The 56,753-nt window shown below is 60.9% G+C and carries 51 protein-coding genes and 3 pseudogenes (2 of these 54 running past the window's edge); 28 read left to right on the top strand and 26 right to left on the bottom strand.

All coding sequences use genetic code 11. The features are described 5' to 3' along the window. A protein-coding gene (locus AB4O36_RS14360; protein WP_460126277.1) for a DMT family transporter crosses the window boundary here: on the top strand, positions 1-600 show its 3' portion. It extends 408 nt beyond the left edge of the window; 600 of the gene's 1,008 nt are visible here — the last part of the coding sequence; the start codon falls outside the window, past its left edge; its stop codon occupies positions 598-600. Here AB4O36_RS14360 and AB4O36_RS14355 read toward each other — a convergent pair. Further along, positions 556-984: pseudogene (locus AB4O36_RS14355) on the bottom strand (TetR family transcriptional regulator C-terminal domain-containing protein); the annotation flags it as partial. The gene AB4O36_RS14360 and the pseudogene AB4O36_RS14355 sit on opposite strands and share 45 nt — an antisense overlap. A gap of 215 nt (positions 985-1,199) precedes the next feature. Here AB4O36_RS14355 and AB4O36_RS14350 point away from each other — a divergent pair. Further along, positions 1,200-2,216 (top strand): M14 family metallopeptidase, encoded by a 1,017-nt coding sequence (locus AB4O36_RS14350; protein ID WP_460142080.1) that lies wholly within the window; start codon positions 1,200-1,202, stop codon positions 2,214-2,216. Between the two features lie 18 nt (positions 2,217-2,234). Here the strand turns inward: AB4O36_RS14350 and AB4O36_RS14345 are convergent, their stop codons facing one another. Beyond that, positions 2,235-2,513 (bottom strand): Rho-binding antiterminator, encoded by a 279-nt coding sequence (locus tag AB4O36_RS14345; RefSeq protein ID WP_460142079.1) that lies wholly within the window; start codon positions 2,511-2,513, stop codon positions 2,235-2,237. Positions 2,514-2,860: 347 nt separating this feature from the next. Between AB4O36_RS14345 and AB4O36_RS14340 the strand changes: the two genes are divergently transcribed. Then, complete coding sequence (locus AB4O36_RS14340; protein WP_460142078.1) at positions 2,861-4,126, top strand: OprD family porin; 1,266 nt, start codon at positions 2,861-2,863, stop codon at positions 4,124-4,126. A 39-nt stretch (positions 4,127-4,165) separates the two neighbouring features. On the opposite strand, the gene AB4O36_RS14335 is transcribed toward AB4O36_RS14340, so the two are convergent. Beyond that, the gene (locus tag AB4O36_RS14335; protein ID WP_460126269.1) at positions 4,166-5,194 is read right to left on the bottom strand and encodes an AraC family transcriptional regulator; all 1,029 of its coding nucleotides are present in this window, start codon (positions 5,192-5,194) and stop codon (positions 4,166-4,168) included. A 159-nt stretch (positions 5,195-5,353) separates the two neighbouring features. Between AB4O36_RS14335 and AB4O36_RS14330 the strand changes: the two genes are divergently transcribed. Genes AB4O36_RS14330 through AB4O36_RS14320 form a run of 3 tightly spaced genes read left to right on the top strand, consistent with a single transcriptional unit; the run spans position 5,354 to position 8,466 of the window. After that, the gene (locus AB4O36_RS14330; protein WP_460126267.1) at positions 5,354-6,292 is read left to right on the top strand and encodes a beta-keto acid cleavage family enzyme; all 939 of its coding nucleotides are present in this window, start codon (positions 5,354-5,356) and stop codon (positions 6,290-6,292) included. Between the two features lie 46 nt (positions 6,293-6,338). Beyond that, positions 6,339-7,664 carry an MFS transporter gene (locus AB4O36_RS14325; protein WP_460126265.1) on the top strand — a complete coding sequence of 442 codons (1,326 nt, stop codon included), beginning with the start codon at positions 6,339-6,341 and terminating at the stop codon, positions 7,662-7,664. 10 nt (positions 7,665-7,674) lie between these two features. Beyond that, positions 7,675-8,466, top strand: coding sequence for an SDR family oxidoreductase (locus AB4O36_RS14320; protein WP_460126263.1), 792 nt, complete (start codon positions 7,675-7,677; stop codon positions 8,464-8,466). A 41-nt stretch (positions 8,467-8,507) separates the two neighbouring features. Here AB4O36_RS14320 and AB4O36_RS14315 read toward each other — a convergent pair whose 3' ends face one another. Then, entirely contained in the window at positions 8,508-9,410 is a 903-nt protein-coding gene (locus AB4O36_RS14315) for a LysR family transcriptional regulator (RefSeq protein WP_460126261.1), read from the bottom strand. A 106-nt stretch (positions 9,411-9,516) separates the two neighbouring features. On the opposite strand from AB4O36_RS14315, the gene AB4O36_RS14310 reads away from it, so the two are divergent. Continuing rightward, entirely contained in the window at positions 9,517-10,854 is a 1,338-nt protein-coding gene (locus tag AB4O36_RS14310) for an MFS transporter (protein WP_460126259.1), read from the top strand. After that, positions 10,851-12,125: a glucarate dehydratase family protein gene (locus tag AB4O36_RS14305; protein ID WP_460142077.1), complete on the top strand. Its 1,275-nt coding sequence runs from the start codon at positions 10,851-10,853 to the stop codon at positions 12,123-12,125. Before AB4O36_RS14310 ends, AB4O36_RS14305 begins: the two co-directional genes overlap by 4 nt. On the opposite strand, the gene AB4O36_RS14300 is transcribed toward AB4O36_RS14305, so the two are convergent. Continuing rightward, positions 12,109-12,408 carry a DUF7693 family protein gene (locus AB4O36_RS14300; RefSeq protein WP_460142076.1) on the bottom strand — a complete coding sequence of 100 codons (300 nt, stop codon included), beginning with the start codon at positions 12,406-12,408 and terminating at the stop codon, positions 12,109-12,111. The genes AB4O36_RS14305 and AB4O36_RS14300 overlap by 17 nt on opposite strands. 230 nt (positions 12,409-12,638) lie before the next feature. On the opposite strand from AB4O36_RS14300, the gene AB4O36_RS14295 reads away from it, so the two are divergent. The 4 genes from AB4O36_RS14295 to AB4O36_RS14280 all read left to right on the top strand — a co-directional run bounded on the left by AB4O36_RS14295 (position 12,639) and on the right by AB4O36_RS14280 (position 17,784). After that, positions 12,639-13,646, top strand: a complete 1,008-nt coding sequence (locus tag AB4O36_RS14295) for an ABC transporter substrate-binding protein (protein WP_460126253.1) — start codon at positions 12,639-12,641, stop codon at positions 13,644-13,646. A 107-nt stretch (positions 13,647-13,753) separates the two neighbouring features. Then, the gene (locus AB4O36_RS14290; protein WP_460142075.1) at positions 13,754-14,794 is read left to right on the top strand and encodes a GGDEF domain-containing protein; all 1,041 of its coding nucleotides are present in this window, start codon (positions 13,754-13,756) and stop codon (positions 14,792-14,794) included. Positions 14,795-15,027: 233 nt separating this feature from the next. Then, entirely contained in the window at positions 15,028-17,316 is a 2,289-nt protein-coding gene (metE, locus tag AB4O36_RS14285) for a 5-methyltetrahydropteroyltriglutamate--homocysteine S-methyltransferase (protein WP_460142074.1), read from the top strand. 138 nt (positions 17,317-17,454) lie between these two features. Further along, the gene (locus AB4O36_RS14280; RefSeq protein WP_460142073.1) at positions 17,455-17,784 is read left to right on the top strand and encodes a hypothetical protein; all 330 of its coding nucleotides are present in this window, start codon (positions 17,455-17,457) and stop codon (positions 17,782-17,784) included. 1 nt (position 17,785) lies between these two features. On the opposite strand, the gene AB4O36_RS14275 is transcribed toward AB4O36_RS14280, so the two are convergent. Continuing rightward, a complete protein-coding gene (locus AB4O36_RS14275; protein ID WP_460142072.1) occupies positions 17,786-18,568 on the bottom strand; it encodes an alpha/beta hydrolase in 783 nt (260 codons plus the stop codon). A 209-nt stretch (positions 18,569-18,777) separates the two neighbouring features. Between AB4O36_RS14275 and AB4O36_RS14270 the strand changes: the two genes are divergently transcribed. Then, complete coding sequence (locus AB4O36_RS14270; protein ID WP_460126233.1) at positions 18,778-19,722, top strand: aldo/keto reductase; 945 nt, start codon at positions 18,778-18,780, stop codon at positions 19,720-19,722. 146 nt (positions 19,723-19,868) lie between these two features. On the opposite strand, the pseudogene AB4O36_RS14265 reads toward AB4O36_RS14270, so the two are convergent. The 6 genes and pseudogenes from AB4O36_RS14265 to AB4O36_RS14240 form a co-directional block, all read right to left on the bottom strand. Beyond that, positions 19,869-20,036, bottom strand: a pseudogene (locus tag AB4O36_RS14265) (dienelactone hydrolase family protein); the annotation flags it as partial. Continuing rightward, positions 20,026-20,430: a heme-binding protein gene (locus tag AB4O36_RS14260; RefSeq protein ID WP_460142071.1), complete on the bottom strand. Its 405-nt coding sequence runs from the start codon at positions 20,428-20,430 to the stop codon at positions 20,026-20,028. The pseudogene AB4O36_RS14265 and the gene AB4O36_RS14260, both read right to left, overlap by 11 nt. Continuing rightward, positions 20,427-21,668 (bottom strand): glycolate oxidase subunit GlcF, encoded by a 1,242-nt coding sequence (gene glcF, locus AB4O36_RS14255; RefSeq protein WP_460142070.1) that lies wholly within the window; start codon positions 21,666-21,668, stop codon positions 20,427-20,429. The genes AB4O36_RS14260 and glcF overlap by 4 nt, the downstream gene beginning before the upstream one ends. A 3-nt stretch (positions 21,669-21,671) precedes the next feature. Then, positions 21,672-22,736, bottom strand: a complete 1,065-nt coding sequence (gene glcE, locus AB4O36_RS14250) for a glycolate oxidase subunit GlcE (RefSeq protein WP_460126227.1) — start codon at positions 22,734-22,736, stop codon at positions 21,672-21,674. Next, entirely contained in the window at positions 22,736-24,235 is a 1,500-nt protein-coding gene (gene glcD / locus AB4O36_RS14245; RefSeq protein WP_460126225.1) for a glycolate oxidase subunit GlcD, read from the bottom strand. The genes glcE and glcD overlap by 1 nt, the downstream gene beginning before the upstream one ends. 160 nt (positions 24,236-24,395) lie before the next feature. Continuing rightward, the gene (locus AB4O36_RS14240) at positions 24,396-26,159 is read right to left on the bottom strand and encodes an L-lactate permease (RefSeq protein WP_460142069.1); all 1,764 of its coding nucleotides are present in this window, start codon (positions 26,157-26,159) and stop codon (positions 24,396-24,398) included. Positions 26,160-26,317: 158 nt separating this feature from the next. On the opposite strand from AB4O36_RS14240, the gene AB4O36_RS14235 reads away from it, so the two are divergent. Continuing rightward, a complete protein-coding gene (locus AB4O36_RS14235) occupies positions 26,318-26,554 on the top strand; it encodes a hypothetical protein (RefSeq protein WP_460126221.1) in 237 nt (78 codons plus the stop codon). A gap of 56 nt (positions 26,555-26,610) precedes the next feature. Here AB4O36_RS14235 and AB4O36_RS14230 read toward each other — a convergent pair. From AB4O36_RS14230 to AB4O36_RS14220, 3 genes and pseudogenes are all read right to left on the bottom strand, one after another. Beyond that, a pseudogene (locus AB4O36_RS14230) lies at positions 26,611-27,037 on the bottom strand (nuclear transport factor 2 family protein). Between the two features lie 62 nt (positions 27,038-27,099). Then, positions 27,100-27,621, bottom strand: coding sequence for a G/U mismatch-specific DNA glycosylase (gene mug / locus AB4O36_RS14225; protein ID WP_460126218.1), 522 nt, complete (start codon positions 27,619-27,621; stop codon positions 27,100-27,102). Further along, the gene (locus AB4O36_RS14220; RefSeq protein ID WP_460126216.1) at positions 27,611-28,240 is read right to left on the bottom strand and encodes a TetR/AcrR family transcriptional regulator; all 630 of its coding nucleotides are present in this window, start codon (positions 28,238-28,240) and stop codon (positions 27,611-27,613) included. The genes mug and AB4O36_RS14220 overlap by 11 nt, the downstream gene beginning before the upstream one ends. Before the next feature lie 225 nt (positions 28,241-28,465). Between AB4O36_RS14220 and AB4O36_RS14215 the strand changes: the two genes are divergently transcribed. The 5 genes from AB4O36_RS14215 (at position 28,466) to AB4O36_RS14195 (ending at position 34,516) form a co-directional block, all read left to right on the top strand. Beyond that, positions 28,466-29,605, top strand: a complete 1,140-nt coding sequence (locus AB4O36_RS14215) for an HlyD family secretion protein (RefSeq protein ID WP_460126214.1) — start codon at positions 28,466-28,468, stop codon at positions 29,603-29,605. Next, a complete protein-coding gene (locus AB4O36_RS14210) occupies positions 29,602-31,053 on the top strand; it encodes a DHA2 family efflux MFS transporter permease subunit (RefSeq protein ID WP_460126212.1) in 1,452 nt (483 codons plus the stop codon). Before AB4O36_RS14215 ends, AB4O36_RS14210 begins: the two co-directional genes overlap by 4 nt. 19 nt (positions 31,054-31,072) lie before the next feature. Beyond that, positions 31,073-32,551, top strand: a complete 1,479-nt coding sequence (locus AB4O36_RS14205; protein ID WP_460126210.1) for an efflux transporter outer membrane subunit — start codon at positions 31,073-31,075, stop codon at positions 32,549-32,551. 19 nt (positions 32,552-32,570) lie between these two features. Next, entirely contained in the window at positions 32,571-33,521 is a 951-nt protein-coding gene (locus AB4O36_RS14200) for an aldo/keto reductase (protein ID WP_460126208.1), read from the top strand. A gap of 62 nt (positions 33,522-33,583) precedes the next feature. Further along, positions 33,584-34,516 (top strand): LysR family transcriptional regulator, encoded by a 933-nt coding sequence (locus AB4O36_RS14195; RefSeq protein ID WP_460142068.1) that lies wholly within the window; start codon positions 33,584-33,586, stop codon positions 34,514-34,516. Positions 34,517-34,572: 56 nt separating this feature from the next. On the opposite strand, the gene AB4O36_RS14190 is transcribed toward AB4O36_RS14195, so the two are convergent. After that, positions 34,573-34,845: a DUF2790 domain-containing protein gene (locus tag AB4O36_RS14190; RefSeq protein WP_460142067.1), complete on the bottom strand. Its 273-nt coding sequence runs from the start codon at positions 34,843-34,845 to the stop codon at positions 34,573-34,575. 177 nt (positions 34,846-35,022) lie between these two features. After that, entirely contained in the window at positions 35,023-37,608 is a 2,586-nt protein-coding gene (locus AB4O36_RS14185) for a bifunctional diguanylate cyclase/phosphodiesterase (protein WP_460142066.1), read from the bottom strand. 749 nt (positions 37,609-38,357) lie between these two features. Between AB4O36_RS14185 and AB4O36_RS14180 the strand changes: the two genes are divergently transcribed. Continuing rightward, positions 38,358-39,458 (top strand): polyamine ABC transporter substrate-binding protein, encoded by a 1,101-nt coding sequence (locus AB4O36_RS14180; RefSeq protein ID WP_460142065.1) that lies wholly within the window; start codon positions 38,358-38,360, stop codon positions 39,456-39,458. Positions 39,459-39,515: 57 nt separating this feature from the next. Here the strand turns inward: AB4O36_RS14180 and AB4O36_RS14175 are convergent, their stop codons facing one another. The 3 genes from AB4O36_RS14175 to AB4O36_RS14165 all read right to left on the bottom strand — a co-directional run bounded on the left by AB4O36_RS14175 (position 39,516) and on the right by AB4O36_RS14165 (position 43,648). Then, positions 39,516-40,694 (bottom strand): cystathionine gamma-synthase, encoded by a 1,179-nt coding sequence (locus tag AB4O36_RS14175; RefSeq protein WP_460142064.1) that lies wholly within the window; start codon positions 40,692-40,694, stop codon positions 39,516-39,518. Next, complete coding sequence (locus AB4O36_RS14170) at positions 40,691-42,067, bottom strand: pyridoxal-phosphate dependent enzyme (RefSeq protein ID WP_460126196.1); 1,377 nt, start codon at positions 42,065-42,067, stop codon at positions 40,691-40,693. The genes AB4O36_RS14175 and AB4O36_RS14170 overlap by 4 nt, the downstream gene beginning before the upstream one ends. A 162-nt stretch (positions 42,068-42,229) precedes the next feature. After that, the gene (locus tag AB4O36_RS14165; protein WP_460142063.1) at positions 42,230-43,648 is read right to left on the bottom strand and encodes an MFS transporter; all 1,419 of its coding nucleotides are present in this window, start codon (positions 43,646-43,648) and stop codon (positions 42,230-42,232) included. 124 nt (positions 43,649-43,772) lie between these two features. Here AB4O36_RS14165 and AB4O36_RS14160 point away from each other — a divergent pair, with 124 nt between their 5' ends. Next, a complete protein-coding gene (locus AB4O36_RS14160) occupies positions 43,773-44,663 on the top strand; it encodes a LysR family transcriptional regulator (protein ID WP_460142062.1) in 891 nt (296 codons plus the stop codon). A gap of 13 nt (positions 44,664-44,676) precedes the next feature. Here the strand turns inward: AB4O36_RS14160 and AB4O36_RS14155 are convergent, their stop codons facing one another. Continuing rightward, a complete protein-coding gene (locus AB4O36_RS14155) occupies positions 44,677-44,937 on the bottom strand; it encodes a hypothetical protein (RefSeq protein ID WP_460126190.1) in 261 nt (86 codons plus the stop codon). Positions 44,938-45,330: 393 nt separating this feature from the next. Between AB4O36_RS14155 and AB4O36_RS14150 the strand changes: the two genes are divergently transcribed. Then, positions 45,331-46,416 (top strand): hypothetical protein, encoded by a 1,086-nt coding sequence (locus AB4O36_RS14150; protein ID WP_460142061.1) that lies wholly within the window; start codon positions 45,331-45,333, stop codon positions 46,414-46,416. Between the two features lie 2 nt (positions 46,417-46,418). Then, complete coding sequence (locus tag AB4O36_RS14145; RefSeq protein ID WP_460126186.1) at positions 46,419-46,772, top strand: DUF1428 domain-containing protein; 354 nt, start codon at positions 46,419-46,421, stop codon at positions 46,770-46,772. 12 nt (positions 46,773-46,784) lie between these two features. On the opposite strand, the gene AB4O36_RS14140 is transcribed toward AB4O36_RS14145, so the two are convergent. After that, positions 46,785-46,979 (bottom strand): hypothetical protein, encoded by a 195-nt coding sequence (locus AB4O36_RS14140; protein WP_460126184.1) that lies wholly within the window; start codon positions 46,977-46,979, stop codon positions 46,785-46,787. Positions 46,980-47,039: 60 nt separating this feature from the next. Here AB4O36_RS14140 and thpR point away from each other — a divergent pair, with 60 nt between their 5' ends. Then, entirely contained in the window at positions 47,040-47,567 is a 528-nt protein-coding gene (thpR, locus tag AB4O36_RS14135; RefSeq protein ID WP_460126182.1) for an RNA 2',3'-cyclic phosphodiesterase, read from the top strand. A gap of 218 nt (positions 47,568-47,785) precedes the next feature. Here the strand turns inward: thpR and AB4O36_RS14130 are convergent, their stop codons facing one another. The 4 genes from AB4O36_RS14130 to AB4O36_RS14115 all read right to left on the bottom strand — a co-directional run bounded on the left by AB4O36_RS14130 (position 47,786) and on the right by AB4O36_RS14115 (position 51,780). Next, on the bottom strand, positions 47,786-48,670 hold the full coding sequence (locus AB4O36_RS14130; RefSeq protein ID WP_460126180.1) for an ABC transporter permease subunit: 885 nt from the start codon (positions 48,668-48,670) through the stop codon (positions 47,786-47,788). Beyond that, positions 48,667-49,548 carry an ABC transporter permease subunit gene (locus tag AB4O36_RS14125; protein WP_460126738.1) on the bottom strand — a complete coding sequence of 294 codons (882 nt, stop codon included), beginning with the start codon at positions 49,546-49,548 and terminating at the stop codon, positions 48,667-48,669. Before AB4O36_RS14125 ends, AB4O36_RS14130 begins: the two co-directional genes overlap by 4 nt. Positions 49,549-49,577: 29 nt before the next feature. Continuing rightward, the gene (potA, locus tag AB4O36_RS14120; RefSeq protein WP_460126178.1) at positions 49,578-50,720 is read right to left on the bottom strand and encodes a polyamine ABC transporter ATP-binding protein; all 1,143 of its coding nucleotides are present in this window, start codon (positions 50,718-50,720) and stop codon (positions 49,578-49,580) included. Between the two features lie 298 nt (positions 50,721-51,018). Further along, entirely contained in the window at positions 51,019-51,780 is a 762-nt protein-coding gene (locus tag AB4O36_RS14115; protein ID WP_460142060.1) for a gamma-glutamyl-gamma-aminobutyrate hydrolase family protein, read from the bottom strand. Between the two features lie 280 nt (positions 51,781-52,060). On the opposite strand from AB4O36_RS14115, the gene AB4O36_RS14110 reads away from it, so the two are divergent. The 4 genes from AB4O36_RS14110 to AB4O36_RS14095 all read left to right on the top strand — a co-directional run. Then, positions 52,061-53,437, top strand: a complete 1,377-nt coding sequence (locus tag AB4O36_RS14110; protein ID WP_460126174.1) for a glutamine synthetase family protein — start codon at positions 52,061-52,063, stop codon at positions 53,435-53,437. 151 nt (positions 53,438-53,588) lie between these two features. Then, positions 53,589-55,079, top strand: coding sequence for an aldehyde dehydrogenase (locus AB4O36_RS14105; protein WP_460126172.1), 1,491 nt, complete (start codon positions 53,589-53,591; stop codon positions 55,077-55,079). A gap of 55 nt (positions 55,080-55,134) precedes the next feature. Beyond that, positions 55,135-56,418, top strand: a complete 1,284-nt coding sequence (locus AB4O36_RS14100; RefSeq protein WP_460126170.1) for an NAD(P)/FAD-dependent oxidoreductase — start codon at positions 55,135-55,137, stop codon at positions 56,416-56,418. 247 nt (positions 56,419-56,665) lie between these two features. Further along, positions 56,666-56,753 carry the start of a cupin domain-containing protein gene (locus AB4O36_RS14095; RefSeq protein ID WP_427623468.1) on the top strand. Its footprint extends 461 nt past the window's final position, so only the first 88 of its 549 coding nucleotides appear in the window; the start codon lies at positions 56,666-56,668; its stop codon lies off the right edge, out of view.

Below are 56,753 nucleotides of genomic sequence, written 5' to 3'. Positions count from 1 at the left end.
TTCGTTGGCGTGATCATCGCCTGTCGTCCGAGCCAGATGGCTGATCCATTGCCCGTCGTGCTGACGTTGCTGGCAGCGCTCTGCTGGGCGTTCACCTATATCCAGTTGCGTCAGGTCGATGAGCAGACGTCGGTACTCGAGCAGTTGCTGATTACCAATGTGGTGTTCGTGGTGTGCATGACCCTCGCTTTGCCCTGGACGCACACGCCAACACCCACCCCGGCCTGGCTGGGCATGATCGGCGCGGGACTGGTGGGCGGCATCGGTCAGTTCCTGGTGTTCGCCAGTTTCCAGCGCGCCACGGCCACGGTGCTCGCACCGTTCGAATACACCGGGCTGATCTGGGCTTTCCTGCTGTCGAGCCTGATCTGGGGCACGCTGATGGATGTGTCGCTGATCATCGGTGCCGGGCTGATCGCGGTCAGCGGCACCCTGGCGATGATCTTTGGCCGCCACCCGTCACAGGACGTCGTCGGTGCTGAATGCTCCGTGACGCAACCCCTTTACCCAACAACGACTGATGTGCAGGCCGTTGGCGGGGCTGAAGGTGTCAGGGTTCAGGCACCACTCGAGCCAGAGTCCGTCGAGCATCGCCGATAGACCGATGGCGGCCAGGCGGGTGTCGTGGATCACGAAGCCTTCACTGGCGGCCAGGTCGTCGAGCAAGGTGCGCAGCAGGTCGAGGTAGGCGCGGTAACTTTTTTCGTGGGACTGGCTGACGTCGTCCGAATGGCGGATCAGGCTCCAGAACACCACCCACACGCCCAGCAGTTTGGGGTCCATGACCCTGGGGGAAAAAGAGCCGACGAGAAAGGTGTCCATTTTCTGCGCGGGCGTACCAGCCTGCTGGATTTCCTGGTGCAGGGCAGTGGTCAGCTCGCTGGCGAGTTTGTGGTAGGTGTCGGCGATCAACGCGTCGATGCTGCCGAAATGATGATTGAGCAGGCCGACGGACACCCCGGCCTCGGTGGCGATGCGGCGCACGGAGATGCCCGCGTGACCGTCACGGGCGAGGCAGCGCAAGGTGGCGGCCACCAGCAGTTCACGGCGTTCGTCGGGTTCAACGCGACGGTATTTGGGGGAGTCGGTAGTCACATCGAAATCCTTGGTTACGTTGTTTCGAAGCTTAGTTGAGCGTCTGTTCAATAGCCAGCGTTCGCAGCAGTGGTTGGCACGGGTTTCAAGGGGAGGGCAAGGAAATGGTTCAGGATGTCTCGTTCGATGTTCACAACAATAACGGCGATCCGGTGCGTGTCGGTGCCTGGCGCTTCAGCGGCAATGGCAGCGGCCCCATCGTGCATTTGCAGGCAGGGGTGCATGCCGATGAAATCGCCGGCATGCTCGTGCTGCACCTGCTGATGCAACGCCTGCAAGTCGCCCAGGAGCAGGGCCGGCTCAATGGCCAGGTGACGGTGGTGCCCCAGGCCAATCCACTGGGTGTCGGCCAGTTTCGCCAAGGGCGCATTCTCGGTCGTTTTCATGACGCCACCGGGCACAATTTCAATCGCGGGTTCGACCAGTCGACCGCCATGGCCCAGCCATCGACCAATGTGCAGCACTGGCAAAAAAGCCTGGTGCAACTGGCCGCCAGCGCGCAGGTGGTGCTGGACCTGCACACCGATGACGAAGCCTTGCCGTACCTCTACGTCCATCGCCGCTTCGCGTTGCAGGGGCGGCAATTGGCGGCGGCGATGAAGATGGAGCTGGCGATCATCTGGGATGACGGTGGCGACGGCTCATTCGAAGAAACCATCATTGCTCCCTGGCTGCGCGACGGTGTCAGCGACCGGCACATGGCCGCGACCCTGGAATTGCGCGGGCAGGGCGACGTCAACGACCACTTCGCCGAGCAGGACGCCCAGGGTCTCTACACCTGGCTCTGCCATTGCGGGGTTATCGATGGACCGTCGACGCTCGCCGACTGGCCTGTCGAGGTGAGGGACATGGCGCAGATGGAAACCCTGCTCGCGCCGAAGCCGGGCGTGCTGATCTTTGAAAAGGAGCTCGGGGATTTTGTTGAAGAGGGCCAGCGCTTCGCCCGTATCCTCGGCCGACCGGGTGATCCGTCTTCCGAAGTGGTGCTCTGCGCTGAACAGGCTGGACGGATGGTGACGCGTTACCGCGATCGCCTGGTGTCCCAGGGCATGGTAGTGGCCAAGTTCACCGGCAGCCGCGTTTCGCGCAACTGGAAGGGTGGGTTGCTCGACCCCAATTGAGGGCGAGCAATCCGGGGGCTAGAACGAGCAGACAGCGCCCTGGAACTCCACACGACCAAATTGCGCATTGTCGTCCAATGGCGTGATGGCAAGCAGTTGATCGAGACGGATCTCCTGCTGGCCGTCGGCGTTTTCAACGCAGAAAAACTCTTCCTTGTCGCTGGACGTGCGTGTGGTCAGCCCCTTGGCGGTGAGGCTCGCGCCGTCGATCAGCTCGATGTGTAACTGGTAACCACGCAGGCAGGCGATTTCCAGGTAGTCGTGTAGATCACAATCCAGGGGCTGATACTCATTCATGGCGTTACTCCTGGCAACCTTGCAGTTTGATGATGCATCGAAGTGTAGACAACTGCAGTCTCTGGTGCGTCCGCTGGGCCCGCTGGAGACCGAGCTGATCTGTCGGGTTACCCGAAACAACATCAGGCCAGTCCGCACAACTTGTCCGATCAGGATCTCATGATGTCTGTTAGGGATCTTATGATCACCGGGCAATCTCGCTAGTATCGCCTCGTGCAAAACAACCGGTGACGGCTTTGGCAGTGTCGAAAAACGATACTTCGCCAAACGTGCAGTTGCGCCTTGAAAAAGGCCGTCGGGTTTTGCCTGACCGTCTCGCTCATGAATAAAAATAAAAGAGAGTCCCTATGCGAAATTGCACGCTGGTCAATGCCACGGCTGTTGGCGCTTCTTTCAATCTATTGCTCTTGAGCGCCTCGCTCATTCCCCCTTCGGCGTCTGCCGAGGGGTTCATCGAAGATGCGCACGTGAGCGCCAACTTGAGAAACTACTACATCAACCGCAACTTCACCGAGAGCGCCTACCCTCAGGCCAAGGCGCAGGAGTGGACCCAGAGTGTGATCATGGACGCCCGCTCCGGATTCACCCCGGGTATCGTCGGTTTCGGTGTCGATGCACTGGGCCTCTACTCGCAGAAGCTCGACGGGGGTAAGGGCACGACTAATACCCAACTGCTGCCGGTGCACGGTGACGGACGGCCTGCGGATGACTTCGGTCGCCTGGCGGTTGCGGCCAAAATACGCTTTGCCAAGACCCAGGCGCGTATCGGCGAGTGGGTAGTGACGCTGCCGGTCATTCGTTCTGACGACGGGCGCTCGCTTCCACAAACTTTCCGTGGCGCGCAGATCACCTCCAAAGATCTGGACGACTTCACGTTTTATGGCGGTCAGTTTCGCGGCAACAGTCCGCGCAATGACGCGAGCATGGAAAGGATGTCGATGTTCAATCGACCGGACGTGACCTCGGATCGCTTCAATTTTTCCGGGGTGGAATACGCCTTCAATGACAAGCAGACCCAGGTCGGTGCCTGGTACGCGCAGTTGGAAGATATCTACCATCAGCGCTATTTCAACTTGACGCACTCCCAACCTTTGGGGCAATGGGTGTTGGGCGCAAATCTGAGCTACTTCAGCGGCGAGGACGACGGGAAGAAACTGGCCGGCGATCTCGACAACAAGACTTGGTCAGCCTTGTTGTCCGCGCGTTATCAGGCCAGCACGTTTTACCTGGGGTTGCAGAAGGTGGAGGGTGATAACTGGATGCGCCTCAATGGCACCAGTGGCGCGACGCTGGCGAACGACAGCTTCAGCAACAGTTACGATTTTGCCAACGAGCGATCCTGGCAGGTGCGCCATGACTTTGATTTCGCCGCACTGGGTGTTCCGGGGCTGACCGTGATGAACCGCTACATCAACGGTTCGGATGTGCATTCCGCGGGTGTCACTGATGGCAAGGAGTGGGGGCGCGAAACGGAATTTACCTATGTGGTACAGAGTGGAGCGCTCAGGAACCTGTCCCTTCGCTGGCGCAATTCGGTGATCAAGCGTGATTTCAGCCTGGCGGACTTCAACGAAAACCGCCTCATCGTCAGCTACCCGCTGTCCATCCTCTGAGCTTGATACGTTGATGGTCGACAGCGTCGACCATCAACTTCACCCCTGGCGGTAGTCTTTCGTGGTTTTGCCGGTCCAGCGCTTGAACGCTCGGCGGAAGTTGGTCGGCTCGGAAAAACCCAGCAGCAGCGCAATATCGTCGGTGCTCATGATGGTGGTCTTCAGGTACTCGATCGCCAGCGAGCAACGCACGTCATCGGTAATCGCCACAAATGAAGTGCCTTCGTCCTGCAATTTGCGACGCAGGCTGCGCGTGGTCATGTGCAACTTCTCGGCCACCGTTTCCATGTCCGGAAATGCCCCGGGGGTTTGCATCATCATCTGGTACACCTCGCCCGAAATCCCCGACGACACCTTTGCCTGGCCGATCAGACGGTCGCAGGTTTCCTGTAGAACGGTGGCCGTCAGACGGTGGGCCAGGTGGGGTTTGTGATCCAGGATCGAGCTGTCGTAATGCAATTCGCATTGGGGGTGATCGAAAATGCACGGGCAGCCCAGGTATTGCTCGTAGATATCGGCGTGGGGTGGCGCCGGGTAGGCAAAGCACGCCTTGGTGGGCGGACAGGTCTGGCCAAACACGTCCTGCAGGTGTGTGACGTGCTGGGTAAATTGTTGCTCGATCAGGAACCGCTTGATCTCCATCGAAGGCACCGGATTGGACGCGTCAGGGAAGGTCCAGACGGCCTCGCTCTCATATTCGTGCCATTCAATCGTCAGCGTTGGGGTGGCAAGCGAGTGGTATTTCACGCCGAGCCTGAAGTAGTCGCGCAATGACAGGCAGGACATCAAGGCGTACCCGTACATGCCATAGGCCGACAGATGCAGGCGCGAGCCGGTCTTGAACGGGGTGGCGGGGTCCTTGGACAGTGTCACCGCATTGCTGCAGACCGCTGCGTATTGCCTGACCGAAGTGAGCGCCGTTGCGTCGTAGATCGCTTCTTCGTCCACACCGCTGCCCTTGAGGCTGTCCGCCGGTGCGATGCCTTGTTCACTCAAGACTTCCACCAGTGCCGCGATCTTGTAGGGCGCGTAGATACGTTCGTTGAACAGCGGCGTTTTCGGCGGCATGGGCCGGCTCCTGAAGGTGTCCCTTAGGGATTCATTGATGTCCGTTAAGGATCTTACTAAGCCGTGGGAAATTCAATAAGCTCGTTTGCAAATGCAGTGGCGACAGTTCGGGCCTGTTCCCGGCGCACCTGCCCAACCAATAACAAGATCGGGTTACCCATGAGTTCAGTCAGCCGCAAAGTCATCATTTCCTGCGCGATCACCGGTGCGACGCATACACCGTCGATGTCCGAGTATCTGCCGCTCACTCCGGCGGACATCGAACGGCAGTCGATCGAGGCGGCCGAGGCCGGTGCGGCGGTGCTGCACTTGCATGCCCGCGACCCTCTGGACGGTCGTCCGACCCCGGACCCGGCGGTGTTCAGCCAGTTCGTGCCGGCCATTGCGCAAGCCACCGACGCCATCATCAACATCACCACCGGCGGCAGCACCCGTATGACGCTGGCGCAACGGCTCGCGTACCCGTTGCTCGCCAAGCCGGAGCTGTGCTCGTTGAACATGGGGTCGATGAACTTTTCGATCCATCCCATCGCCGGCAAGATTTCCAGTTGGCGGCACAGCTGGGAAAAGGAACACATCGAAGGCATGGAAGACGTTGTGTTCAAGAACACCTTCAAGGACATCCGCAACATCATGCTGGAGCTTGGCGAGTACGGCACCCGGTTCGAATTCGAGTGCTATGACGTCGGCCATCTGTACAACCTGGCGTACTTCGTGGAGCAGGGCCTGGTCAAGCCGCCGTTCTTCATCCAGTCGTGCTTCGGCATCCTCGGCGGCCTGGGCGCCGACCCGGAAAACATGAGCATCATGCGTGCTACTGCGGACCGCCTGTTCGGTCGGGAAAACTACCAGTTCTCCATCCTCGGTGCCGGTCGCCATCAGCTGTCGTTCGTGACCATGGGTGCGATCATGGGCGGCCACGTGCGGGTGGGGCTGGAAGACAGTATCTATCTGGCCAAAGGGGTGAAAGCCCGAACCAACGCCGAACAGGTGCGCAAGGTTCGCCACATTCTTGAAGAGCTGTCGTTCGAGATCGCAACGCCGGCAGAGGCGCGAGAGATGCTCGGTCTCAAGGGCAAAGACAAGGTCCAGCTGTAAACACGGCGTTTGAACCGTTAAAACAATAACAAGAAGAGGCTTCTCCATGACAATCATGCCAAGCACCAATGATTTGCATTGGCTTGCCACCCGGCGAGCAATGGCGCGACTCATCCCATTGATGTGTGCCATTTACTTCATGTCGTACCTGGACCGTACCAATGTCGCACTGGCCAAGGCTGCGTTGAACGCCGACCTCGGCATCAGTGCCGCTGCCTACGGTCTGGGTGCAGGGATTTTCTTCCTCGGGTATGCCCTGTTGGAGGTGCCCAGCAATTTGCTCGCGCATCGCATCGGGCCACGTCGCTGGATTGCCCGGATTGCGGTGACCTGGGGCACGCTGTCCTCGGCCATGATGTTTGTGCAGGGTGAATGGTCGTTCTACTTGTTGCGGGTCCTGCTGGGCATTGCCGAGGCCGGCCTGTTTCCTGCGCTGATGTACATGGTCACGCTGTGGTTCGCGCCCAAGGATCGCGCCATTGCCATCGGCTGGATCTACCTTGCCCCGGCGCTGGCCCTGGTCATCGGCAACCCGATTGGTGGCGCACTGATGAAAATGGACGGCATCGGTGGCCTGCATGGCTGGCAGTGGATGTTTTTGCTGGAAGGTCTGCCCAGCATCATTGTGGGGGTGATCCTGTGGTTCAAGCTGCCGGAGCGTCCACGGGACGCCCGCTGGCTGACGCCGGCACAAGCGCAATCGCTGGAAACCCATGCGTTGCTGCCCGGCCATGCGAATTCGCACGAATATTCCGGCCATTGGGTCAAGGCGCTCAAGCGTCCGACTACCATCCTGATCGGTTTGATTTATTTCTTGAACCAAGTAGCGTTTGTCGGGCTGGTGTTTTTCACGCCGTCGATCATTCAACAGATGCAAATTACGTCACCGCTGACCGTAGGGTTGCTGTCCAGCAGCGTCGGTTTCGGATTCCTCGCCGGGGTGCTGGTGTTGCCGCGAATCCACCGCAGGATCGCCCGGGACTGCTATTGCCTGGGGCTGTTCACCGTTGGCCTGATTGCCAGTTCGGTGGCGTTTACGCTCGTTGCTGATGCACCGGTTCGCATCGCGTTGTTTACCGCTACGGCATTCTTTGCCGGTGGGGTATTGCCGATCTACTGGGCCATCGCCATGAAACGCCTCCAAGGGATCCAGGCGGCCGCCGGCCTCGCGTTCATCAACACCATCGGTTTGCTGGGCGGTTTTGCCGGGCCGTACCTGTTCGGGATCGCCGAGAAAGCCACGGGGCTGAGTTCATCGGGTTTTTATGTGATTGTTGGCGCTGCGGTGCTGGGCTTGATCCTGGTGCCACTGCTGGCTAAAGCCATCGACAACGAAACAACGCCGGTTGCCGCCGAACTGGCCATCCAATAAGAGAGTTGCCATGAAAATTGTTGATTTGCTGACGCCGCCCGCCAACCTGAAAGTGATCATTACCGGTGGGGCGGCAGGCATTGGCGCGGTCATCGCCAGGGCCTTCCATGAAGTGGGTGCGCACGTCTATGTCTGCGATATCAATGCCGGTGCGGTCGAACGCATGAAAGTCGAGTTTCCCGGCATGCACGGCGGCGTCGTGGATGTCGGCATCAAGCAGCACGTTGACCGTGTGATGGATGAGGCAATCACGCTGCTCGGTGGTCTTGATGTGCTGGTGAACAACGCCGGAATCGCCGGCCCTACGGGTAACATCGAGTCGCTGGACAGCGATGCCTGGGAGCAGACGGTCGCGACCAACCTGAACAGTCAGTATTTCTTCCTGCGCAAAGCGGTGCCTTGGCTGAAAAAGTCTGGCCAGAACCCGCACATCATCGCAATGTCGTCCGTGGCAGGACGGCTGGGGTATCCCTTCAGGACGCCTTACGCGTCAACCAAGTGGGCAGTGGTCGGGCTGATGAAGTCGCTGGCCAGCGAGCTGGGGCCGGACAACATTCGGGTCAATGCAATCTTGCCAGGCGTCGTGGAAGGGGAGCGCATGGATCGGGTGATCGATGCCAGGGCGCAGACGCTTGGCATCAGCTTTGAGGCGATGCGCGATCAGTACCTGGAGAAAATCTCCCTGCGTCGGATGGTCACGATGGAGGACGTTGCCGCGCTGGCGCTGTTCCTGTCCTCACGCGCGGCGGTGAACGTTACCGGGCAGGCGATCAGCGTTGATGGCAACGTCGAGTACCTGTGACCGTAAAGCGATTGTTCCCGCGCAGCCTGTAAGCGCGGGTATCAACTCCCCCAACCCTCCCGTACCGCCCGGCGAATCGCCTCCAGCAGCATCGCGAACGCCGGGTTGTCATTGTTCTCCCGCCAGATCAGGTGCAGCTCGCTTTGCACCCCTTCGCCCAGGTCGATGTCGCGAAACACCACATTCCTGAACACCACACTGCTGGCGCAGCGCGGCACCAGGGCAAGGCCCATGCCGGCGTTGACCAGGGCCAGGATGGTCAGCGACGAGCCAAGCCATTGCACGTACTCCGGCGCCACCCGGGCGGAGCGGAGCATGCCGGTGAGCAGTTCGTTGAAGGGCGGATAGGCAGCGTGCGAGTACATGAGAAACGGCTGCCCATCCAGGTCGCTGACCGACACCGTGTCGGCGCGGGCCAGGCGATGCTGGCTGGGCACCGCCAGCACGAACGGCTCGCGGACCAGGCATTCGGTGGCGTAACCGGGCTCCAGCAACGGTGCGCGGGCAATGCCCAGGTCGATGCGCCGTGCGCGTAACGCCTCGTGCTGCTGATAAGTGTTCATCTCTGCCAGGTCGATTTTCACCTGGGGCTGCTTGAGCCGGGCTTCGGCGATCACCTTGGGCAAAAATTCATAGACGGCGCTGCCGACGAAACTGATGTTCACCGAACCGATGTCGCCCTCGGCGAAACGGCGGGCGGTGACAGCAGCCTGTTGCGCACGCTCCAGCAGGTTCTGCGCTTCGATGAAAAACGCCCGGCCCGCCGCGGTCAGCGCCACGCTGCGGGTGCTGCGGGTGAACAGTTCGACGCCCAGGTGATGCTCCAGCAACTGAATCTGCCGGCTCAGCGGCGGCTGGGTCATGTTCAACCGTTCGGCGGCCCGGCGGAAGTTGAGTTCGGTGGCCACCGTGGTGAAGCAGCGTAGTTGGGTCAGTTCGAACATTGATCTAATCCAGGTATCAATCAAGTGCCAAGTTAGATTAGACGGGATCAATGTCGGCGTCCATGATCGAACCGTCCCTAAAAAAACAATGAATGGGAGTCGCCCCTTGAATACCCTCCAGCCCGACCCGAACGTGCTCGCCCGCGCGGCGGCCAAGGTGAAACGCCACGTGCTGCCGCTCTTCGTGGTCATGTTCATCGTCAACTACATCGACCGGGTCAACATCGGCTTCGTGCGCAGTCACCTGGAAACCGACCTGGGCATCGGCGCTGCGGCCTATGGCCTGGGTGCCGGTCTGTTCTTCATCGGTTACGCCATCTTCGAAGTCCCGTCCAACATGCTGCTGCAACGCTACGGCGCCCGCGCCTGGCTCACGCGCATCATGTTCACCTGGGGCGCGGCCGCCATGGCCATGGCCTTCGTGCGTGGCGAGACCAGCTTCTATGTGCTGCGCTTCATTCTGGGCGCGGCCGAGGCCGGGTTCTTCCCCGGCATCATCTACTACTTCACCCAATGGCTGCCGGCCACAGAGCGCGGCAAGGCCATGGCGATTTTCCTCAGTGGTTCGGCCATTGCCTCGGTGATTTCCGGCCCGGTCTCCGGCGCCTTGCTGCACGTGAGCGGGTTGAGCCTGCACGGCTGGCAGTGGATGTTCCTGATCGAGGGTTTCGCCTCGATCGTGCTCTGCGGCTTCGTCTGGTTCTGGTTGCAGTCCCATCCACGCCAGGCCAACTGGTTGAGCACTGAAGAAAAAGACGCGCTGATCGACGCCATCGCCCTGGAACAGCAGGCCCGTGAAGCCACCCAAACGGTCAAGCCGTCGATGTTCAAGCTCCTGGCGGACAGGCAGATCGCGCTGTTCTGTTTCATCTACTTTTCCATCGCCCTGACCATATACGGCGCCACATTCTGGTTGCCGAGCATGATCAAGAAGATGGGCAACCTCGGCGACTTCCAGGTCGGCCTGTTCAACTCGATTCCCTGGATCATCTCCATCGTCGCCATGTACGGCTTCGCGGCCATGGCCTCCAAGTGGAAATACCAACAGGCCTGGGTCGCGCTGACGCTGGTGATTGCCGCCACAGGCATGTTCATGTCCACCACGGGCGGGCCGGTGTTTGCCTTCGTCGCCATCTGTTTTGCCGCGATCGGCTTCAAGGCGGCCTCAGCCCTGTTCTGGCCCATTCCCCAAGGCTACCTGGATGCGCGCATCGCCGCGGCGGTGATCGCCCTGATCAACTCCATCGGCAACCTCGGCGGCTTCGTGGCCCCGGCGACCTTCGGTTTCCTGGAGCAGAAAACCGGTTCCATCGAAGGTGGCCTCTATGGTCTGGCCGCTACATCGCTGGTGGCGGCGGTGGTGATTTTCTTCGCCCGCACGTCGCCACACACCTCTTTTCGTCACCCCGCCTTGAAACCTGAGCCAAAGGGAGCAGCCTCTTGAAAATCACCCGAGTCACCGTCACCCCCATTGCTTTCCGTGATCCGCCGCTGCTCAATGCCAGCGGGATTCACGAGCCCTTTGCACTGCGGTCGATCATCGAGATCGAGAGCGACAACGGCTACATCGGTCTGGGGGAAAGCTACGGCGACGCACCCGCGCTGGCGATCCAGCAGCAATTGCAGTCGCAATTGATCGGCCTGGACCCATTCAACCTCAATGAGCTGCGGCGCATCGTCCAGGCCACCGTGGCGGCGAACAAGCCCGCGAGCCTGGCCGGCGCCGAGCTGGCACCGGGCTCCCACGCCAGCAAAGCGGTGAGCAACGCCTATTCGGCGTTTGAAGTGGCGTTCCTGGATTTGCAGGCGCATTCGTTGAACGTGCCATTGGTGGACTTGTTGGGCGGGGCGATTCGTGACGAGATTCCGTTTAGCGCCTACCTTTTTTTCAAGTACGCCGAACATGTGAACTCACCCTACAAACCGGATAACTGGGGTGAGGCGCTGAACGAAGAACAGATCGTCGCGCAGGCCCGTCGGATGATCGAGGCCTACGGCTTCAAGAGCATCAAACTCAAGGCCGGCACGCTGCCGCCGGAGCACGAAGTGTCGTGCATCAAGGCATTGAAAAAGGCGTTCCCCGGTTATCCCTTGCGCATCGACCCGAACGGCAACTGGTCCCTGGAAACCTCTATCCGCATGGCCGAATTGCTGGGCGACGATTTGCAATATTACGAAGATCCTACCCCGGGCCTGGACGGGATGGCCGAGCTGCACAAGCGCACAGGCCTGCCATTGGCGACCAACATGGTGGTCACCGATTTCGACGAGTTCCGCCGTAGCATCGCCTTGAACAGCGTGCAGATCGTCCTCGCCGACCATCATTACTGGGGCGGCCTGCGCGACACCCAGGCGTTGGCGAAAATGTGCGAGACCTTTGGCCTGGGCGTCTCGATGCATTCCAACTCGCACCTGGGCATCAGCCTGATGGCGATGGCCCACGTGGCCGCGTCGGTGCCGAACCTCGATTACGCCTGCGACACCCATTACCCGTGGCAGGAACCGGACGAAGAAGTGATCAAGGGTGGCAAGTTGCCGATTGTTGATGGTTGCGTGAAGATCACCCGCGCGCCGGGCCTGGGCCTGGAGCTGGATCACGATCAACTCGGCAAGCTGCATGACCAGTACCTGACCTGCGGCATTCGCCAGCGCGACGACGTCAAACAGATGCAGCGCTACAAACCGGAGTGGAAAGCGCTCAAGCCGCGCTTCTGAGTGCGGCGAGCAAACGCTCGATCTGGGCCAGCTCCCAGGTACTGAGCAGGTTCACCGGATCGGTGCGCAGCCAGAGGTCGTGCCCGGCTTCGCGACCATCCGGGCTGCGGCAATGTTGGCAGTGGCGCAGATGTGTGCCGTCGACCTCGAGGGTCAGGTGCCAACCCTCGATGTCGACGGTCACCAGGCCGAACTCGTCGGGTGCGCTCACCCGACGCATCGGCCGAACCTCAAGCGCTGCATCGCGCAGCAATTGGTAAATCTCACGGGTGCCCAATGCCATGAATTTCCCCGAATCCCTGTAGGAGCGAGCATGCTCGCGATGGAAGTCCAGACACTGCGGGGCGTCAGGTGCCCAGCGTCATCGTTGACGACCATCGCGAGCATGCTCGCTCCTACAGGATATCTATATTCTATTAAGAAATAACCAAATAATAATTAAGAATTATTTTGTATATCAAATTTCATGCACTATCGCTGCGACCATTTTTCTGACCTCACAGCGAGTATCTCATGGCAACCCCTAACAAGACCCTTCTGGCCATAACGCTTGCAGCGGCGGTTGCGCTGCTGACCCCCGGTGCCCAGGCGGAGGGAAAGATCAGCATTGCCCAGCAATTCGGCATCGGTTACCTGATCCTGGACGTGGTGCGCGACCAGCAGTTGATCGAGAAACACGGCAAGGAACAGGGCCTGGACATCAAGGTCGATTGGAACAGCATCTCCGGTGCTACGGCGATGAACGAAGCGCTGCTCGCTGGCGCCCTGGACGTGGTGTCGGCGGGCGTGCCGCCGATGTTGACCATCTGGGACCGCACCAAGGGCAAGCAGAACGTCAAGGCGATTGCCTCGCTGGGTTCGATGCCCAATTACCTGCTGACCAACAACCCGAATGTCAAAACCCTGAAGGATTTCTCCGACAAGGACCGCATTGCCGTGCCGGCTGCCGGGGTCGGGTTCCAGTCCCGCACCTTGCAGATCGAAACGGCCAAGCAGTTCGGCAACGAGCACTACAAGAAATTCGACGACATTTCGATCAGCCTGGCCCACCCCGATGCAACGGCTGCACTGATTGCCGGTGGCTCGGAGATCAATTCGCACTTTTCCAGCCCGCCGTTCCAGTATCAGGAATTGCAGAACCCCAATGTGCACAAAGTGTTGAGTTCCTACGACGTGCTGGGTGGTCAGGCAACCTTCAACGTGTTGTACACCACGGAAAAATTCCACGACGAAAACCCGAAGACCTACAAGGCCTTCTACGACGCACTGGCTGAAGCGGAGAAGATCATCAAGGCCGACAAGTCCGCCGCCGCCAAGACCTACATCCGCGTCGAGCAGTCGAAGCTGCCGCTCGAACTGGTCGAGAAGATCGTCAATGACCCGGAAATCAACTTCACCGTCGTGCCGCAGCGCACGGGTGTCTACGCCGAGAAGCTGCAGGAGCTGGGCGTGCTGAAAAACAAGGCTGAAAGCTGGAAGGACTACTTCTTCGAAGAAGCCCACGGTGGTGCTGGCAGCTAATACGCCAGACTTCATCACTACCACCGAAGAGGGATGGCTGTTTGCCTCACGTGTGGTTATGCTCGGCAGGTTTTGCGTTTGCCAATCATTAACAACAAAGTGATGACATGAGCCCAATAGAGACGCGTGCGACGGCGCTGGCGCTGTATCCGGAAGACTCCCGCGAGGCCGCGGCTCTGCTCAAACAAGCTGTTCCCCTGATGGTGAAACACAACATCCCGCCCAATCCGGTGCATTACGCGCTGTGGTACACCTACAGCAAGGGCGAGGACACCGAGCTCAATCGTCACCTGGATCGCGTGGTCAGGGACTTCGACGGCTTTCCGCCGGAGTCGGCCACGCGGTTGTTTCGCGATTACATCATCCGTGATGAGCTGGAAGAGGCGCGCGCCGGGCAGCAACAGGCGATCAACCTGGTAGACGACATGCACCGCGACGTGTCCCGCAGCGTCGAGGGCAGTCTGGATTTCCAGAGCAGCCTGGGGCGTTGTATCGAGATGCTCGAGTCGCCGGCCAACGAACGCTTGCCGGACATCCTCAGCGAGCTGCAACACAGCACCCAACTCATGCAGACTCAACAGGAACGATTCCTGTCGCAACTGAGCACCGCGCAAAACGAGATCAAGAGCCTGCGGGACAAGCTCGAACGCGCACAACTGGCCGCGACCCTCGATGGCCTGACCGAGTTGCTCAATCGCAGCGCGTTCGCCCGCCTGCTGGATGAGGCGTTAGGTCACGGCGCTTCGGGTGTTGCGCTGGTGATGCTCGATATCGACCACTTCAAACAATTCAACGATCAATACGGCCATCCGTTGGGTGATCGCGTACTCAAGCATGTCGCGCAGGTGTTGCGCAGTTCGCTGCAAGTCCACGCCACGGCAGCGCGTTACGGCGGCGAGGAGTTCTGCGTGATTCTGGAGCACTGCCCGGACCTGGAAACGGCTGTCGTATTCGCCGAGCAGATACGCACGAAGGTGCAGTCCTTGCGCATCAAGGCCCGTGGCGACGGCAAGGTGCTCGATACTATCACCGCGTCCTTTGGCGTGGCCTTCGCGCAACCGGGCGAGCAACCGGACAACCTGCTGACCCGGGCCGATGACGCCCTGTACCAGGCCAAGCGCACGGGGCGTAATCGCGTCCATCGCTGAATACCTGACTACTGTAGGAGCGAGCATGCTCGCGATGGTCGTTAACGATAACGCTGGCTACCAGATACCCTGCGGTGCCGGTGACACCATCGCGAGCATGCTCGCTCCTACAGGAGATCTGTGTCGCTTCTCATTATGAGAAAAACTCGCGATCATCGCGATTAAAATGAGTTTGTCTCACTGGATGCCTACTACCGACAATGTGCCCATCAAACACATTGGAGTTATTTGTCATGGCTTTGGCCCATTCCCTTGGATTTCCGCGCATTGGCCGCGACCGCGAATTGAAGAAAGCACAGGAAGCCTTCTGGAAGGGTGAGCTGAGCGAAGAGGGCCTGCGCGCCGTTGGCCGTGAGCTGCGCAAGAGCCATTGGGATCTGCAGAAAAACGCCGGCATCGAGCTGCTGCCGGTCGGCGATTTCGCCTGGTACGACCAGGTCCTGACCCATTCCCTGATGTTCGGGGTGATCCCTGAGCGCTTCCGCCCAGCCAATGGCCAGGCTTCATTGCAGACCCTGTTCGACATGGCGCGTGGTGTCAGTAACAGCTGTTGCGGTGGCGCACATGCCCAGGAAATGACCAAGTGGTTCGACACCAACTATCACTACCTGGTCCCTGAGTTCACCGCCGACCAACCATTCCAGCTGGGCTGGGAGCAGTTATTCGAAGAAGTCGAAGAAGCCCGCGCGCTGGGTCACAACGTCAAGCCCGTAGTGATCGGCCCGCTGACTTACCTGTGGCTGGGCAAGACCAAGGGCAGTGATTTCGACAAGCTTGACCTGCTGGACCGCCTGCTGCCGCTCTACGGCCAGATCTTCCAGCGCCTGGCCGCGCAGGGCGTCGAGTGGGTTCAGATCGACGAGCCCATCCTGGTACTCGACTTGCCACAAGCGTGGAAGAACGCCTTTGAACGCGCCTACAACCTGATTCAACGCGACCCGCTGAAAAAACTCGTCGCCACCTACTTCGGCGGTCTGGAAGAAAACCTCGGCCTGGCGGCGAACCTGCCGGTCGATGGCCTGCACATCGATCTGGTCCGCGCTCCAGAGCAATACCCGACCATTCTCGATCGCCTGCCGGCCTATAAGGTGTTGTCGCTGGGTGTGGTCAACGGCCGTAACGTGTGGCGCTGCGACTTGGAAAAAGCGCTGGCCACCCTGCAACACGCCAACGAGCGTCTGGGTGATCGCCTGTGGGTGGCGCCGTCCTGCTCGCTGCTGCACAGCCCCGTGGACCTGGGGCGTGAAGACAAGCTCGATGCCGAACTGAAAAGCTGGCTGGCGTTTGCCGTACAGAAGTGTGAAGAAGTGACGGTCCTCGCCCAGGCCGTCAACGAACCGCAGGCGCCACACGTGCTGCGTGCCTTGACCAACAGCCGATCCGTCCAGGCCAGCCGTGCCGCTTCGCCGCGTATCCACAAACCCGAGGTGCAGGCCCGTGTGGGGGCGATCACCGCCAACGATAGCCAGCGTCACTCGTCCTTCGACGGCCGTATCGGCAAACAACGCGTGCGCCTGAACCTGCCATTGTTCCCGACGACTTCCATCGGCTCGTTCCCGCAAACCTCGGCCATTCGTCTGGCTCGCCAGTCGTTCAAGCAAGGCAAGCTGACGGCAGCCGAATACACCGAAGCGATGCACAGCGAAATCCGGCATGCGGTGCAGGTGCAGGAACGCCTGGGTCTTGACGTCCTCGTGCACGGCGAAGCCGAGCGTAACGACATGGTTGAATACTTCGCCGAGCAGATCAACGGCTACATGTTCACCCGCTTTGGCTGGGTGCAAAGCTACGGTTCGCGCTGCGTGAAACCGGCGGTGATCTTCGGCGACCTCAGCCGTCCGCAAGCCATGACCGTGGAGTGGATCCGTTACGCCCAGGGCCTGACCGACAAGGTCATGAAAGGCATGCTGACGGGCCCCGTGACCATGCTGATGTGGTCGTTCCCCCGCGAAGACGTGTCTCGCAAGGTCCAGGCGCAACAACTGGCACTGGCCCTGCGTGACGAAGTGGTGGACCTGGAAACGGCCGGCATCAAAGTCGTGCAGATCGACGAAGCCGCCTTCCGCGAAGGCTTGCCGCTGCGTCGTGCGCAATGGCAGGACTACCTGGACTGGGCCGTGGAAGCGTTCCGCCTCACCGCCAGCGGTGTACGCGACGAAACGCAGATCCACACCCACATGTGCTACAGCGAGTTCAACGACGTGATCAAGTCAATCGCGGCCATGGACGCCGACGTGATCACCATCGAAACCTCGCGTTCGGACATGGAACTGCTCGACGCCTTCGAAGCGTTCGACTACCCGAACGACATCGGTCCGGGCGTCTACGACATCCACTCGCCACGAGTCCCGGATGCCTCGGAAATGGCCAACCTCCTGCGCAAGGCTGCCCAGCGTATTCCCGCCGAGCGCTTGTGGGTCAACCCGGATTGCGGCTTGAAAACTCGCGGCTGGCCGGAAACCGAAGCGGCGCTGGTGCACATGGTCACGGCGGCGCGCCAACTGCGTAAAGAATTGGCCTGACGTTCGTAAGCACGTCCGAAACCGGAGCGCTGCATGGCGCTCCGGTTTTTTTATGGGAGTAAGGCAATTTGCTGGCCCCCAACGCCCGAAGTTACATAGAGAATCACTTTACTTTCAGGTGGTTAGGGCCAACTTTAAATGCGCAATCTATGGATTCCACTGATTTCCCTGAGCCTGGCGGGTTTCGCCGTCCAGGCCCAGGCAAGGGAGCTGCAAGCCAATGACCGCTACATGTGCAGTTGGGGCGCGGGCACCGCAGCCAAGGCTCAGGAGCTGAAGCTGGCGGGTGTTTCGTTGTATGCCGCGCGCAAAAAGCTGCAGACCTACAAGTTCAGTAAACCGTGGATGCGCATGATGGCGATGGGCATCACCGAGCAAACCTACGACAGCCCTACACGGATGAAACCCGAAGCCTTGCGCCGCAGCTTCAATGAGGACTGCCTGCGCTACAAGGTGGCGCGCAAGTGATCTACAGCGCCTGGTCGATCAGCTCAAGGTAAGCGGGGCTGGCGGAGATCGAGTTGTGTCCCACGCCCGATATCACCTTCAGCACCGCCACCCCTTGGGCGAAGTGCCGATAGAGCGCTTCTGTGCTGGAGCGGGGGATGATGTCGTCCTGTTCTGCGGCCAGCAACAGGGTCGGAATCGAGATATGCGCGGCATATTTCCAGGAGTCGAAGCGGTCCTTGAGCAGCCACTTCACCGGAAAGATCGGGTACTGGCGCACGGCGAGTTCTTCCAGGCTGTTGTAGGGCGTGATCAGGATCAGCCGCGCCGCCGGGCGCTGGCTGGCCAGGCGTACCGCAACCCCTGAACCGAGGCTGCGGCCGACCACCGCGACTTGTGTATGGCTGCTGTATACCTTGTCGAACAGGGTCAGGGCGTCGCGGGCAATCGCTTCTTCCGAGGGCTTGCCCGTGCTGCCGCCAAAACCGCGATAGTGCATTAAATAAAGGGCGTGGTCAGGAAACGCCTGGGAGAATTCCTCCAGGTTGCGCGATACGTCCTCTGCATTGCCACCAAAATAAATGAGCGCTTTTGGCCCATCGTGTGGTCTGACGGTCACTTGCACCTGCGCGTCGTCCACCTCCAGAGTGAGCCTCGGTGCTTCGATCGTGGCGGGCTGCGGGAAGTAGATCAGCGCACGCTGGAACACCAGCAGCGCGACACAGAGTGCCAGGTACAAACCCGCGAGGATGGCGACGAGAATTATCAGGGTGCGTGACATTCGGCTAACGTTAGTGCGTGGCATTGATTGCTCGGGGTTCTGAAATACGAATTGCCGGTACCTGTCCCTGTCCCTGTAGGAGCAGCCGGTCGACGCTCGAATGCTCGCGATGGTCGTCAACGATGACGCTGGCTGTCTGAATGCCTGCGGTGCCTGGACCACCATCGCGAGCATTCGAGCGTCGACCGGCTGCTCCTACAGGAATCGAGTGTAGTTGAACGTAGGGGCAAACCATGGACCACACGAATGGACTCACGCGCAGACGACTGCTCACGCTGACGGCCGGAGCCACGGCGGTGCTCACTCTCGATCCGACCTTCGCGATCACCGCGTCGTTCGAGGAAACTGGAGGCAAGAACATGCTGACCCGCGCCATTCCTTCCAGCAACGAACCCTTGCCGATGGTTGGCGTGGGCACCTATCGCGGTTTTGATGTGGCGCCTGCCGATCCCGCCTACAGACAGTTGCCTGGCGTGCTCAGTGCATTGTTCGAGAAAGGTGGCACGGTGATCGACAGCTCACCCATGTACGGCCGCGCCGAGCAGACCACGGGTGAACTGTTGTCGATTCATGAGCCGCGCTCGCCGGCCTTCCTGGCCACCAAGGTATGGACCCGGGGACGTGAGGAGGGCATCGCTCAGATGGAACAATCCTTCCGGCTACTGCAAACCGATCGCATCGACCTGATGCAAATCCACAACCTGCTGGACTGGAAAACCCACCTGCCGACCCTGCGCCAGTGGAAGGAAGAAGGGCGTATTCGCTACATCGGCATCACCCATTACACCGCTTCGGCTTACGACGAAGTTGAAGCTGTGCTCAAGGCCGAGGCGCTGGACTTTTTGCAGATCAACTACGCGCTGGACGACCGTGGAGTGGAAAAACGCATTCTGCCGCTGTGCCGGGAGCGCGGCGTTGCGGTGATCTGCAATCGGCCCTTTGGCGGCGGTAATCTGCTCGCACGTTTCAAGGGTAAACCGCTGCCAGGCTGGGCCGCACAAGTCGGCGCCACCAGTTGGGCGCAACTGGCGCTGAAGTACCTGCTGGCGCACTCGGCGGTGACCTGCGTGATTCCCGGCACCGGCAACCCGCGCTACATGGCCGACAACGCCGGCGCCGGCTTTGGCCCGATGCTGACCGGCGCGCAACGCGAGCAGTTGATCGATATGGTGAGTTGAGCCCTGTGGGCGCGGGCTTGTCGAATCGTCGCACCGCCGCGATGGTCGTCAACGATAACGCGATAAGCCTGACGCCCCGCGCCGGCCTTGAGTCCATCGCGAGCAAGCTCGCTCCTGCAAGCGAGCCTGCTCGCGATGATTCCCGGTTAAACGAGATACCGCCGAAACCACGCCAACGTCCGATCCCAGGCCAGTTTTGCCGCCGCTTCGTCGTAGCGCGGGGTGGAGTCGTTGTGGAAGCCGTGGTTGGCGCCGGCGTAGATGTGCGCTTCGTAGGTCTTGTCCGCCGCTTTCAACGCCTGTTCATACGCCGGCGCACTGCGCCCCGGTCCTGGCCACCTGTGCATCCTGTTCGGCCTTGACACCGGATACGCCGACCGCGCCTATCACCTGGCCGTCAACGACAACCGGCACGCCACCTTCCAGCGGGGTGAGCACAGGCGCCGACAGAAAGGCAAAACGGCCGCCATTGACCATGTCTTCGAAACCCTTGGACTCGCGTCGGCCCAGCGCCGAGGTGCGGGCCTTTTCCGTGGCGATGTAGGCGCTGCTCGGCGTGGCGCCGTCCAGGCGTTCCAGGGCCAGGGGATGACCGCCGTCATCGACGATCGCGATGCTGACCGCCCATCCGTTGCTCTGGGCTTCATTGCGGGCGGCGGCGAGGATATGGCTGACTTCGGCCTGTCCGAGGATGGCTTTGCTTTTCATCGCGATTCTCCATTGAGCGGTGAGGGCAGGGCTGCGTCGACCAGTTCGATCCAATGCCGCACCGGCGTGCGGTTGGCGCCGTCCAGGTGCGACTGGCAGCCGATGTTGGCGGTGACAATCACGTCCGGCTGACCGCTTTCCAGGGCGTTGAGTTTGTTGTCGCGCAACTGCCGGGCCAGCACGGGTTGCGTGATTGAATAAGTGCCTGCCGAACCACAGCACAGGTGAGCATCCGGCACTTGGGTGAGGTTGAAACCCAGGCGGACCAGCGTCGCTTCCACCGCGCCGCCGAGCTTTTGCGCGTGCTGCAAGGTACAGGGACAATGGAAGGCCAAGCGCTGATCGCTGGAGACGCCGAGCGTTTCCAGCGGTTCGTCCCGCAGCACTTCCACCAGGTCGCGGGCCAGCGCGCTGATCTTTTTCGCCTTGGCCCCATAGGCCGGGTCGTGTTCGAGCAGATGGCCGTAGTCCTTGATGAACGCGCCACAGCCACTGGCAGTTTGCACAATCGCCTCGGCGCCATTTTCGAGGTGCGGCCACCAGGCGTCGATGTTGCGCCGGGCGCGGTCCAGCCCCGCCTCCTGGGCGTCGAGGTGGTAATCCACTGCGCCGCAGCAGCCTGCCTCGCGGCAGGCAATGACGCTGATCCCCAGATTATCCAGCACGCGCGCGGTCGCCGCATTGGTGTTGGGCGACAGCCCCGGTTGCACGCAGCCCTCAAGTAACAGCACCTGTCGTGCGTGACGGTTGTGGGGTAGGGCCTTCATCGGCGCCGAACTGCGCGGCAATTTCGCCTGCAGCGTATCGGGCAACCAGGTCCGGAACACTTGGCCACTGCTGACCAGTCGCCTGAACAGCCCGGGATTGGGCACCACCCTGCGCAAGCCTTCACGCAACAACCGCTGGCCGAGCGGACGCGGCACAGCGGCATCCACCACCGCACGGCCAATGTCGAGCAAGTTGTGATAATCGACGCCGGAGGGGCAGGTGGTTTCGCAATTGCGGCACGACAGGCAACGGTCCAGATGCTCCTGGGTCTTGTGCGTGACTTTATGGCCTTCCAGCACTTGCTTGATCAGGTAGATACGCCCCCGCGGCCCATCGAGCTCATCGCCGAGCAGTTGATAGGTCGGACAGGTGGCGTTACAGAACCCGCAATGCACGCAGGTGCGCAAGATGCTTTCGGCTTCGTCGGCGCGGGGCAGGCGGCGGGCGGTGTCGCTCAGGGTGGTCTGCATGGCTCAGAGTTCCGCGTACAGGCGTGCGGGGTTGAAGATGCCCCGTGGGTCCAGTTGCTGTTTGAGACGGCGGTGGTAGCGCAAAAGTGCCGCCGACAAAGGCTGGAAAGGGCTGTCGATCAGGCCGTGGCTGTAGCAGGTGACGTGGCCGCCGACTTCTGCGACGACCTTGCGGATGAACTCCGCTTCGGCGTCCGACTTCAGCCAGCGCTGGGCGCCGCCCCAGTCGATCAATTGTCGGCCTGGAAGGGACAGTCGCGGCGTATTGTGCGGCACGGACAAACGCCACAACGGCTGAGTCTCGTCGAAGAAACGCAGCCGATGCTCATTCAGATCGGCCCAGAAAGCGGAGTCCAACCGTTCGCCGCCCAGGCGATCATGGGCTGCCGATACCGAACCTTCGCCGCCTTCAAGACGCAGGTGCAGGCGCTGCCCGTCGTGGCAGGCAGCGCTGATGGGCAGCGGTTGCTGGCCCCATTCAGCCAGGCGCAACAAGGCGCGGTCGCTGTCCATTTCCAGGCTGATGCTCAGGGTTTGTCGAGGTTTGGGCAGGACCTTGAGCGACACTTCGGTGATCACCCCCAGGCTGCCGAAACTGCCGGCCATCAGGCGCGACAGGTCATAGCCGGCGACGTTTTTCATCACTTCGCCACCAAACCGCAGATGCTTGCCGTGCCCGGTGATCACCCGCGTACCGAGCACGAAATCGCGCACCGAACCGGCCCAGGGTCGCCGTGGCCCCGACAGCCCGCTGGCAATCATCCCGCCGACTGTGGCGTCGTCGCCAAAAGCAGGCGGTTCGCACGCGAGCATCTGCTGCGAGCCGTCCAGGATGTAGGTCAACTCGGACAGCGGTGTGCCGCAGCGGGCGGTGATCACCAATTCGGTCGGGTCATAGCTGACGACCCCGCGATGGGTGCGGGTGTCGAGCACTTCCCCGGGCACGATGCGACCGAGGAAGGCCTTGCTGTTGGAGCCCTGAATGCGCAGTGGCGTGGCGTTTTCCAGCGCCTGGTTGACTTGTTCCAGCAACGCGGCGCTGTCATCGAATGCCTGTTCACGGTACATCAGAAACGCTCCAGCTCGGGAAAGGGCAACTGTCCGGCGTGCACATGCATGGCGCCAAACTCGGCGCAGCGGTGCAGGGTGGGAATGTTCTTGCCGGGATTGAGCAGGCCGCTGGGGTCGAACGCAGCTTTGACGCCATGGAACAGCGTCAACTCGTCGCTGTTGAACTGCGCGCACATCTGATTGATTTTCTCGCGGCCCACCCCGTGTTCACCGGTGATGCTGCCACCGACGCTCACGCACAACTCAAGGATCTTGCCGCCCAGGGCTTCTGCACGCTCCAGCTCACCCGGTTGATTGGCATCGAACAGGATCAGCGGGTGCATGTTGCCGTCGCCGGCATGGAAGACGTTGGCCACACGCAGGTCGTATTCGGCGGACAACGCCTCGATCGCCTGCAACACGCCTGGCAGTTCCCGACGCGGAATGGTGCCATCCATGCAGTAATAGTCGGGCGAGAGGCGACCCACCGCCGGGAAGGCGTTCTTGCGCCCGGCCCAGAAACGAACGCGTTCGGCCTCATCTTTGGCCTGGCGCACTTCGGTGGCGCCAGCCAACTCCAGCACCTTGCGCACACGGTCGCAATCGTCGTGGACATCGGCTTCGACGCCATCGAGTTCGCACAGCAGAATGGCCTCGGCGTCCACCGGGTAACCCGCGTGAATGAAGTCTTCGGCGGCCCGAATCGCCAGGTTGTCCATCATCTCCAGCCCACCCGGAATGATGCCGGCGGCGATGATGTCGGCCACGGCGCGGCCAGCCTTTTCCACGGAGTCGAACGACGCCAGCAGCACCTTGGCGGTCTGCGGCTTGGGCAGCAGCTTGACCGTGACCTCGGTGATCACCCCGAGCATGCCTTCGGAACCGGTGAACAATGCCAGCAAGTCGAAGCCCGGGGTGTCGAGGGCGTCAGAGCCCAGCGTCAGGTGCTCGCCTTCAACGGTAAGAATTTCGACCTTGAGCAGGTTGTGCACGGTCAGGCCGTATTTCAGGCAGTGCACGCCGCCGGCGTTTTCCGCGACGTTGCCGCCAATCGAACAGGCGATTTGCGAGGAGGGGTCCGGCGCGTAGTACAGGCCGAATGGTGCGGCCGCCTGGGAAATCGCCAGGTTGCGTACGCCCGGCTGCACCCGTGCGGTACGCGCGGCAGGGTCGATATGCAGGATATGGTTGAAGCGCGCCATCACCAGGAGCACGCCTTTTTCCAGGGGCAGGGCACCGCCCGATAAACCCGTGCCGGCACCACGGGCGACCACCGGGACGCGCATCTCGTGGCACAGGCGCAGCACGCCTTGTACTTCATCGAGCTGGCGCGGTAGCACCACCAGCAGCGGCGTGGTGCGATAGGCCGAAAGGCCGTCGCACTCGTACGGCTTGAGCTCTTCCTGCTGATGCAACACCTGCAGCTTCGGCAGGCGGGTCTGCAGGGCCTGCAACAGGGCGGCCCTGTCGACGTCGGGCAGCGCGCCGTCGACGGCTTCATCATAGAGAATGTTCATGGCCGTTTTACTTTACTCCATTCAAATTGCCGCGAGGTCTCTGTAGGAGCGAGCACGTCGAACCGTCGCGATGGTGGCTCAGACGCCGCGGATATCCTGGCAGCCAGCGTCATCGTTGACGACCATCGCGAGCTTGCTCGCTCCTACAGGGGTTGAAGGCTCAATGCCCGCCCACCACCATCTGCGTGAACGGCGCCACATACGCCTGCAACGTCACCAGCCCACCCACCAGGATCGCCAGCACAATGGAATGGAAGAACACATAGCGCAGGATTTCCCCCTCATGGCCGTACCAGCGCGTGGCAGTGGACGCCACCACAATTGACTGGGCGTCGACCATCTTGCCCATGACCCCGCCGGAACTGTTGGCGGCGGCCATGAGCACCGGACTGAGATTCAGTTGCTCGGCAGTGACACGCTGCAAACCGCCGAACAGCACGTTGGACGCGGTGTCCGAGCCGGTCAGCGCCACCCCGAGCCAGCCCAGTAGCGTGCCGAACATGGGGTAGAAAATCCCCGTCGCCGCAAACGCCAGGCCCATGGTCGCATCCAGCCCGGAGTACCGCGTGAGGAAGCCCAGGGCGAGCATTGCCGCAATGGTGATCAACGAGTAGCGCACTACCCAGATTGTGCGCAGGTACTGACGGATCAGTTGCGGGATCGAATAGCCCATCAGCAATCCGCCAACGATGGCGGCCAGGAGAATTCCGCTGCCGGTGCTGGTGAACCAGGTGAACTTGTAGATGGCTTCTTCGGTTTTCGGTGTCGGCACCACCGGCGGCACTTTTTCGATCTGCTGGTGCAGAGTGGTGAAGGTGACGACCGGGGCGAAGATCGGGTTGGCTTCGCGCACGGGTTTGCCCTGTGGGTCGAGCTTGGCCGATTGAGTGACCGGATCGATGGCAGGGCGGGTATCGAACAGGTTCTTGAAGCCCTGGGTGCCCCAGGCGAACACGAATACCGTGAGGATGATCCACGGCATCCAGGCGCGCATCACCGCAGGTTTGGCGTCACTGGCGAAGGTCGCGGAAGGTTCAGGTTTCGCCGCGTGCTCCTCATCGATTTTCGAATTGTCCACGCGACCGGTCAGCGCCGCAGAAGTGTGCACGGTCGCCGGCTTCCAGACCTTGAGGAAGCCGGTCAGGCAGGCCATGGAAATCAGCGCGGCGATCACATCCACCAGCATCGGCCCGTGATAGTTGGACACGATGAATTGCGGCACGGCAAAACTGACCCCGGTCACCACGATGGCCGGCCAGATTTCCATCATCTTGCGCCAGCCGGCGAATGCCCAGATCAACCAGAACGGCACCAGAACCGAGAAAAACGGTAACTGACGACCGACCATCATCGACAGCTCCATCTCATCCAGGCCGGTGACCTTGGCCAAGGTAATGATCGGCGTGCCGAGGGCGCCGAACGCCACCGGTGCGGTGTTGGCGATCAACGCCAGGCCGGAGGCGGCCAGTGGCGAGAAGCCGAGGCCAATCAGAATCGCACCGGTTACCGCTACCGGCGTGCCGAACCCGGCCGCGCCTTCAAAGAACGCGCCGAAGCAAAACGCGATCAACAGCAATTGCAGTCGTCGGTCGTCGGTGATCCGGGCGAGCGAGTCCTGCAGCACCTTGAACGAGCCGTTCTCGGTGGTCAGTCGATGCAGGAAAATGATGTTCAGCACGATCCAGCCAATCGGCAGCAAGCCATTGGCCGCCCCGTACAGCGCTGCCGAACCCGCCATGTTGGCCGGCATGCCGAAGGCGAAGATGGCGATGACCAGTGCTGACGCGAGGGCGAGCAACGCCGCGATATGTGCTTTGATATGAAAGAAGGCAAGGGCCGCCAACATCACCACGACGGGTACGGCTGCCATGAGGGTTGAGATGACCGGGTTGCCGAACGGATCGTAAATTTGCTGCCAGACCATGTTCACCTCTGCTTTTTATTGTTGGGATTGCAGACCCCCAAAAGGGGCGGTGGCTTGTAGTATAGGTGGCATTGCGTCGCTGTCCTGTGCGCGGTAAATCGCGGATTACAGCGGTTTTTTCAAGATCAGTAGCACAGTTTTCGCGGAGGAACGCAGTGATGACCGAGCGCCATTTGCTTCACACCGAAACGCTGTCCAACGGTTGCAGCATCAAAGTCAAGACCGAAATCCTGCGCGACGGTTCACTGGGGATGTTCATCGGCGTCTACCGCCCCGATGGCGCGGCCATCGAGGAAAACGATCATCCCGCGGTGCACTTCCTCGACATGGAAGCGGCGATGGCGTGGGGAATCGAACAGGCCAAGGGCATCGGGAATGGCCAAAGAACCCTTTAAAACATTGCACGCCCCCTTGTAGGAGCAAGCTCGCTCCTACAGGTATGAAGGCAACTTCAAGCCTTGCTGGCGGCCAGATACGCCCCGAGCCGCTGCCCCATCTCTTCGCCCAACGCCTGCAAACCGCTCATCGGTCGAACCATCACTTCGAACTCGACAATCTTGCCCTGCTCGTCGAAGCGGATCATGTCGATGCCCTTGAGCGCCTTGCCGCCCACCGTGGCGCTGAATTCCAGCACCACATTCAACCCATCCGCCGTCACCAGTTCCCGGTGGTAGGCGAAATCCTGGAAGACCTTGCACACCGTGTTCAGGATCATCGAAACCACCGGCGCGCCAGGATAGGGTGAGTGCGCCATCGGCGAGCGGAACACCACCTCGGGCGCCAGCAGCGCCGGCAGGGCCTGCAAGTCACCCTGGCGGATCATCTCGTGCCATTGGCTCAACGATTGCGCGGCGTTGGGGCAGCTTCAGCTCGGACATCTTCAACTCCTGTTTTTGTTGTTCTGGCCGAAGACTGTAGCGCAACGCCTGCGAAGTCCTGCTTATGGGGATGTATTCAAGCGGTCGATGGTGGCCGCGTGGAGTTCACGATAGGCCGCCACCAACTGCTCCTGATTGAACGCAAGGTTGCGGCCGCTGGGGTTGGGCAGCACCCACACGGTTGCCTGTGCAAATGGCGTTGATTGTCTTCCCCATGCGACATCGCGCTGGCGGGACAGCGCGCAATACGCTGCTTTCCCGAGAAAGGCGATAAAACGTGGCGCATGCCGGGCGATCTTGCGCTCGAAGTCCACCGCTGCCGCCTGAAACTCCCCGATCGACAACTGATCCGCCCGGGCCGTTGGCCGCGCTACCACCGCCGTCAAACCGCACTGATATTGCAGAATCGTGCGGTCATCGTCCGGGCACAGCTGCTGCGGTGTGAATCCGGCCAAGTGCAACGTGCGCCAGAAGCGATTACTCCTGCCGCTGAAGTGATGTCCTTGGGCGGCGGCCTGCAGACCTGGATTGATCCCGCAGAAAACAACGGTCAGGTGATCGGCCAGGATGTCCTCAAGCGCCATGGCACATCACGTTGACCGCGTTGCGCGCCAGCTCGGTCAAATCCTCCCGGGATTTGCCCGCCCTCGCACGAATCGAAATGCTGTGCAGCAACGATGACGCCAGCACCGCCAGGGCGGCCGGGTCGGCACTTTCGGGCAGCTCGCCCTGTTCGATCGCTGAGCGCAGGCGCGTTTCCAGATCGGCATCCAGGCGGCTCAGACGATCCGACAGCACCTCACGTATCTCCGCGTCTTCCACCGCTTCAGTGGTCGCCGTGCCGATGGCGAAGCAGCCTCGAGGCTGGCCGTCACCGGAAAAATAAATCGACAGTTGCCCCTCGTAAAACTGCAGCAATGCCTGGCGCACCGTCAGTTCGGTGTCCGTCAGTGCCGCGTGCATGGCCGCCGCTGCCACTTCCCAATATTGCTCGAGTGCCTTGATGTAGAGCGCATGTTTATCGCCAAACGCCGCATACAGGCTCGGTCGGTTCATGCCTGCCGCCGTGGCGATGCTGTCCAGGGACGCGCCGGAATAACCCGTGCTCCAGAAAACGCCCAGTGCCTGCTGCAAGGCTGTCTGCGGGTCATAGGCGCGAGGGCGGCCACGCCCTTTGCCTTCGGTCGGTTTATTTTGTGCCATGTCGTACAAAATCCTTGAGAAGGGGATCGATCTGTGGATATTCTTACACCATCGCACAAAATTAAGGAATCAGAAATTCCTTGGTTGCAGGTTTGTTGAAGCGCAGCTCGAACCGGGTGGCGCGACTACGAAACAGGTGCGGCGGGGTGATCCCCCGTTTTGCGCACGGTAAGGCTGTTTTGAGTGGGCATCCGCCCGATTTCCCGGTTAAAGGTGCATTCGATCATGACCAAGCAATTCGATATTCCAGCCACACAAAGCTATGCGCATCCCGAGCCGAACCCGAGCGATGCACCCGGCAGAAAACCTCTCAAGGAAAGCATTCGGCCACTGTTGATGGTCGGCGTTCCGGCGTTCTTCGCCGCGGTCGGCTATGCGCACTATTTGGCCGGCGAGCCCTTTGTTTCCACCGATAACGCCTACGCCCGAGTGGCGAAGGCGTCGGTCAATGCGCGGATCTCCGGGCAGGTGGTCGAAATCGCCGTCGAGGACAACCAACTCGTGCGAAAGGGCCAGGTGCTGTTTCGCATCGACCCCAAGCCTTTGCAGATTGCGGTAGACCGCGCCGAAGCGCAGTTGAGCGTGGCACGCCTGCGCATCGACGGCCTCAAGGCCAGTTATCGCCAGCAACAGGCCGAATTGCAATCGGCCCGGGAGTCGGCGGAGTTCGATCAGAAAGAGTTCGCTCGCAAGAAGGCGCTGGTGGCTTCCGATTTTGTCTCGCGCGCGGTTTACGAGCGTGCCGACACCGACGTAAAAGTCGCACGCCAACGTATTGCCGCTGTCGAGCAACAGCTGGCCAACACCGTTGTCGCCTTGAACGGCAATCCCAACATCAATGCTGACAGCCATCCGACTGTTCGCGAGGCGAGGACGCAGCTCGACGAGGCGCAGTTGTACCTGTCGTACGCGACCGTGTACGCGCCCGCCGACGGTATCGTTGCCAAGGTGGACGATTTGCAGGTCGGCAACTACGTCAACAACGGTGCACCAGCGTTCGCGCTGCTGTCCGATCGTGAAATCTGGATCGAGGCCAACTTCCGTGAAACCGACGTCACGCACATGCGTCCCGGTCAGGAAGCCACCATTCGCATCGACACCTATCCGGATCACCTGTTCAAGGCTCACGTCACCAGCATGAGCCCCGGCGCCGGTTCGGACTTCGCCTTGTTGCCCCCGGAGAATGCCACTGGCAACTGGGTGAAGGTGGTACAGCGGGTGCCGGTGCGGCTGGAGCTGGATGAGGCGAGTCCGGCGCTGCCGCTGTATTCGGGCACCAGCGCCACGGTCAAGGTCGACACCGGTCATCGCACGCCCTGGTGGCATCCGCTCAAGGCGCTGTTGTCCGCCGGTGCCGAGTCATGAACGCCCGGGCGTTGAGGCTGGCCGCGTTGCTGGCGACCTACATGCAGTCGGCGAACCTGCCGCTGCCGAACGCGATATTGCGGTTGATCCAGGGCAGCCTGTCGATGACCGACGATCAGGCTGGCTGGATCTTCACCGCGTATCTGGCGGCGAGCGCCATCACCATGCCCGTGGCGCAATGGTTGGCGGCGCGTTTCGGTTTGAAGCGCATGTACCTGTCGACGCTGGTGTTGTTCGCGCTGGGTTTGATTCTTGGCACGTTGGCAACGACGCCGTTGCAGTTCATCGGCGCGCGGATCATCCAGGGCCTGGCCAGCGGGGTGATCGCGCCGCTGTCGATGGCGATTGCCCTGGAGACCCTGGCGCCGGAAAAACGCATGAAGTTTGGCGCGACGTGGACCGCTGTCGTGCTGCTGGGCATCGCCAGCGGCCCGAGCATCGGCGGCTGGATCGGTGAGCATTTCGACTGGCGGGCGACGTTCTATATCAGCATTCCCCTGACGGCCTACCTCTTCATGGTGATGGCGCTGTGCCTGGAAGAGAAGAAAGCAGCCAAGGCACCAGCCTTCGATTTCTTCGGCTTTGGCACGTTCACACTGGCGTTGATCGGCCTGCAAATGGTCCTTGACCGTGGCGAACGCCTGGACTGGTTCGCCTCCACCGAGATCTGGGTGGAAGCGTTGGGCAGCGCGCTGGGCTTTTACCTGTTTGCCGTGCACCTGTTCACCCGCAAAGTGCATTTCCTCAACAAGCGCCTGTGCGCCGATCGCAACTTCGTGCTGTCGACGATCATCTTCTTCGCGGTCGGTTTTGTGCTGTTGTCGACCATGGCGCTGACGTCGCCGATGCTCGACGAGATTCTCGGCTACCCGCCGGACACCACCGGGGCGCTGACGATTCCCCGTGGCCTCGGTCTGGTGGGCGCGTTCCTGTTGATGGGGCGGGTGCCCGAACGCTTCGATCGCCGCTGGTTCATCGCGGGCGGAGTGGCCGTGGTGGTTTACGCGAATTGGCTGATGCTCGGCTATTCGCCATTGATGGACTGGTCGCCAGTGGCGGTGGCGGGCGCGATTCAGGGCATCGGTATTGGCATGCTGATGCCGGCGCTGGCCAAGGTTGCGTTCAGCACCCTCGATCCGGCGCTGCGCCCGGAGGGCACGGGCTTGTTCAACCTGTTGCGGGTGTACGGCAGCACCCTGGGAGTCGCGGTTGTACAGCTGTTCTTCTTCAACAACACCCAGGCGATGCACATGGCGCTGGCCAGTCAGGTCACGCCCTATCACGCCCTGGCATCGAGCTCTCTGCAAACGCTGGAAGGGCTGAATCACCTGATCACTCACCAGGCGGCTTTTATCGCGGTGATGGGTCAATTCAAGATTTTGCTGGTGGCGATGCTGGTGGTCAGTCCACTGGTTGTCTTTCTGCGCAAGCCGGTTGCGGCTCACTAGATTTTGTGGAGATTGCCCAATGAAATTTCCTGCACGCTTCACATCGAAGTTCATCAACACCTTTGGTGCCATGGCGGCGTTGGCGTTCCTGAGTGCCTGCACCGTTGGCCCGGACTATCAAATGCAGCCGCCGAGCCAGTCGCAACATTATGACCGCCAGGCTGAGCAACGCCTTACCCGCGACGGCCATGCGCAGCAGCGTATTGGCCTGGGCCAGAGGATCAATGGCGACTGGTGGTCGGCGTTTCAATCGCCGAAGCTTGATCAGGTGGTGCGCCGTGCAATTGACGGCAACCTGGAATTGGTCGCGGCCGACGCCACCCTGCGGCAGGCCGCATCCTCTGTGGCTGCGGCACAAGGTGCGTTGTATCCGCAAGTTGATCTGGGTGCACAGGCGGGGCGCCAACGGGTTCATAACGCTAAAGAACCGTCGATTTCCAATTTCTACGCCATCGGCCCACGGGTTGGTTTCGACCTCGATGTATTCGCAGGCAACCAGCGCCAGGTCGAACAGCAGCAGGCGTTCAGCGACTTACAGAAACATCGCTATGACGCCGCGTACCTGGCGCTGACTGGCAATGTTGCCAGCCAGGCGTTGCTGCTTGCATCGGCTAACGCGCAGATGCAGGCGGTGGAAAAGTTACTGGCCAATGACACCCGCAACCTCGCGCTTGTGCGCATGGCCCACGCCAACGGCAGCACCACGCAGATCGATGTTTCCCTGGCTGAAACCCGGCTCGCCCAGGACCGTACGCTGTTGCCACCCTTGGCGCAGCAGCGAGACGCGGCACGCCACGCGCTGGCAATTCTCACGGGCAAGGGGCCGGGTGACTGGATTGCTCCGGACTTTGACCTGGCCGAGTTTGTCTTGCCCGCCAATGTGCCTGTGAGCCTGCCTTCCGAGTTGGCCCATGACCGCCCGGACGTGTTGCAAGCCGAGGCACAGTTGCACATGGCCAGCGCTGCCATCGGTGTCGCGACCGCCAATCTGTATCCGCACGTCACGCTCTCGGCGTCATTGGCGCAAGCCGCTTCCGGCAACGGCGGCGCGGCGCTCTGGGGATTCGCGGCCGGGCTGGCCGGCCCGTTGTTCGATGGGGGCACGCTCGAGGCGCAGCGCCAGGAGGCGGTGGAGGGCTACAAGGCAACGCTCGCCGGCTACCAGCAGACCGTGATCAGTTCGTTTGGCCAGGTCGCTGACACGTTGCAGGCGATCAACCACGACGCCGAGGAAAACCGTGCGCAGGAAGAAGCGCTGCGCGCTGCCCAAACCAGCTTGCAGTTGAATCAGCAAGCCTATGCCCAGGGGGAAAACAGCATTCTTCAGATACTTGAAACGGAGCGAGCCTATCAGCAGGCGTTGCTGGGCCAAATTCGCGCCAAGACTGCGCAGTACCTCGACACCGTGCAGTTGTACGTGGCGCTGGGTGGCAACGCCGTCGGTGCTTCCGAGCAACGGGTCGCCTCCGGCGAACATCACAATCTTTCGTATCAGTAACAAACAGTGGAGTAATCACATGTCTTATGAAGCGTTTCACGATGAACTTCGCGATACTCGGTTTCCTCTGGTCAACGGCTCAGGCCGGATGCCGGCCGTAGGGTTCGGCACGCTGTTCCGCGACCTGAGTGTCACCACCCAGGCCATCACCCACGCCCTGGCCGCCGGGTTTCGGCATTTCGATTGCGCCGAACGTTATCGCAATGAAGAGGCCGTCGGCGTTGCTTTCAAGCAGGCGCTCGACGGCGCAACGATTCGCCGCGAAGAACTGTTCATCACCACCAAGCTGTGGAACACCAACCACCGTCCCGAGCGGGTGCGAGCGGCGTTCGACGCCAGTTGTCGGCGTCTTCAGGTCGACTACATCGACTGCTACCTGATCCATACGCCATTTGCCTTTCAACCTGGGGACAACCAGGACCCGCGCGATGAGCAGGGCAACGTCATCTACGACGCCGGCGTGACCCTGATCGAAACATGGAGGGCGCTGGAGCAACTGGTGGACGAAGGGCGGTGCAAGGCGATCGGCCTGTCGGATATCACCCTGCCTGCGTTGCAAGACATTGTCGCCCAGGCGCGGATTAAACCCTCGGTGGTGCAAGTCGAGTCCCATCCCTATTTGCCGGAGTGGGAGTTGCTGGAGTTCTGCAAGGCGCATGGCATCATCGTCCTGGCGTTTGCTCCGCTGGGCCACGGCATGCAACCCAATGTCCTGGAGGATGAAGTCATCACTGGCATTGCCCGACACGTACGGAAAACCCCGGCACAAGTGGCGCTCGCCTGGGCGGTGCAGCGTGGCACGGCGTTTTTGACCACGTCGGCGACACCGAGCCATATTCGTGAGAACTTTGATCTGTCCACCTTGCCACAGCGGGCGATGCTGGAAATCAAGGAGGACATCACCACGCGGATACGCTTCAATTCGGTAGTGGAAACCGGCGTTCCGGGATTTATCCCACGCAAGCAATAATCGGAGGCGAGCAGGGCGGCCTTCTGAAGGTCGTCCTTTTTCATTCTCCCGCGAGGCAAGCGATGGACCTTTTCCAGACCATGCGTTTTTTCGTTGCCGTCGCGCAAAGCGGCAGCTTCACGGCGGCGGCGCAGGTCCTCGACACCACCACGACCAACGTGTCCAAGGCAATCACCGGCCTGGAAGCCAGGCTGCAAACGCGCCTGATCAATCGGACTACCCGACGCCTGGCGTTGACCGAAGCCGGGGTCCGCTACCTGCAACGCTGTGAGGTTATTCTCGATCAGGTGCGCGAAGCCGATGACGAAGCCGGCACGGCGCATACCACGCCGATGGGTCGGCTGAAGATTCATGCGATGTCGGCCATCGGCAATCACTATGTGATCGATGCCATCGCTCAATACCGCGAGACACATCCGACGGTGATGTTCGACCTTGCCCTGACCAATCGCATACCCGATTTGCTGGAGGAAGGCTACGACATGTCGATCGTGCTGGCCCGGGACTTGCCCGATTCGGGGTTTGTTGCGCAACGGTTGGGAACGACCTACAGCATCCTCTGCGCCTCACCCGATTACCTGCGCAAACGGGGCTGTCCCCAATCGCCGCAAGCACTGGCGGGGCACGATTGTCTGAGGATCGTGAACACGGTCATGCCGGTGGACAGCTGGATGTTCGAAGGGCCCGAGGGCATGGAGACCGTGAACCTGGCGGACTCGCCTTTTCACGTCAATACCGCCGACGCGATGACGGTGGCCATCAGTCACGGGATGGGCATCGGGATTCAGCCGATTGCTTCTGCGGTCGCAGGCTTGAAGGCGGGAACGTTGGTGCGGGTATTACCGCAGTATCACTTCGAGGAGTTCAACCTGTACGCGATTTACCCGTCGCGCAAGTTCGTTGATGCGAAAATCAGGACCTGGGTGGAGTTTCTCAAGGGCTGCATGCCCCTGTTGCTGGCGGAGGATGAACAGGTTGTGGGTGCATCAGGTTAACGTCTTGCGGCAAGCGGCAGGCATGGAGTGTCGACCCTCCAGCATCCGCACGTTGATCAACCGGCCGAGCAGCCAGTGCCCATCACTTGATACTTCAGGATGTGGCGTTTGCCCTGCGAGTCCTCGTAGGTCATCTGCGCCGGGACGCGTGCACACTCGTTGGCGATTTCCGAGACGCTGATGACCTTCTGTATGTCGAGTTTCATACCGTAGTGGTAAGTCTCGGCCGAGGCCGGATGACCCTCAGTTTGAGTGGAATCATCAGCGGAAAATGCCGGCGCGGCAGCGGCGGCGAATGCAACCAACATCAATGCTTTGAACACGTTCATGGTCTTGACCCTCGATCGATTTCAGTGAATGTCCCAGGAGCGCTGTGCGCTGAAGCATTGGCTCTTGGGGTGAAATCGATGCTAGGGGGTTACCTCGTTTGCAAACAGCGCCCCGCTGGACAAACACTGTTGCCGAAATCAACAAGTATCCGCAGGGGGGGGCAGACCCCTACATTTTCATGAAGGGGTTCTGGCTGCCTGCAACAGCTCGGCAAAGTCGTCCTTATCAATGGGGCGGCTCATGAAGTAACCCTGAACTTCATGGCATTCATCCGTGCCGAGGATCTCCAGTTGCTCCTCGGTTTCCACGCCTTCAGCGGTCACCGTCAAGCCCATGGCCTTGCCCAGACCAATGATCGCCTGCACTACGGCCCGGTCATTGCTGCCGTTGCTCATCGACGCAATGAAGCGTTTGTCGATCTTGATGCCGTCGAAAGGGTAGGCGCGCAAGTAACCCAGGGATGAGTACCCGGTACCGAAGTCATCCATGTTCAGACGCACGCCCAGCTCCTTCAGCGCGACCATGGTCGCCAATGCGCCATCGGTGTCGTTGAGCATGACGTTTTCGGTGATCTCCAGTTCCAGGCGACTGGCCGGGAATCGGGTGGCGACCAGTACCTCGCGCACATCCTCGACCACATCACTGCGAGCGAATTGTGCCGGCGACAGGTTGACCGACAGCAACAATTCACTTGGCCAAGTCAGGGCGGTCTCACAGGCTTCACGCAACACCCAGCGACCCAGCGGAACGATCAGGTCGGTCTGTTCGGCCAGCGAAATGAAGCGGTCCGGCCCGAGCAGGCCTTCGGTCGGGTGCTGCCAGCGTACCAGCGCTTCCACCGAGACAATCTGCTTGCCGTCCACCTTGTACCTGGGTTGGTAATGCAATACCAACTCGTTGTTGCCGATGGCCTGGCGCAGATCGGTTTCCAATTGCCGACGCTGATGGATCTGCTCGCTCATGTGGGCTTCAAAGTAACTCCAGGTATTCTTGCCCTGCGCTTTGGATTGATACAGGGCGATGTCCGCGCAGCGCAGCAACTCGGCGGGCACATGACCCTGACGCCGGCTTAAAGCGATGCCCAGGCTGGCGCCGACATGCAGGGAGTGGTGTTCGTAGGGGATCGGCTGATGCAAGCTGGCCACCAGTCGGGCGCAGAACTTGTCGACCTCTGCGTGACTGTCCACGCCGTGCAACACCACGACAAATTCGTCGCCACCGAGCCTGGCCACGATGTCGTGGTCACGGGTGCACTCGCGCAGACGTACGCCGATTTCCTGTAAAACCGCGTCGCCGGCGGGGTGTCCCAATGAATCGTTGATGGGCTTGAAATTGTCCAGGTCGATCATCAATACGGTCAGCGGTGCAGCCTGGTCCTTAAGGTGCAGGGCTTCTTCAAGATAACGTGCGAGCTTATTTCGATTGGGCAGGCCGGTCAGCGCGTCGTGCAGGGACAGATGCTGAATCTGGGCATGCGCGGCGACTTCATCAGTGATATCGCTGGCGGTTCCCCGGTAGCCAATGACGGTATTGCGGTCAATGATCGGCCGTGCCGACACTCGGCAAAAACGCTGCTGTCCCAGATGATCCCGGTAGAGGCAGCGCAGATCGCTGGTGTCGGTTTCTTCTTTCAATTTGCTCAACCACAAGCTCAGTGGGGTGGTGTCGCAGAACAGCAGCTTTTCGAGGTTTTGCCCCAGCCATTGTTCTCTGGGGAAGCCGGTCACCGCGCTGAATCGTTCGGAGAGGTAGGTGATCGACTGGCCTATGTCGACTTCCCAGATCCAGTCCGATGCCGCTTCAGCCACCGCGCGAAAGCGCTCTTCACTGGCTTCCAGCGCGTTATTGGCACTTTCCAACGCCCGATTGGAGGTCTGCAACTGCTCGTAGCTGGAGTCGACGTAATGTGATGAGCGCAGCGCATGTCGAAAGAAATAGGCGGTCAGCAACATCAGCACCACAAAGGCGCCACCCAATGGCGGGAGCAGAGACCACAGCAGATGGCGGCCGGGTCGCTCCAGTTCGGCGATCAGGCTGTACCCCGTGCTGTCCAATGGCACGTTGGGCTGCTCGGGTGTGAGCGTCGTATCCTGGATCAGGTTCAGGTTGTGCAGCCCGTAGCTGCTGCCCATTTTGCGAAGTTTGGTCGGGGTCAACTGATCGACGAACACCAGGACCGAAGCGTCCATGCGGTCGCCCAACGGCCGCTCGTCATTGGGGATCACCGCTGCGAATGTCACGAGCGCGGGCCAGCCTTCGAACAGCGTGAAAGTATTGATGGGTTTGCTCAGGTCCGGAAGGTTACGGATCTGTTCGATCAGCTTGTCGGCACTGGTGTGCAGGTACTCGGAGATCTGTGCGTTGACCCATTGCCCACGCACTACCGCATATTGCGTGCCTTTGCGATTGATGACGAAAACGCCCTCGTACCCATCGGAGGTGAATAGCGTTTTGCCCATGTTTTGGTCAACGTAGGCCCAATCGGTGTCGACGACCCCATTCAAGTGGTCGTAGGCCGTGGTCCAGTAGGCATAGCTGGTGATGTAGTTTTTGGATGTGGTAATTCTGTTTTCCAGTGCGCGCGCGGCGTAGAACCGGGTCTTGGCAATATCCTGCGCGTCGAGCTGGCGAGCGATGCTGAATAGCGCGCCGAAGGCCACGCAAACACCGGCCAGGAACAGCAGGCCGATTGCGAGAGCGAGTTTCTGCGTGATGTTTTTTTGCCGGGTGGGCGCATGGATAGTGGGTGCGGTGGGCGGCATCGTCTTCGTCCTTGATTCGTTGTCTCATCATCTAGAGGGGCGGTGAGCGTCGATGTTCCCTGAGAGTCAGCGAGAGCCGGCAACTCGCGTTTTTTGGCGCGTGATACAGCTTGAAGAATCGAATCGATCTAAAGATCGGCCTTCACGGCTGCGCGTATGGGCTAATCTTGCAGATGTAGGTGAAGACGCAGACTGATGCGCAAGCGGATGGCAAGGACACGTGGGGCGCGTCCCGAAGGGTACACGGTTAGAAAGATCTCCGCGCTGAGATCCAGCCCTTATGCCGTGTGAAGCACCTGAGCACATTGCCTGGTGTGAGAGGCCTGAGAAACCTTGTAAGCCGGAGACCAGCACCGGCCACCTACTTAAACCAAAGCCCGCCTTGTGCGGGCTTTGACGTTTTTGTGCGTACTTCCCAAGTGTATTCCTTCCCCTGTGGGAGCGTGCTTACCCGCGATGGGGGCACTACAGTCGGCCTCTTCATTGACTGATCAGCCGCCATCGCGGGCAAGCCCGCTCCCACAGTGATTCCATTACCAAGGACATCCTTTTTGGCCATATCGATCCCCTTTTGGCCGACCTCGCACTATGAAACCCCACACCCCGTCAGCAAGAATCGAAGCCACATCGCTGTCGCTGCACGTTCGCCAAACCACAACTAGAATCCTGTTTTCATTGCCTTGGGGCAATTTCAAGACCTGCCGTGTACAGAACATAAAAACCAACGCGACACACTTGGGGAATTCTTCATGGTCACGATGAAACGCATACTGGGCGCCACTGTTTGTGGGCTGACGCTACTGGCCAGCGCCGTGCAGGCCAAGGATCAGGAGCTGCGGGTTTACAACTGGGCGGACTACATCCTGCCGTCGGTCCCCAAGGATTTCGCCCAGAAAACCGGGATCAAAGTGACCTGGGACACCTTCGACACCAACGAAGCGCTGGAAGCCAAGTTACTGACCGGCAACTCCGGCTACGACCTGGTGGTGCCATCCAACCAGTTCATCGAAACCCAGATCAAGGCGGGTGTCTTCCAGAAACTGGACAAGTCCAAGCTGCCGAACTGGTCCCACCAGGATCCGGCGTTGCTCGCGCTGCTGGACAAGAACGACCCGGGCAACCAGTACGGTGTGCCCTACATGTACGGCACCGTGCTGATCGGCTTCAACCCGGCCAAGGTCAAGGCGGCGCTGGGTGACAACGCGCCAGTGGATAGCTGGGACCTGGTGTTCAAGCCCGAATACATGGAAAAGCTGAAATCCTGCGGCGTGGCCATGCTCGATTCGCCGTCGGAGATCCTGCCGATTGCCTTGCAGTACCTGGGCCTGGACCCCAACAGCCAGAAGCCTGAAGACTACGAAAAAGCCAAGGAATTGCTGATGAAGGTGCGCCCGTACGTCACCTACTTCAACTCCGCCAAGTACATGACCGACATTGCCAACGGTGACATCTGCGTCGCCATCGGTTATTCCGGCAGCTTCTACCAGTTTGGCAACCGCGCCAAGGAAGCCGGCAACGGCGTGGTGGTCGAGTGGCGGTTGCCGAAGAGTGGGGCGCCGATCTGGTTCGACACCTTCGCCATTCCGAAAAGTGCGAAGAACGTCGAAGAAGCCCACGCGTTTCTCAACAACCTGATGGACCCGAAAGTCATCGCGCCGATCAGCGATTTCCTTGGCTACCCCAACGCCAACAAGGATTCGCTGCCGCTGATCAACAAGGAAATCACCGGCAATCCGAACCTCACGCCGACCCCTGAGGCTCTGAAAACCCTGTACGTCGTGCAGCCGCTACCGCAGAAAATGGAGCGGGTACGGACGCGGGTCTGGACCAGCATCAAGTCGGATAAATAACAGACAACCCACGCCGCCCCCTGTAGGAGCGAGCATGCTCGCTCCTACAGGTTCATGTCATATTTTCGCCAACGCCTGCGCCAGGTCGGCGCGCAAATCCTCCACATCCTCAACCCCCACCGACATCCGCACCAACCCATCGCCAATGCCCAATTGCGCACGCGTCTCGGCGGGAATGGTGGCGTGGGTCATGATGGCCGGGTGTTCGATCAGGCTCTCCACGCCGCCCAGGCTTTCGGCCAGGGCAAAGATCTGCACGTTTTCCAGGAAGCGCCGCGCGCCCGCCAGATCGGTGTTCAGGTCAATGGAAATCATTCCGCCAAAACCGCGCATCTGCCGTTTCGCCAGTTCATGCTGCGGGTGTGAAGGCAGGCCAGGATAATAGACACGCGCCACCTGGGGTTGGCTTTCCAGCCATTGCGCCAGCTCCAGCGCATTGCTGCAATGACGCTCCATGCGCAGCGCCAGGGTCTTCACCCCGCGCAAGGTCAGGAACGCGTCGAACGGGCCCGAGATCGCGCCAATCGAGTTTTGCAGAAAGCCCAGGCGTTCGGCCAGTTCGGGGTTGTTGCCCACCACCGCAATGCCGCCGATCACATCGGAGTGGCCGTTGAGGTATTTGGTGGTCGAGTGCAGCACGATGTCGAAACCCAACTCCAGCGGGCGCTGGATCCACGGGCTGGCGAAGGTGTTGTCGGCCACGCAGATAATGCCGCGTGCGCGGCAGAGACGGGCGACGGCGGCGAGGTCGGTCAGGCTGAGCAGCGGGTTGCTCGGCGTCTCGACCCAGACCATGCGTGTGTCGTCCTGCAACGCGGCCTCGAAGTTCGACAGGTTGGTCAGGTCGACGAAACTGAAACGGTGCCCGGCGCTGCGCTTGCGGACCTTGTCGAACAGACGGAAGGTGCCGCCATACAGGTCGTTGCCGGAAACGATGTGCGAGCCGGCGTCCAGAAGCTCCAGCACCGTGGAAATCGACGCCAGCCCGGAGGCGAAGGCGAAGGCCTGGGTGCCGCCCTCAAGGTCAGCAACGCAACGCTCCAGGGCAAAACGCGTCGGGTTGTGCGAGCGACCGTAATCGAAGCCCTTGTGCACGCCGGGGCTGTCTTGCAGGTAGGTGGAGTTGGCGTAGATGGGTGGCATCAATGCCCCGGTGGTCGGGTCTGGCGCTTGCCCGGCGTGGATCACCCGCGTGGCGAAGGCGCGTGGTGCTGCGTTCTCATCGTGTTGACTCATGCAAGGGATCTCCGCAAATGATTGAGCAGGTCGACGCGGGTGATCAGGCCATGAAAGCCTGCGGCGTCGGCGATGATCGCGACCAGGCCGCGATCGAGTTCCACCTGCAACTCGGCCAGGCTGGCGCTGGCGGGCAGGGTTTCCACTTTGTCGGTCATTGCGCTGGCCACGGTCAAGCGAAAGTGCGTGGGATCCTCCCGCATGCCCAGCAAAATGTCGGATTCGTCGATCACCCCAACCAGTTTCCGACCGTCCGCCAGTACCGGCAACTGCGACACGTCCGCCAGGCGCATGCGCTGGAACGCGGTCAACAGGGTGTCGTCGGGGCTGACGCTGACCACACGACCGTCCTCGAAACGCCGGGCGATCACGTCGCGCAAATCACCGTAGGGTTTGCGCTTGAGCAAGCCCTGGTCGTTCATCCATTGATCGTTGTAGACCTTGGAAAGATAACGGGTGCCCGTATCACAGACGAAGCTGACCACGCGTTTAGGCTCGGTTTGCGCGCGGCAGTAGCGTAACGCGGCGGCCAGCAGGGTGCCGGTGGACGAGCCGCCGAGAATGCCCTCGGCGCGCAAAAGTTGGCGGGCGTGATCGAAACTTTCCTCGTCGCTGATCGAGTAGGCGTGGCGTACGCTGGAGAGGTCGGCGATCGAAGGTATGAAGTCCTCGCCGATGCCTTCCACCGCCCACGAACCGGGGGTGGGCATGGTGCCACTGCGGCTGTATTCGGCCATCACCGAACCCACGGGATCGGCCAGCACCATTTCCAGGTCCGGTTGTACCCGCTTGAAGAACCGGGTCAGCCCGGTCAACGTACCGGCAGAACCGACACCGACGACGATGGCATCGACGTCATGCTGGGTTTGCGCCCAGATTTCCGGTGCGGTGCTGCATTCATGCGCCAGCGGGTTGGCCGGGTTGTTGAACTGGTCAGCGAAGAACGCGCCGGGAATGTCCAGGGCCAGCCGTGCGGCGACGTCCTGGTAATAATCGCGGTGGCCCTTGCCGACGTCGGAACGGGTGATGTGCACTTCGGCGCCCATGGCCTTGAGGTGTAGCACTTTCTCGGTGGACATCTTGTCCGGCACAACCAGGACCACTCGATAGCCTTTGGCACGACCAACCAGGGCCAGGCCCAATCCGGTGTTGCCGGCGGTGGCTTCGACGATGGTGCCGCCGGGCTTCAACCGACCGTCGCGTTCTGCGGCGTCGATCATCGCCAAGCCGATTCGGTCCTTGATCGAACCGCCGGGGTTCTGGGATTCGAGCTTGAGAAACAGCGTGCAGGGGCCGGTATCGAAGCGGCTGACACGCACCAGCGGCGTGTTGCCGATCAGTTCGAGGACGGCAGGGCGGGATTCAGTCGGCATGGGGTCAACTCCTTCGTGAACCAAGGCACTGCTTGGACCATAGGCCGCGAAGACGCCCCCCGCAACCTGGCACGGCCAACGGTCGCCCACCCGCACCGCCCCCCTGTAGGAGCGAGCTTGCTCGCGATGCGGTGTGCCAGTCACCATTTGAATCGAATGACACTACGAATCGCGAGCAAGCTCGCTCCTACAGGAGAGTGCCAGCGCCAACAGGATCAACCCCAAAGCCACCCCATACGTCACCCGCATCCCATACCCAATCGCCTGCGGCGAGGCGCTGGCAACCTCGGCGGTCTGTGAGGCGAAGGCGAACACCGCGCCCATCACCGACGCTCCGGTGATCAGACCGAGGTTGCGTGACAGGCTGATCATGCCCGCGACGACGCCACGCCGGTCAGCCGTCACATCGCTCATGATCGTTGTATTGTTTGCGGTCTGGAACACGGCGTAGCCAAGGGTCAGCACCACCATCGGCACCACGTAACCCGCAATACCGACCGTCTGTGGCAACAGCGACAGCGCCAGGCAACCGAGCGCCATTGCCACCAATCCCGCCGTGGTCATGCGCTGGGCGCCGAACCGGTCGGCGACGCGCCCGGCTGGCAGTCCGGTAACCGCCGCCACGCAGGGGCCAACCGCCAACACCAATCCGGTCACCATCGGCTGCAACCCAAGACCATGGGCAAGATAGAACGGCCCGATGACCAGCGTCGTCATGATCACCGTCGCCACGAGCGTGCTCATCGCCAGGCCGCCGCTCAGCACCGGATTGCGAAACAGCGTCAGGCGAATCAGTGGCGAAGCCACCCGGGTCTGGGCGAATACAAACAAACCCAGGCCGACCGTTGCACCCAGCAGCAACGCCAGGTTCATGGCCGCAAAATGCCCCCGCCCCAAGGTTACCGCGAGCGCATAGGCGGCTAATGTCATGGCCAGCAGCGCCGTGCCGATCAGGTCGAAACCCTCGTGAACAGCCGTCGCGCGAGGGCGATCGGCGGGCAGGAAGCGATAGGCAAGAAACCAGCCCAGCGCGCCCAGGGGAACGCTGACCAGGAAGATCGCCTGCCAGCCAAACCCTTCGATCAGCAGCCCACCCAGTGATGGCCCTGTCGCGGTGCCGATCGCCGACATCGTCCCCAGCAGGCCCATCGCGCTGCCGGTTCTCTCCCTGGGCACCGTGGCGCCGACAAACGCCATGGTCAGCGCCATCATCGCCGCTGCGCCGAGACCTTGCACTGTCCTGGCCCCGATCAACCAGCCCAGCGTCGGCGCCAGGCTGCACAGGAGGGAGGCCAGGGAAAATACCGCAATGCCCGTGAGCAACAGGCGACGACGACCGACCAGGTCACCCAGCCGGCCGGCGCTGACGATCAGCGTGGTGATGGCCAGCAGGTAGGCAAGCACCACCCACTGCACCTGCTGGAAGCTCGCATCGAACACCTGCGCCAAGGTGGGCAGGCCGACGTTGGCAATGCTGGTGCCCAACGAAGACAGCAACATCGACAGCGAAAGACTGACCAATGCCCAGCGCACGGCGGGTGTTTGCGGTGCGCTGTCTGCGGTGGCGGTCGTCGACTTCATTGGGCGTCTCCTGATGGGCGATGAGTGCTATCGGAAATCTACGCCCGCGCCTAACATGGCGGAAGGCGCATGGTTTGCACTTTACTCGTGCATCCAGCGCCATCTCACTTTTAAGGGGCGAACGATGTCCACTCCCGATTTCAACTTGCTTGTGACGCTGAATGTGCTGCTGACCGAGGGCAGTGTGGCACGGGCGGCGAAACGCCTTCGGCTTAGCCCCTCGGCCATGAGCCGGGCGCTGGCCCGGCTGCGGGAAACCACCGGCGACCCTTTGCTGGTGCGCGCAGGACGCGGTTTGGTGGCCACGCCGCGTGCGCAGGAGTTGCGCGAGCGGGTCGGTTTTCTGGTACAGGAAGCCGAAGCGATGCTGCGCCCGGCCCAACAGCCGGACCTGGGCCAGTTGGTGCGCACCTTCACCCTGCGCACCCGCGAAGGCTTTGTCGACAGCTTTGGCGCGGCGCTGATTGGCCGGGTGGCCGAGCAGGCGCCGGGCGTTCGTCTGCGTTTCGTCGGCAAGCCGGACAAGGACAGCGCCGCGCTACGAGAGGGCAGTGTGGATCTGGAGACCGGCGTGGTGGGGGATTCTGCAAGCCCCGAGCTACGCACCCAGGGGTTGTTTCGTGACCGTTTTATTGGCGTGGTGCGCGCAGGGCATCCGCTCAGCAAGGGGGAGATAACGGCCCAGCGATTTGCTGCATGCGGCCACGTTGCAGTATCCCGGCGCGGTCTGGACAAGGGGCCGGTGGACGAAGCGCTGGCGCAATTGAACCTGCAACGGCACATCGTGACCTCGGTCGCAGGCTTTTCCACCGCGCTGGCGCTCGCTCGCACCACCGACTTGATCGCCACCATCCCGGCGCACTACACCGAAAGCCTGCGCACAGGCATGCACAGTTTCGAGCTGCCGATTTCGCTGCCGCCCTTTACAGTGGCGATGCTCTGGCATCCGCGCATGGACGCGGACCCTGTGCATCGCTGGTTGCGCGGCTGTGTGCGGGAGGTCTGCGGGCAGTAAACCCTGACGAACATCAGAAGGTGAACGAGCGCGACCCTTGCCTGGCCAGTTCGACATCCAGCAGATGTTCGGCCAGTACGTCGTTGAGGAAGCGAAACTGATCGTTGAGCCCGACCACTTCATTGCTGAAGTGATGGGTAGCGGCAGGCATCAGCAAGTCGTCGAATTGCTTGTTGAACACCAGCGAACGGGTTTTGCGTGAGACCACCTGTTGCGAGTAGTAGTTCTTGCCGAAGACTGGAAAGCTCACGGTGAGATTGACGATGTGGATCATTACGCGCACTCCTCGGTCAGGACGTACCACGCGAAAACACTCAGCGTGATGGCTGTCAGGGCCAGGCAGGTCAAAAGATGAATCAGCATGATGGGCCCCTCCAGTTGGGGTGTGTGTCGGGTTGAGTTCGATCCTACGCTGACGATGGCGGGGCGGAAGGCATTCGTGGCGATTGTGAATATCGATGGGGGTGATGGTTGGGGTTTGGGCTGTTCTTGCCGGCCCCATCGCGGGCAAGCCCGCTCCCACAGGGATCTGGGTTGTTCACAAATCCATCATCCAATACAAAACACTGTGGGAGCGGGCTTGCCCGCGATGAGGCCCTTACATACACCCCAAAAACCCCAGAGCTATACTTCATCTCACCCCCTACCCACCGTGGACGCCGCGACCTTGAACCCGCGTTCGCTGTTCGTCGCCGTGCTGATCATCCTGGCCGGATGCGCCACGACTTCGCGCGCGCCACCGCCATCGCCGCCAGTGATCATTTCGCAAGGCACCTGGCAGCAAGTCGACCGGGACATTGTCGACGCCTCGCGTTCGGCGACCGAGCAGACCAAGATCTACAGCCGTGGCGCCATGGAGTACTGGCGAACCCGTGTCTATCAGTTGACCGAAGAAAACTTCATCCCCTGGTTCAGCAGCTACTGGACCCAGGAATGGCTGTCGATGAAGGTCAGTTGGTACACCATCAGCGCCCAGGGTGAGCAGGATGCCTCCGCCAGGCGCCTGGCCGACTATTTGCTTGAGGAATATCAGGAGCGTGTGCTCAACCCGGTCGCGGTTGAAATCGACCCTGACCAGATTCTTGCCCTGTCCACGGCGTTCTACGTCGACATCCTCCAGGAAGAACTGCAGAAAATCTCCCAGCGCTACGGCGTGCCCATGGCCCAGCTCAACGGGCGCCTGCAAAAAGTCCCGGCCATCGCCCTCGGCCCACCGCCCGCGCGGGACGCTTCGTTGTATCAAGTGGTGCACACCCAGCCGCTGAACACCTTGCCGGCGTACGCGGCGCTGATCGACAAGATCCACAAGGCCGGTGGCGACAAGGGCGTTGATAACACGAACACCGCGATGGCGCCGGTGGCCAGGCGCGCCAGCCAACGCATGGAAGCGGAAATGGCACCGCGTGGCGCGGCCAGTGCGGTGGCGGCGGCTGCCGGCAAGCTTGCCGGGGGGCTGATTACCGTGGGCGTAGCGGGGATTCGCGCGCTGATCCAGGCCAGCGACCGCCCCGACAGCGAAGCACTGATCCGAAGCAGCCTTGGCAACACCTTCGATAAGGCCTGGATAAAACTGGTGCAGAACCCGACGACAGGCGTGATGGCCGGGACGTTGTACATGGCAGGGCAGATCGAGGGCAATCTGGCAGGCAGTGCCGAAGTGCCGTCGGTCAGTTCGGGGGGCGGCACTGTCGATTGGAGCCCGCCTGAAGCGACTAACCAGCAGTTCGACCCTCAACCCTACGCTGGAGAATGACCATGGCCTACGTTGATGGCTGCGTGATTGCAGTGCCCACCGCCAACCGCGTTAAATTCGAACAACATGCAAAAACCACCGCCGCGATCTTCAAGGAGAACGGCGCTCTGAGCATTGTCGAGTGTTGGGGCGAAGACGTGCCGGATGGCAAAGTGACGTCGTTTCCCCAGGCAGTGAAACTCAAGGCCGACGAAACCGTGGTGTTTGCCTGGATCGTCTGGCCGGACAAGGCGACCCGCGAGGCCGGCATGCAGAAAATGATGGCTGACCCGCGTATGCAGAATGACGTTAACCCGATGCCATTCGATGGTCAGCGAGTGATTTTCGGCGGCTTCGACATCCTCCTGCAGGCCTGACCGGGGGCAGGATCACTCCGGCGTCGGAGTGATCCTGCAACTCTTGCGGTTACGGATCTCGCTGTCGGTCGGGCGCACCCTGACAAATTCGAAACGCGGCTCACCTTCGCTATAGTGAACCAGCCAGCCCCATTCCAGCTCTGACTCCTTCTGTCCCGGTTGCGGTGGGTTGGCCCACCATGGCTCTTTGCTGATGATTTCTCGCATGGCCCTGTCCCGTTCATTCGGATGCTTGAACTATAACGTGCATGTCAGGAGGTGCCAGGCGTGAGCGACGAAACCCGCGAGCCGATGAAACGGCTGTTCTTTGCCTTGGGCTGCGCGCCCGAGCAGCGCAAGGCCATTGCCCGTTGGCGTGGCGAATTGCGGCTGCGTCACGGGAAACCGGTCCCGGCAGAGAATTTTCACCTGACTTTGTTGTTCCTGGGGGCGGTGGAAGTGGGGAAGATTGGCGAGATCTGCACTGCCGTGGGCAAGGTCCAGACACCGGGCGTGTTGAGGGTGGCGCTGGATCGAGTCGATGTCTGGCGTCGTGCCGGGGCATTGGTGCTGGCGTGCGAACAGCCGCCGCCGGCGTTGTTGCGCCTGGCGTATGCGCTGGAACAGGCGATGTTGCCGTTCGGGTTGGAAGAGGCACCTAAAGAGTTCAGGCCGCACCTGACCTTGATGCGCGATTTTCGCGAGCCGGTGCCTGAGTCGGCGACGCCGCCGGAGTTCTTCCTGCGGGCCGACCGGTTTGCCCTGTTCGAATCGCACAAGGGCCGTTATCGGGCGCTGGCCGAATGGCCCCTATAAAAAAAGGCGCCCGAGGAGGGCGCCCAAGCTCACCTTAACCGAGGAAGCCAGGTGAGGCCGTTCTGCAGAGAGAGTGCAGCGGTGGTAAGGCGCTGCGTGAACGGAAAACATAGGGTCCTGCTGGGCTCATCGCGAGCAGGCTCGCTCCCACAGATATTGTGAGCGCCGCGAGACCCTGTAGGAGCGAGCTTGCTCGCGATAGCAATCTCAAATCGGCACTACGCCGTCGCAGGTGCTGCCTGTTTTGCGGCGGGTTGCCAGGCTTCGCTGGCGGTCTGGTCCATGGCTTCCTGGATCGCCCGCTTACGGGTGGCCTCGGCGCGGCGACCGAAATACCAGACCAGGAAGGTCACCAAAGACACCGCGAGCAGGATCAGGCTGGCCACGGCGTTGATCTCGGGCTTCACGCCCAGGCGCACCGCCGAGAACACTTCCATCGGCAGGGTGGTGGAGCCCGGGCCCGAGACGAAGCTGGCCAGCACCAGATCGTCCAGCGACAGGGCGAACGACATCATGCCGCCCGCCGCCAGGGAGGGGGCGATCATCGGAATGGTGATCAGGAAAAACACCTTGAAGGGTTTCGCCCCCAGGTCCATCGCCGCTTCTTCAATGGACAGGTCCAGCTCACGCAAGCGCGAGGACACCACCACCGCCACATAGGCGGCGCAGAACGTGGTGTGGGCGATCCAGATGGTGACGATGCCACGTTCCATTGGCCAGCCGATCAGTTGCGCCATGGCCACGAACAGCAGCAACAGCGACAGACCGGTGATGACTTCCGGCATCACCAGCGGCGCGGTGACCAGGCCACCGAACAGGGTGCGGCCCTTGAAGCGGGTGACGCGAGTCAGGACGAACGCCGCCAGTGTGCCCAGCGCCACGGCCGCCACCGCCGTGTAGCAGGCGATCTCCAGTGAGCGCAACACCGAGCCCATCAGTTGCGTGTTGTCGAGCAAACCGGTGTACCACTTCACCGACCAGCCGCCCCACACCGTCACCAGTTTCGAGGCGTTGAACGAGTAGATCACCAGGATCAGCATCGGCAGGTAAATGAAGGCAAGCCCGAACACCAGCATGAACGTTGAAAAACTTGCGCGTTTCATCCCCGACCCTCCATCTCTTTGGCCTGGCTACGGTTGAACAACAGAATCGGTACGATCAGGATCAACAGCATCACCACCGCCAGGGCAGACGCCACCGGCCAGTCGCGGTTGTTGAAGAACTCCTGCCACAGCACGCGGCCGATCATCAGGGTTTCCGGGCCGCCCAGCAGTTCCGGAATCACAAACTCGCCCACCACCGGAATGAACACCAGCATGCAGCCGGCGATGATGCCGTTCTTGGCCAGTGGCACGGTGATCTTCCAGAAATTGTTGAAGTTGCTCGAGCCCAGGTCTGACGCGGCCTCCAGCAAACTGTGATCGTGCTTGACCAGGTTGGCGTAGAGCGGCAGGACCATGAACGGCAGGTAGGCGTAAACCACTCCGATATAAACGGCGGTATTGGTATTGAGGATCTCGATCGGGTGACTGGTCAGCCCGGTCCACATCAGGAACGCGTTGAGCAGGCCGTTGTTGCTCAGAATACCCATCCACGCGTAGACACGTATCAGGATGGCGGTCCAGGTCGGCATCATGATCAACAGCAAGAGGACGTTTTGCGTGTCCTTGCTCGTTTTGGTGATCGCGTACGCCATCGGGAAACCGATCAACAGGCACATCAGCGTGCTGAGAAACGCCACTTTCAACGAGCCGAAGTAGGCCGAAATGTACAGTTCATCCTCGGTCAGCATCAGGTAGTTGCCGACGTTCATGAACAGTTGCAGCTTCTGTTCGGCGTAGGTGTAGATCTCGGAGTAGGGTGGGATGGCCAGCGCCGCTTCCGAGAAGCTGATCTTCATCACCAGGAAGAACGGCAACAGGAAAAACAGGCACAGCCACAAAAACGGAATGCCGATGACGATCTTGCGGCCGCTGGGCACAAAACGCATGAGTTGCTGGCGATGAGTACTCATGAGCGCAGTACCACGCCGCTGTCGTCTTCCCACCACACGTAGACCTGGTCGTCCCAGGTCGGTCGCGCGCCACGGCGTTCGGCGTTGGCCATGAACGACTGGACGATCTTGCCGCCTGGCAGCTCGACGTAGAACACCGAATGCCCGCCGAGGTAGGCGATGTCATGGACCTTGCCTGCCGACCAGTTGTAGCGGAAATCCGGCTGGGTGGTGCTGACCAGCAGTTTTTCCGGGCGAATCGCGTAGGTGATCGACTTGTCTTCCACTGAAGTACTGACGCCGTGGCCGACGTAGATCTTCTGCTCCAGGTCCGGGCTGTGGATGATCGCGTGGCCTTCAAGGTCTTCCACCACGGTGCCGTCGAAGGCATTCACGTTGCCGATGAATTCACAGACCATGCGGCTGACCGGTGCTTCATAGATGTCCACCGGGCTGCCGATCTGGGCGATCCAGCCCAGGTGCATGATCGCGATGCGCTGGGCCATGGTCATGGCCTCTTCCTGGTCGTGGGTCACCATCACGCAGGTCACGCCGACGCGCTCGATGATTTCTACCAGTTCCAGCTGCATTTGCGAACGCAGCTTTTTGTCCAGAGCGCCCATCGGTTCGTCGAGCAGCAACAGCTTGGGGCGCTTGGCCAGGGAGCGGGCGAGGGCCACGCGCTGGCGCTGGCCGCCGGACAGTTGATGGGGTTTGCGCTTGGCGTATTGGGTCATGTGCACCAGGCGCAGCATCTCTTCCACACGGGCGTCGATCTCGCTGGCGGGCAAACGGTCCTGCTTGAGACCGAAGGCGATGTTCTGCGCGACCGTCATGTGCGGGAACAGGGCGTACGACTGGAACATCATGTTGATGGGCCGCTCGTACGGCGGCATGTCGGTGATGTCCACGCCGTCGAGCAGGATCCGTCCTTCGGTCGGGCGCTCGAACCCGGCGAGCATGCGCAGCAGGGTCGATTTGCCAGAACCCGAACCGCCGAGCAGGGCAAAGATTTCGCCCTGATGAATCTCCAGGGAGACATCATCCACTGCGATGGTTTCGTCGAATTTCTTGGTGACGCGGTCGACTTTCACCAACACCTTTTTCGGTGATTGGTGACCTTCAAGGGCCTTCCTGTAAGTGCTGGAGGCGTTTGCCATGTGAAACTCCCAACAGGTCGTCGGGCCAACGCGGCCCGGCTTAATAGGTGATTGCAAACCCCCAACACCCCCTGTAGGAGCGAGCATGCTCGCGATGGATGTCCAGACACCGCGGGCATCCAGGCCGCCAGCGTTATCGTTGGCGGCCATCGCGAGCATGCTCGCTCCTACAGGGGGCGGTGTTTCTCTCGGGTTTGCCTGGGTCGTACTTTTTGTTGTTGATGCGGTTTGTTATCGCCAGAAACCGGCGCGCAAAGGCACGCCCGTTCCTCACGGGGGCAGTAAAGGGTTTGGATACTTAGCGAGTCTTACGCAGCGCGGCCCGTCGCCGGCAGGCATCACCGAACGCCTGGAAAATGCTGAGGTAAGGCGGGTTCGACAGCACCTGCCATTCCGGATGCCATTGCACGCCGACGGCAAAGGTCGGGCTGTGGTCCACCGAAATCGCCTCGATCAAGCCATCTGGCGCAATCGCTTCAACCCGCAAGCCTGGCGCCAGACGGTCGATGCCCTGGCTGTGAATCGAATTGACCATGAACTCGGCTGGCAATTGCAGCTTTTCGAACACGCCACCGGGTTGCACCGTGACCGCATGCGCGGGGGCGTATTGCACCGCCAGCTCCGGGCTGTCGGCTTCGCGGTGATCGAGCATGCCAGGCAGTTCGTGCACCTTCTGGTGCAGGCTGCCGCCGAAGGCCACGTTCATTTCCTGGAAGCCTCGGCAGATGCCCAGTACCGGAACGCCGGCGGCAATCGCGGCACGCAGAAGAGGAAGGGTGGTGGCGTCCCGCGCCGGGTCGTGGTCCGTGCCGGGGGCGCTGGCCGCGCCTTGATAGTGGTAGGGCTCCACGTTCGAGGGCGAGCCGGTCAACAGCAGACCGTCGAGATGGGTGAGCACTTCGGTGATTTCCGTCAGTTCACCCAGGGAAGGAATGACCACTGGCATCCCCAATGCGGCAACACTGACAGCACGCACGTATTTGTCGCCGCTGATGTGGTAGGGGTGCAGGCCAATCTGTTTGACGCATGCAGTAACGCCGATCAATGGCTTGAATGCCATTTTTATCACCTCGAAGTTTGACACTTGAACGAGCTTTTCCGGAGCTTAGCCTTGTTGATTTTAATTGACAACTGCCATGTAAAAAATTCTAAACGCCGCACGTCGGATCCTCAGGATTTGCGCCGTGTTCCAGATCGATTTGATGTTTCTGTCCGCTGAAAAGCCCAGAAAATAAAGGGTGAAAGGGTGGGTGTTCGCTATTGACTTCACTTTGCCGTTCGGGTTGACTGGCTCGGCGAAAGTGCGGTGAACATAATAATTAACAGCTAATAGGTGCATCATGTCGGTCCCTCTGCGTACCGTTCAACTCAACGAAGCAAACGCATTCCTTAAGAAATATCCTGAGGTTTTGTACGTCGACCTTCTGATTGCGGACATGAACGGTGTGGTGCGCGGCAAGCGCATCGAACGCACCAGTCTTCATAAGGTGTACGAAAAAGGCATCAACCTGCCGGCGTCGCTGTTTGCCCTGGATATCAATGGCTCCACGGTGGAAAGCACCGGCCTGGGCCTGGACATCGGTGACTCCGACCGGATCTGTTTTCCCATCCCCGGCACCCTCAGCATCGAGCCCTGGCAGAAGCGTCCGACCGCGCAACTGCTGATGACCATGCATGAACTGGAAGGCCAGCCATTCTTCGCCGACCCACGCGAAGTGCTGCGCCAGATCGTCAGCAAGTTCGACGACATGGGCCTGACCATCTGCGCCGCGTTCGAGCTGGAGTTCTACCTGATCGACCAGGACAACGTGAACGGTCGTCCGCAGTCGCCACGCTCGCCGGTTTCGGGTAAGCGTCCGATGTCGACCCAGGTGTACCTGATCGACGACCTCGACGAATACGTCGATTGCCTGCAAGACATCCTCGAGGGCGCGAAAGAGCAGGGCATCCCCGCTGACGCCATCGTCAAGGAAAGCGCCCCGGCGCAATTCGAAGTGAACCTGCATCACGTCAACGACCCGATCAAGGCGTGCGACTACGCGGTATTGCTCAAGCGTCTGGTGAAGAACATCGCCTACGACCACGAGATGGACACCACTTTCATGGCCAAGCCGTATCCGGGTCAGGCGGGCAACGGCCTGCACGTGCACATTTCGATCCTCGACAAGGCCGGCAACAACATCTTCGCCAGCGAAGACCCCGAGCAGAACACCGCGCTGCGTCACGCCATCGGGGGGGTGTTGGAAACCCTGCCTGAGCAAATGGCGTTCCTGTGCCCGAACGTCAATTCGTACCGCCGTTTTGGCGCGCAGTTCTATGTGCCGAACTCGCCGAGCTGGGGCATCGACAACCGTACCGTAGCGGTCCGTGTGCCGACCGGTTCTCCGGATGCCGTGCGCATCGAGCATCGCGTGGCCGGTGCCGACGCCAACCCGTATTTGCTGATGGCGTCGGTGTTGGCCGGTATTCACCACGGCCTGACCAACCAGATCGAGCCGGGCGCCCCGGTGGAAGGCAACAGCTACGAGCAGAACGAGCAAAGCCTGCCGAACAACCTGCGCGACGCCCTGCGCGTGCTCGACGACAGCGAGGTGATGGCCAAGTACATCGACCCGCTGTACATCGATGTGTTTGTGGCGTGCAAGGAAAGCGAGCTGGCCGAGTTCGAAAACTCGATCTCCGACCTTGAGTACAACTGGTACTTGCATACGGTCTGAGCCATCCACGCCCCCCCTGTAGGAGCGAGCATGCTCGCGATGGTCGTCAACGATTACGTTGGCTGCCTGATACCCCGAGGTGTCTGGAACACCATCGCGAGCATGCTCGCTCCTACAGGTAGGTACCCAACAAATTCTGTGTGAGTCCCCCATGACCATGACCCGCAACGACTGGGAACAACGCTTCCAGTCCCTGACCCTCGAAAGCCGCGCTTTCATCGACGGCGAATACCGTCCAGCCATCAGCGGTGCCACCTTCGAATGCACCAGCCCGGTCGACGGCCGTTTCCTGGCCAACGTCGCGAGCACCGACGAAGCCGATGCCAACGAAGCTGTGGCCGTCGCTCGTCGCACGTTCGAATCCGGCGTCTGGGCCAACCTGGCCCCGGCAGAGCGCAAGCGCACGCTGATCCGCTTCGCCGACCTGATCCTCGCCCACCGCGAAGAGTTGGCCCTGCTCGAAACCCTCGACATGGGCAAGCCGATCAGCGACTCGATGAACGTCGATATCCCGGCGACCGCCAACGCGATTCGTTGGACTGCCGAAGCCATCGATAAAATCTACGACGAAGTCGCCCCTACGCCACAGGATCAACTCGGCCTGGTCACCCGCGAACCCGCCGGCGTGGTCGCGGCCATCGTGCCGTGGAACTTCCCGTTGATCATGGCGAGCTGGAAATTCGCGCCTGCGCTGGCGGCCGGTAACTCGTTCATCCTCAAGCCTTCGGAAAAGTCGCCGCTGACCGCGATTCGCATTGCCCAACTGGCGTTGGAGGCCGGCATTCCAAAGGGCGTGTTCAACGTTCTGCCCGGCTACGGCCACACCGTCGGCAAGGCGCTGGCGCTGCACATGGATGTCGACGTGTTGGCGTTTACCGGTTCCACCGCCATCGCCAAGCAACTGATGGTCTACGCCGGACAGAGCAATATGAAGCGCGTCTGGCTGGAGGCCGGCGGCAAGAGCCCGCACGTGGTGTTCGCCGACGCGCCGGACCTGCGCGTGGCGGCCCAGGCGGCCGCCAGCGGCATCGCCTTCAATCAGGGTGAAGTCTGCACCGCCGGTTCGCGCCTGCTGGTGGAACGTTCGATCCGTGATCAGTTCATCCCGTTGTTGGTGGAAGCGCTCAAAGCCTGGAAGCCGGGCCATGCCCTGGATTCGGAAACCACGGTCGGCGCCCTGGTCGACCAGCGTCAATTGGACAATGTGCTGCGCTACATCGACATCGGCCGGCAGCAGGGCGCCGAGCTGATTGCCGGTGGCCAACGCACGTTGGAAGACACCGGCGGCCTGTACGTGGAGCCGGCGATTTTCGACGGCGTGACCAATGCCATGACCATCGCTCGCGAAGAAATCTTCGGCCCGGTGCTGTCGCTGATCACCTTCGATACCGTTGAAGAAGCGCTGGCCATTGCCAACGACAGCATCTTCGGCCTGGCGGCCGGTGTGTGGACCAGCAACCTGAGCAAGGCCCACACCTTCGCCCGTGGCTTGCGCGCTGGCAGCGTGTGGGTCAACCAATACGACGGCGGCGACATGACCGCGCCGTTCGGCGGGTTCAAGCAGTCGGGTAACGGTCGTGACAAGTCGCTGCACGCGTTCGACAAGTACACCGAGCTCAAGGCGACCTGGATCAAGCTCTGACACCTATAAGAAAAGCGAGGTCGCCGGCACCTTCCGGCGGCCCTCGGAGAAAACCATGAAACAAGCCCACGTAAACAGCTACTACGCCGCCACCCGCCACTTCACCGGCGATTTTCCTGTGCTCGAGGAAGCGATGGATTGCGATGTCTGCATCATCGGCGCCGGCTATACCGGTCTGTCCTCGGCCCTGTTCCTGGCCGAGGCTGGCTACAGCGTGACCGTGCTCGAAGCCGCCAAGGTCGGCTTTGGTGCCAGTGGTCGCAACGGCGGTCAATTGGTCAATTCCTACAGCCGCGACGTCGATGTCATCGAAGCGCGCTATGGCGACAAGACCGCTGAAGTGCTCGGCAGCATGATGTTCGAAGGCGCCGACATCATTCGTCAGCGCATACAGCACTACGACATCCAGTGCGACTACCGTCCAGGTGGCATTTTCGCCGCGCTGAACAACAAGCAGCTCAAGGGCCTTGCTGAGCAGAAAAGCAGCTGGGAGCGCTACGGCAACAGGAACCTGACGATGCTCAGCGCCGCCGATATCAAGCGCGAAGTGGGCTGCGACAACTACGTCGGTGGCCTGCTGGACATGCAGGGCGGCCACATTCACCCGCTCAACCTCGCCCTGGGCGAAGCGTCGGCCATCATTGGCCTGGGCGGCAGGATTTTCGAACAATCGGCGGCGGTGGACATTACCTACGGCGAGCCGATCACCGTTCGCACGGCCAAAGGTGCAGTAAAAGCCAAATACCTGCTGATCGCCGGCAACGCCTACCTGCCGCAGGGCCTGGACAACCGCGTCACCGCCAAAAGCATGCCGTGCGGCTCGCAGATCGTCGTCACCGAGCCCTTGACCGAGCAGCAGGCGCGCAGCCTGATCACCCACAATTACTGCGTTGAAGACTGTAACTACCTGCTCGACTACTATCGCCTGACCGCCGATAACCGTCTGCTGTACGGTGGCGGTGTGGTCTACGGCGCCCGCGAGCCGGACGATATCGAGCAACTGATCCGCCCGAAAATTCTCAAGACCTTCCCGCAACTCAAGGACGTGAAGATCGACTACCGCTGGACCGGCAACTTCCTGCTGACCATGTCCCGCATGCCGCAATTTGGCCGTATCGAGAAAAACGCCTACTACATGCAGGGTTACAGCGGTCACGGGGTTACCTGCTCACACCTGGCCGGCAAACTGATCTCGGAAATGATCCGTGGCGACGCCGAACGCTTCAACGCCTTCGCCTCGCTGCCGCACATGCCGATGCTCGGCGGCCGCACCTTCCAGGCCCCGCTGACGGCGATGGGCGCGGCGTACTATGCGTTGCGTGATCGTTTCGGTATCTGATTTTGTGGGAGCGGCGGTGCGACGATTCGACTTGCTCGCACCGCCGCTCCCACAGTGGATCTCCAGTGAATGAAGGATCCGGGGCTACCTGCAACCCACCACTCATCGAACCTGCTGGCCAACTCCCACAAACGTGATTTAATACCCGCCTTCACATTACCGGGACAGGGAAAGCGGCACTCTCGCGACCAAGCGTCGCCCGCCATCCACCCCCATAACCCTTAAGTTCTACTTGCATAAGGCTGTCATGGATACGGGCTCACGACTCAAACTGGTACGCGAAAGCTACAAACTCTCCCAACGCGAACTCGCTCGCCGCAGCGGCGTGACCAACG

Source organism: Pseudomonas sp. S2_E01 (assembly GCF_054668365.1).
This window is presented reverse-complemented; position numbering and strand designations above follow the sequence as displayed.

Excerpts from the sequence above, each read along its gene's own strand:
- AB4O36_RS14345 (WP_460142079.1), bottom strand. The coding sequence starts at position 2,513 with ATGAATGAGTATCAGCCCCTGGATTGTGATCTACACGACTACCTGGAA.
- AB4O36_RS14260 (WP_460142071.1), bottom strand. The coding sequence starts at position 20,430 with ATGAAAAGCAAAGCCATCCTCGGACAGGCCGAAGTCAGCCATATCCTC.
- AB4O36_RS14175 (WP_460142064.1), bottom strand. The coding sequence starts at position 40,694 with ATGAGTCAACACGATGAGAACGCAGCACCACGCGCCTTCGCCACGCGG.
- AB4O36_RS14110 (WP_460126174.1), top strand. The coding sequence starts at position 52,061 with ATGTCGGTCCCTCTGCGTACCGTTCAACTCAACGAAGCAAACGCATTC.
- AB4O36_RS14325 (WP_460126265.1), top strand. The coding sequence starts at position 6,339 with ATGACAATCATGCCAAGCACCAATGATTTGCATTGGCTTGCCACCCGG.
- AB4O36_RS14115 (WP_460142060.1), bottom strand. The coding sequence starts at position 51,780 with ATGGCATTCAAGCCATTGATCGGCGTTACTGCATGCGTCAAACAGATT.
- AB4O36_RS14155 (WP_460126190.1), bottom strand. The coding sequence starts at position 44,937 with ATGATCCACATCGTCAATCTCACCGTGAGCTTTCCAGTCTTCGGCAAG.
- AB4O36_RS14330 (WP_460126267.1), top strand. The coding sequence starts at position 5,354 with ATGAGTTCAGTCAGCCGCAAAGTCATCATTTCCTGCGCGATCACCGGT.
- AB4O36_RS14220 (WP_460126216.1), bottom strand. The coding sequence starts at position 28,240 with ATGGCACAAAATAAACCGACCGAAGGCAAAGGGCGTGGCCGCCCTCGC.
- AB4O36_RS14275 (WP_460142072.1), bottom strand. The coding sequence starts at position 18,568 with ATGCCACGCACTAACGTTAGCCGAATGTCACGCACCCTGATAATTCTC.
- AB4O36_RS14140 (WP_460126184.1), bottom strand. The coding sequence starts at position 46,979 with ATGCGAGAAATCATCAGCAAAGAGCCATGGTGGGCCAACCCACCGCAA.
- AB4O36_RS14300 (WP_460142076.1), bottom strand. The coding sequence starts at position 12,408 with ATGGCATTGGGCACCCGTGAGATTTACCAATTGCTGCGCGATGCAGCG.
- AB4O36_RS14205 (WP_460126210.1), top strand. The coding sequence starts at position 31,073 with ATGAAATTTCCTGCACGCTTCACATCGAAGTTCATCAACACCTTTGGT.
- AB4O36_RS14145 (WP_460126186.1), top strand. The coding sequence starts at position 46,419 with ATGGCCTACGTTGATGGCTGCGTGATTGCAGTGCCCACCGCCAACCGC.
- AB4O36_RS14195 (WP_460142068.1), top strand. The coding sequence starts at position 33,584 with ATGGACCTTTTCCAGACCATGCGTTTTTTCGTTGCCGTCGCGCAAAGC.
- AB4O36_RS14235 (WP_460126221.1), top strand. The coding sequence starts at position 26,318 with ATGACCGAGCGCCATTTGCTTCACACCGAAACGCTGTCCAACGGTTGC.
- AB4O36_RS14170 (WP_460126196.1), bottom strand. The coding sequence starts at position 42,067 with ATGCCGACTGAATCCCGCCCTGCCGTCCTCGAACTGATCGGCAACACG.
- AB4O36_RS14210 (WP_460126212.1), top strand. The coding sequence starts at position 29,602 with ATGAACGCCCGGGCGTTGAGGCTGGCCGCGTTGCTGGCGACCTACATG.
- AB4O36_RS14280 (WP_460142073.1), top strand. The coding sequence starts at position 17,455 with ATGCGCAATCTATGGATTCCACTGATTTCCCTGAGCCTGGCGGGTTTC.
- AB4O36_RS14340 (WP_460142078.1), top strand. The coding sequence starts at position 2,861 with ATGCGAAATTGCACGCTGGTCAATGCCACGGCTGTTGGCGCTTCTTTC.
- AB4O36_RS14335 (WP_460126269.1), bottom strand. The coding sequence starts at position 5,194 with ATGCCGCCGAAAACGCCGCTGTTCAACGAACGTATCTACGCGCCCTAC.
- AB4O36_RS14165 (WP_460142063.1), bottom strand. The coding sequence starts at position 43,648 with ATGAAGTCGACGACCGCCACCGCAGACAGCGCACCGCAAACACCCGCC.
- AB4O36_RS14200 (WP_460126208.1), top strand. The coding sequence starts at position 32,571 with ATGTCTTATGAAGCGTTTCACGATGAACTTCGCGATACTCGGTTTCCT.
- AB4O36_RS14100 (WP_460126170.1), top strand. The coding sequence starts at position 55,135 with ATGAAACAAGCCCACGTAAACAGCTACTACGCCGCCACCCGCCACTTC.
- AB4O36_RS14350 (WP_460142080.1), top strand. The coding sequence starts at position 1,200 with ATGGTTCAGGATGTCTCGTTCGATGTTCACAACAATAACGGCGATCCG.
- AB4O36_RS14240 (WP_460142069.1), bottom strand. The coding sequence starts at position 26,159 with ATGGTCTGGCAGCAAATTTACGATCCGTTCGGCAACCCGGTCATCTCA.
- AB4O36_RS14290 (WP_460142075.1), top strand. The coding sequence starts at position 13,754 with ATGAGCCCAATAGAGACGCGTGCGACGGCGCTGGCGCTGTATCCGGAA.
- AB4O36_RS14160 (WP_460142062.1), top strand. The coding sequence starts at position 43,773 with ATGTCCACTCCCGATTTCAACTTGCTTGTGACGCTGAATGTGCTGCTG.
- AB4O36_RS14105 (WP_460126172.1), top strand. The coding sequence starts at position 53,589 with ATGACCATGACCCGCAACGACTGGGAACAACGCTTCCAGTCCCTGACC.
- mug (WP_460126218.1), bottom strand. The coding sequence starts at position 27,621 with ATGGCGCTTGAGGACATCCTGGCCGATCACCTGACCGTTGTTTTCTGC.
- AB4O36_RS14180 (WP_460142065.1), top strand. The coding sequence starts at position 38,358 with ATGGTCACGATGAAACGCATACTGGGCGCCACTGTTTGTGGGCTGACG.
- AB4O36_RS14130 (WP_460126180.1), bottom strand. The coding sequence starts at position 48,670 with ATGAAACGCGCAAGTTTTTCAACGTTCATGCTGGTGTTCGGGCTTGCC.
- metE (WP_460142074.1), top strand. The coding sequence starts at position 15,028 with ATGGCTTTGGCCCATTCCCTTGGATTTCCGCGCATTGGCCGCGACCGC.
- AB4O36_RS14190 (WP_460142067.1), bottom strand. The coding sequence starts at position 34,845 with ATGAACGTGTTCAAAGCATTGATGTTGGTTGCATTCGCCGCCGCTGCC.
- AB4O36_RS14185 (WP_460142066.1), bottom strand. The coding sequence starts at position 37,608 with ATGCCGCCCACCGCACCCACTATCCATGCGCCCACCCGGCAAAAAAAC.
- AB4O36_RS14295 (WP_460126253.1), top strand. The coding sequence starts at position 12,639 with ATGGCAACCCCTAACAAGACCCTTCTGGCCATAACGCTTGCAGCGGCG.
- glcF (WP_460142070.1), bottom strand. The coding sequence starts at position 21,668 with ATGCAGACCACCCTGAGCGACACCGCCCGCCGCCTGCCCCGCGCCGAC.
- glcE (WP_460126227.1), bottom strand. The coding sequence starts at position 22,736 with ATGTACCGTGAACAGGCATTCGATGACAGCGCCGCGTTGCTGGAACAA.
- potA (WP_460126178.1), bottom strand. The coding sequence starts at position 50,720 with ATGGCAAACGCCTCCAGCACTTACAGGAAGGCCCTTGAAGGTCACCAA.
- AB4O36_RS14270 (WP_460126233.1), top strand. The coding sequence starts at position 18,778 with ATGGACCACACGAATGGACTCACGCGCAGACGACTGCTCACGCTGACG.
- AB4O36_RS14215 (WP_460126214.1), top strand. The coding sequence starts at position 28,466 with ATGACCAAGCAATTCGATATTCCAGCCACACAAAGCTATGCGCATCCC.
- glcD (WP_460126225.1), bottom strand. The coding sequence starts at position 24,235 with ATGAACATTCTCTATGATGAAGCCGTCGACGGCGCGCTGCCCGACGTC.
- AB4O36_RS14315 (WP_460126261.1), bottom strand. The coding sequence starts at position 9,410 with ATGTTCGAACTGACCCAACTACGCTGCTTCACCACGGTGGCCACCGAA.
- AB4O36_RS14320 (WP_460126263.1), top strand. The coding sequence starts at position 7,675 with ATGAAAATTGTTGATTTGCTGACGCCGCCCGCCAACCTGAAAGTGATC.